Source organism: Rhodanobacter ginsengisoli, assembly GCF_042657065.1.
GTDB classification, from domain to species: domain Bacteria; phylum Pseudomonadota; class Gammaproteobacteria; order Xanthomonadales; family Rhodanobacteraceae; genus Rhodanobacter; species Rhodanobacter ginsengisoli.
The window spans coordinates 57672-115342 of the sequence record NZ_JBHSNF010000006.1; the positions used below are offsets into that span (position 1 = coordinate 57672).

Here is a 57671-nt window from a genome sequence, read left to right on the forward strand (position 1 = left end):
CGCTGGGGCAGGCGAGCCTGATCGACGGCGGGGTGGAACACGTCAACACCGACTTGGTCGCGCTGCAGCAGGTCACCGAGAAGGACGTGCATCGGGTGCTGCAGAAATACGTCACCGGCGCGCACAAGGTCACCATCGACTACCTGCCGCAAGCCGCCAGCAAGGGAGCAGCGAAATGATCCGCGACATGCCGCGTCACTGCGCAAACGCACTGCGTCTGGCCGTCTTTGCGGCCGCGATGATGGCGTCGGGCCAGCTGCTGGCCGACAAGATCGTGATGAAGACGAATCCGGCCGCCGCCTTTCCGACCACGCCGCCGGCACCCGCGCCGGCGCCGAAACTCAGCGTGCCGACGCCCGAGCTGCAGACCCTGGCGAACGGCCTGCAGGTGATCAGCGTGCGCCGCGCGGACCTGCCGCTGGTTACCGCCCGGCTGGTGCTGCGCAGCGGCGGCGAGATGGATCCGCCGGCGCTGGCCGGGCTGGCCGATCTCACCGCGAACCTGCTGGGCAAGGGCGCGGCGGGCATGACCGCACCGCAGATCGCGGCCGCGGCCGAGGCGCTGGGCGGCTCGCTGGATGCCGCGGCGGGGTGGGACGAGAGCGCGGTGGGCATCACCGTGACCACGCCGAAATTGCCGCAGGCCCTGCAACTGCTGGCCGACGTGATCCGCCGGCCGGCGTTCGCCGCCGCCGAGCTGAAGCGGGCGCAGGCGCAGGCGATCGACGACCTGCGCCTGATGCTCAGCCGGCCGACCGCGCTGGCCTCGCTGGCCGCCAGCCGCGGGGTGTTCGGCGAGGGCGCCTACGGTCACTCGCGCACCGGCACGCCGGCCTCGATCGGGCGCATCACGCGCGCCGACGTGCAGCAGCTGCACGACACGCTGTACCGGCCGGACAACGCGATCCTGATCCTCGCCGGCGACATCGATCCCGCCCGGGCGAAGCAGCTGGCGCAGGCCAGCTTCGGCGACTGGAGCAAACCGGCCACGCCCCTGCCGAAGCGCCCGTCGGGCAGGAGCCGCGGCCGCCTGCCGCCGCTCCTGCTGATCGATCAGCACGGCGCCGGCCAGGCCGGTGTGGTCGTGGCGCATGCCGCGCCGCCGCGCAGCGATGCCGGCTACTACGTGGGCACGGTGGCCAATGCGGTACTCGGTGGTTCGTACTCGGCCCGTTTGAACGAGGAGATCCGGATCAAGCGCGGCCTGTCCTATGGCGCCAGCAGCCGATTGCAAGCGCTTGCCGATGGCGGGATCTGGCTGGCCGCGGCGCAGACCAAGAATCCCTCCGCGCCGCAGGTGGTCGACCTGATGCTGGGCGAGTTCGGGCGGCTGGGCAGCACGCGCGTTTCCGCCGGGGAGCTGGCCGCGCGCAAGGCGACCCTCACCGGCAGCTACGGCCGCAGCCTGGAAACCACCGCGGGCCTGGCCGGGCAGGTGGCCGAGCTGGCGATCTACGGGCTGAAGCTGGACGAGATCGGCAAGTACGTCGAACAGGTCCAGGCGGTCACCCCGAAGCAGGTCGAGAAGTACGCGGACAAGCATCTGGAGGCGGACGAGAGCACGGTGGTGGTGGTCGGCGATGCCGGGCAATTCGCCGCGGCGATTCGCAAGACCCATCCGAAGGCCGTGCTGCTGGAGTCGACCGCGCTGGACCTGGACAGCCCGAACCTGCAGTCCGCGCCGCCCGCGCCGGCGACCGGAACGCGCTGATCCTTCGCCGGGACAGGACCCCGCGATGCCGGGCGTCCTGTCCCGCGCTGGCCCGGCGGACGGAAAAGTCTCACGCCTGGACCGCATTGGTTAGTAAACTATGGGGTGTATAAATCTCCCTATCCCCATAGGCCATTTCCCATGCACACAACCCGCAAAGCCGGACGCGTCGCCCTCGCCATGTGTCTCGTCGCCGCCGTCTTTCCCGCGACGGCCGCCCGTCTGGAATTCCAGGGTGGACCCAGCTACATGGGCAACCACGCGACCTCCGCCGCATTCGTCGAGGGCGTGTTCGACGGGCACCGGGTCGGCGACAGCAATTTCAGCTGGTCGCCGGATGTCTCGCTGGGCTGGATCGAAGGCCGCGATCTGGCCCGTTACCGCGGCAATCGCTACTCCACATCCGAGGACGCCTGGTTGCTGGCCGCCGGCGCGCGCGTCCACTACGGCACGGCGGACGACTGGTACCGGCATCTGTTCGTGAGCTTCCAGCCCGCGCTGAACAGTGCGCGCACCCAGGCACTGAGCACGGCCTACGAGTTCGTCAGTACGCTGGGCTGGCAGGGGCAGCGATTCAGCGTGCAGGTTCGCCACGTTTCCAATGGCAACCTGCACCATCCCAATCGCGGTGAAACCATGCTGTTGCTGGGCGTGGGTTTCGAGCTGTAGCCGCGCGGCAGGCCGCGCCGGTTCGTCAATGCCCGCCAGCCGCGGCGCTGGCCTTCGGCGTGAACGGCGGTTTGGCCAGCCAGATCACGAAGATCAGTCCGATGAACACCCAGCCCAGCGCATGGAACACCTCGTTGAACGAGATCTGGTAACCCTGCTGGGTGATCATGTTGTTGATCACGCTGCCGGCGACCTGCGGGTCGCCGTGGCCGAGTTGGCTCATCGCCGTCTGCGAGGCGGGGTTGTAGGCGGTGATGTGTTCGGCCAGTTGCTCGTGGTGGGCGACCGCGCGCCGCTCCCACAGCAAGGTGGTCAGCGAGGCGGAGAAGCTGCCGCCCAGCGTGCGCAGGAAGGTGGCCAGGCCCGAGCCCGAGGCGATCTCGTTCTGCTGCAGATCCGACAGCAGGATGGTCAGGATCGGCATGAAGAACAGCGCCACGCCCAGACCCTGGATCAGCTGCACCAGCGCCACGTGATGGAAGTCGATGCCGATGAAGAAGTCCGCGCGCATGAAGCAGGTCGCGCCCATCACCATGAACGCCACCGAGGCGAGCAGGCGCAGGTCGATGCGACTGGCGTACTTGCCCACGAAGAACGTCAGCAACACCGGGATCACGCCCAGCGGCGCGGTGGCGTAACCGGCCCAGGTCGAGGTGTAGCCCAGGTTGCGCTGTAGCCACAGCGGCACCAGCAGGCCGATCGCGAAGAACGCGGCGTAGGCCAGCACCAGCGCGATCGTGCCGGCGGTGAAGTTGCGATGGCGGAACAGCTTCAGGTCGACGATCGGATCCTTGTCGGTCAGTTCCCAGATCAGGAAGATCGCGATGTTGATCGCCGAGATGATGCTGGTGACGATGATGAAGGTGGAGTTGAACCAGTCCTCGTCGTTGCCCTTGTCCAGCACGATCTGCAGGGCACCCACGCCGAGGATCAGGGTGATCAGGCCGACATAGTCGATCTTCGGCCGCTCGGTCTTCTCGACCTTCCCGCGCAGCTGGTTCGCCACCACCATGCTGGCGAAGATGCCGATCGGCACGTTGATGAAGAAGATCCACGGCCACGAATAGTTGTCGGTGATCAGGCCGCCCAGGATCGGGCCGGCGATCGGCGCCACCACCGTCACCATCGCCAGCAGCGCCAGCGCCATGCCGCGCTTGGCCGGCGGGTAGATGCCGATCAGCAGGCTCTGGGTGATCGGATACATCGGCCCCGCCACCGCGCCCTGCAGCGCGCGGAACAGGATCAGCATGCCCATGCTCTGCGAGATGCCGCACATGAACGAGGTCAGCGCGAACAGCAGGGTGCACGCGGTGAACAGCTTCACCTCGCCGAAGCGGCGGGTGAGGAAACCGGTCAGCGGCAGCGAGATCGCCATGCTCACCGCGAACGAGGTGATCACCCAGGTGCTCTGGTTGTTGCTGACGCCCAGGTTGCCGGCGATCGTCGGCAGCGACACGTTCGCGATCGTCGTGTCCAGCACCTGCATGAAGGTGGCCAGCGACAGGCCGATCGTGCTCAGGGCCAGATTGGGTGGGCGGAATTGAGTGGTCATCGGATTCAATCAATGAGGTGGGAGTGCACCCTGCGCGCGATGCGCTTCTGCACATCGACGCAAAGGCAGCGCGCATGCGGCGCGCTGCCTGCGGGGCTCATTTCCCGCGTGCCATGTTGGCGTGGATGATCTGCGCGATCGCGGCGTCGGCCTTGTCCAGCTGCTGCTTGTAGATGTCGGTGCTGAAGGCTGGCTGGGTCGGCGAGTGCTGGGCCAGGGTCGGTCCGCGCTGATCGTGCAGGCCGACATCCACGGTCACCGACATGCCCAGGCGCAGCGGGTGCTTGTCCAGCTGTCGCGGGTCGTCGAACACCACGCGCACCGGGATGCGCTGCACGATCTTGATCCAGTTGCCGGTGGCGTTCTGCGCGGGCAGCAGCGAGAACGCGCTGCCGGTGCCGACGCCCAGGCTTTCCACCTTGCCCTTGTATTTCACCGCGCTGCCGTAGACGTCGGACTCGATGTCCACCGGCTGGCCGATGCGCATGTCGGTGAGCTGGGTCTCCTTGAAATTCGCGTCGACCCACACGCCATGCAGCGGCACCACCGCCATCAGGGCGGCACCCGGCAGCACGCGCTGGCCGACCTGCACCGAGCGTTTGGCCACATAGCCGTCCACCGGCGCGACCAGGGTGGCGCGCACGTCGTCGAGGAAGGCAGCGCGCAGCTTCGCCGCCGCGACCTGCACGTCCGGATGCGAGGCGACCACGGTGTCGTCGACCAGCACCTTACTGGTCTGGTACTGCTGCTGCGCCGCGATCAGGTTGCTTTCGGCGCTGGTCAGCGCATCGCTGGCATGCGACAGCTCCTCGGCCGAGATCGCGCCGGACCGGGCCAGCGCCACGCGCCGGCGGTAGTCGGCACGGGCCTTGTCCACCGCGGTCTTGCGCGCGGCCACGTCGGCCTGCGCGCCGTTGACGCTGGAATAGAGCCCGCGCACCTTGCGCACGGTGTTGGCCAGGTTGGCCTTGGCCTCGGCCAGCGCCACGTCGGCGTCGCTGGGGTCGAGCTGCACCAGCACGTCGCCGGCATGCACCAGGTCGCCGTCATCGGCGCCGATGCTGACCACGGTGCCGGGCACCTGCGGGGTGATCTGCACCACGTTGCCGTTGACGTAGGCGTCGTCGGTACCCTCGTACCAGCGGCCGTCGAGGTAGTACCACAGCGCCCAGCCGATCGCGGCGAGCAGGACCACCACGCCGAGCAGGCGCAGCATGACGCCGCGCGAGTTCTTCTTCGGTGGCGGGGCGACCGGGGTGCTCTCGGTCGGGGTGGGAGTCTGGCTGGACATGGGGCTGCCTCAGGAATGTGAAGAGGTGGAGGACGAAGGAGCGGGCGCGTCGGCCTGCGGCTGGAAGCCGCCGCCGAGGGCCTCGATCAGCTGCACCGAGCGGTCGACCTGCTGCGCCTGCAGCGCGGCCATGCCGCGATTGGCGACGAGCAGCTGCTGGCGCACGCTGAGCGCTTCCAGGTAGCTGCCGATGCCGGCCTGGTAGCGTTGCAGCGACAGTTCCCAGGCTTGCTGTGCCGCCGTCTGCGCCCGTTGCTGCGCTTCGATCTGCTGCTGCAGCGATTGCAGTGCGGAGACGTCGTCGGCGACTTCATTCAGGGCGCCGACCAGGGTCTGGTTGTATTGCGCCACGGCGAGGTCGTACTGGGCGTCCTTGCCGGCGAGGTTGGCGCGCAGCCGGCCGCCATCGAAGATCGGCAGGCTCAGCGAGGGGCCGCCCTCGAAGAACCGTGACGACAGCGACAGCGGATTGCCGCCGCCCAGCGCGATCACGCCGGCCATCGCGCCGATGCTGATGTTCGGCAGAAACTCGGTCTTCGCCGCCTTGATGTCCCTGCCCGCGGCCTCGACGCGCCAGCGTGCGGCGACCAGGTCGGCGCGGTGGCCGATCAGGTCGATCGGCAGGTTGGCCGGTACCGCCAGTTCGGCCGGCGTCAGCACGCGGGGGCGGGTGATCTCCAGTCCGCGGTCCGGGCCCTTGCCGAGCAGCACCGACAGCGCGGAACGCGCCGCATCCACGGCGCGCGCGCTGAGCGCGGCGTCCTGCTCGGCGCTGGCGACCTCGCCCTCGGCCTGCTTCAGCACGATCCGGTTGTCGATGCCCGCGCTCACCCGCTGCCGGGTCAGGTCGCGCGACTGATTCGCCCGCTTGAGTTCGCCCGCGGCCAGGTCCTGCTGGGCAAACGCGTAGCCCAGCCGGGCGTAGGCGCGGGCCACGTTGCCGGACAGTTCGATGCGCGCCGCACGGGCATCGACCTGCGCGGCGCGCGAGGCGCCCAGTGCCGCCTGCCATGCGGCGCGTTTGCCGCCCCACAGGTCCAGGCCCCACTTGAAGCTCACGTCCGCGTACTTGGCCAGGCCGAAATGACCGTTGCCGATGGGAAGATCCGCCGGCAGGCGCGCGCCGTTGACGGCGGCACCCGCCGTCACGCTGGGGCCGCGTGCCGCGTCGGCGATGCCGACCTGGGCCTGGGCGCCACGTGCGCGCGCATCGGCCACGGCCAGTCCGGGATTGTTCCGCAGGGCCTCGCTCATCAGCGCGTCCAGTTGCGGATCGCCCAGCCCGCTCCACCAGTCGGTCGCCGGCCAAGCCGTGGCCGCCCCCTGCGCGCCGGCCAGGCTGTGCCCGGCGCGCAGGGTGGACGGGTCGGTCAGGGTGCCGTCGGGCTGCAGTCCGCCGCTGCTGGCGCAACCGCCCAGAACGAGGGTCAGTACGGCTGTTGCCGTGAGAAAATGCTGACGCATGGGGTGAAATCCAGGGAGAAGTGGGTCAGTTCTTGTCGCGAAGCGCGTGCAGCACGCGCGTCAGGTAGTCGTGCAACTGCGCCTGCTCGATGTCGCTCAAGGAGCGCTGCGCGGCGGTGATCACACGCTGGCTGCAGACCGACGCGGTGTCCTTCCACACCGCTTGTCCGGCGTCGGTGAGTTCGATGCGCAGTGCCCGGCGATCCTGCGCGTGTGGCGAGCGACGCAGATAACCCTTGCGCTCGAGTTGATCCAGCTGGCGGGTCATCGCACCGCCATCGATCTCGACTGCGCGCGCCAGCTCGGTGGCCGACACCGCGCCCAGTTGCTGTGCCTTTTTCAGGATCAGGTACTGGGTGAAGCTGAGGTCCAGCCCCTGGCCAGCCAGTTCCGCCTCGATCGCGCGCACCATCTCGGAACGCACCATGGTCAGCAGCATGCCCAGGCTGGGGGCGTGGGCATCGCCGGCAGGCGGGGTCGGGGAGGGTCCGTTGAGATTCATGCCGGGCATTCTATTGCCGAAAATATATATGTCAAGGCAAATATATGCCTGTTTATGTTTGTTTCAGCAAATTTACTTCCGGTTTGACGGGGACCTCGTCCATCGTCGCCAGCTCGTCCGCCAGCCAGGCGCGCAGCGCGGGATCGCGCAGTTCGAACAGCTCGAAGACGCCCAGGGCACGCAGTACCGGCAATTGCGCCAGCAGTTTGGGCTCCATCGCGCGGCGCACGGTCTCGGGCGTCGATGCGTCCAGCATCTGGTGGGCGCAGGCGATGAAGGTGTGCAGCGGAGAATCCGCCTGAGTGGACCTGGCCAAAGGCAATTCGATAGGTGACATGGAAGACCTCGGTGCAGGGGAGCGACAACACCCGGCCAGACTGAGGACGCCCGGGCAGTGCGAGGCGTGACTGCAGCAGAAAGGCGTGGCGGCGGGAGACAGGGGCCGCAAGCGATGGCAGCGGCGAGAGTTCCGGCGCGTGACGGCTGGAGACGCAAGCAGCTTAAGAAACTTCCACTGCAAGCTGTTAACGTTATTTGGTCAAATAATGTCGAGAACGGGCCATGACGGAAACGAAGCAGCGTGTCCACGACCTGATCGAGCGCAGCGACGGACCCGCGTTGATCGCCTACTGGCTGGATGACGAGGTGGCCAGCGAATACGGGGAAGGCACCCGCACCCATGACTGGCATCGCCACGAACGTGGCCAGTTCTTCTGCGTCGAGAGCGGCTTGATCCACGTGCACACCGAACACGGCTCCTGGCTGCTGCCGCCGCATCGTGCCGGCTGGATGCCTCCGGGCGAATGGCATACGGTCACCATCAGCGGCCCGATGAGCGGCTGGGGCGTGTTCATCACGGCGGCCGTCGATCACGGTCTGCCGGCCACGCCCTGTGTGATCGGGGTCAGCGAGCTGACCCGCGCGCTGGTGCGCCGCGCCAGTTCCTGGACCTGGCACGACCGGCTCAACCAGGAACAGGAACGCGTGATGGCGGTGTTGCTGGACGAGATCCGCCGGGCGCCACGCGAATCGCTGCACCTGCCGATGCCGCAGGACCGGCGCCTGCTGCGCATTGCGCAGGCCGTGCTTGCCCAGCCGCACGACAATCGCGGGCTGCACGAATGGGCAGCCTGGGCCGGTTTGTCCGTGCGCAGCCTCAGTCGCCTGTTCCGTGCCGAAACCGCCTTGAGTTTCGCGCAGTGGCGCCAGCAGGCGCGGCTCAGCCGGGGCCTCGAGAGGCTAGCCGAAGGCACGCCGGTGGCCGAGGTGGCCGACGCACTGGGCTATGTCAGTGTCAGCGCCTTCGTGGCGATGTTCCGGCGCAACTTCGGTCAGCCGCCGGCGCGCTATTTCGCCCAGCGCCATGTGTTCACCGGATCCTGACGACGGCCATCCATAAGTTCGGCTTATGGTGGCGATCACGAAAACTCCCTTGGCCTCCCGGCGGGCCGGACATAGCATGAGCCGACGCCAATCCCGCGTTGCCGACTGTCCTGCGAGGCCGCCATGACCCGTCCAATGCTGTTCGCGCTGCTTGCGCTAAGCCTGTTGTCCACTGCCGCGATCGCCGGCGATGGTTTCTGGCAGACCCCGACCATCGCCGGGGCCGGCAGGATCCATCCGATGCCGCAGGCCGCCTACCAGCCGGATCGCCACGCCACCTACAAAGTGGTGTTCAGCCTCAGCAAGGCTGGCGAGAAACCGGGCGCGGTCAGCCCCTCGCTGGATCATGTGGCGCGCGCGATAAACCTGTATGTCAGCGCCGGCGTACCGCTGTCCCACCTGAAATTCGTGGCGATCGCCGCTGGCGCGGCCACGCCGATCGTGCTGAACGACGTGCAGTACCGCAAGAAGTACGGCGTGGCCAATCCCAACCTGGCGCTGATCGCCCAGCTGCGCAAGGCCGGTGTCGACGTGGCCGCCTGCGCGCAGGCGGTGGCGGAGCACGATTTCCAGTACGACTGGGTCGATCCGCGGGTCACCGTGGCGCTGTCGGGCCTCACCACGGTCATCAACCTGCAGCAACAGGGCTACGCGCTGATGCCGCTGTAGGTATCAGCGCGTAGCCCTGCCACCGCAAAGGGGAACATCATGCGCAACCTTCGACTGCATCCGCTGCTGCTGTTTGCCGCACTGGCCGTCGCCGGCTCGGCGAAGGCCGCCGCGCCGGCGACCGACTTCCTGCCGCCGTGGAATCCGCCGCCGGCCGGGCTGCAGTTCAGCGTGCCGCCGTTCGATGCGGTCGCCGACCTGCACGGCGACATCGTCGACCCGCAGCTGGTGGTGTTCTTCGCCGGCAACCAGTTCATGGTGGTGCACGACCTGATGGCGGCGTTCCAGCAGGCCCATCCGCAGATCCGGCGGATCTTCGTGGAGACCTTGCCGCCGGGCATCCTGGCGAAACAGATCGAAGGCGGCGTGCTGGTGATGGGCAACCTGCGCATCACGCTGAAGCCGGACGTCTATACGGCCGGCAAGGGCGCCGTCGCGGATCAGCAAAAGCGGCACGACTGGTTTGCCGAGCGCTACGACTATGCACGCAATCCGCTGGCGATCCTGGTCGCCAGGGGCAATCCGAAACACATCGGCGGGCTGGCCGACCTCGGCCGTGCCGACGTGCGCGTGAGCATGCCGAACCCGGCCTGGGAAGGCATCGCGCGGCAGATCGAGGCGAGCTATCGCAAGGCCGGCGGCGAGGCGCTGGACCGCACCATCATGCAGACCAAGGTGCACGACGGCAGCACCTTCCTCACCCACGTCCATCACCGGCAATCGCCGCTGCGCGTGCTGCAGGGCCAGTCCGATGCGGCACCGGTGTGGTCGACCGAGGCGTATTTCCAGCAGCAGATCCTGCATCATCCGGTCGAGACGGTGGCGATCCCCGCGGCACAGAATGTCACCGCCACCTACACCGCGGCGCGCATGAAAAATGCGCCGCACGAGCAGGCGGCGAAGGATTTCCTCGCGTTCATGCACAGCCCCGCCGCGCAGGCGGTCTACCGCAAATACGGTTTCTTGCCGGCGCACTGAGGAGACCGCGATGCGCCACGTCGATCCACGTCGAACGATTTTCGCCGGCAGCCTCGTCGTCGCTGCCGCGTGGTTCGCCAGCCTGGCGCTGGCCACCGATGCGGCAACCATCACCCGCCAGGGCAACGGCAGGGGCGCGGCGCCGTGCATGGCCTGCCATGGCGTCGATGGCGCGGGCCAGGCCAGTGCCGGCTACCCGCGGCTGGCCGGACTCGATGCGGCGTACCTGCAGAAGCAGCTGGAGGATTTCGCCAGCGGTGCACGCAGCAGCCCGGTGATGCAGGTGTCTGCCGCGGCACTCGATGCGGACGAGCGCCGGGCGCTGGCGCGCTACTACAGCGGGCTGCCGCTGCCGCCCGCGCTGGCCACCCCCGCCACGCCTCCGCCAGCCGCCGACAGTGTCGGGGCCGTGCTGGCCACGCGCGGACGCTGGGCCAGCCAGGTGCCCGCCTGCGTGCAATGCCACGGTCCCGGCGGGGTCGGCGTGGGGGCGCATTTCCCGCCCCTGGCCGGCCAGCCGGCCACGTATATCGCCACACAACTGATGGCCTGGCAGCAAGGCCGTCGGCACAACGACCCGCTGCAGCTGATGCAGCACCTGTCCGCCGCGCTCAGCGCGCAGGACATCCACGCCGTGGCCGACTGGTTTGCGGCGCAACCGCTGCCTGCACCGGGGACCGCGCCATGAAGAGCCTGCCCGGAGCCCTTGCGCTGATCCTCGCGGCCGCGGTCGTGTCGAGCGGCTGCACGCCGAGTTCCGCCGATACGGTGGCGGCCCAGCCCGCCGCGGCGTCCACCGCGGCACCGGCGCCCGCGCCGATGGCGGCGTCGTTCGTGCCGCCGCCGGAAGCGGCGATTCCCGCCGGCCCCCTCGGCGAGGTGATCCGCCAGGGCCGCGCCATCTTCACCGACACGCCGACCCATGCCCGCGCCTATGTGGGCAATGACCTCAGCTGCAGCAACTGCCATCTGGATGCGGGCCGGCAGGCCAACTCCGCGCCGCTGTGGGGTGCCTACGGCCTGTATCCGCAGTACCGCAAGAAGAACGGCCGGGTGAACACGTTGGGCGAACGCATGCAGGGCTGCTTCCGCTATTCCATGAACGGCAAGGCGCCAGCGCTGGACAGCGCCGAGATGGTCGCGCTGGAAACCTATGCGTGGTGGATGGCGAAGGGTGCGCCGGTTGGCGTCGCCCTGAAGGGCGCCGGCTATCCGAAGCAGGGCTTCAAGCCGCCGCGGCCGCCGGATTACGCACGCGGCGAGCAGGTCTACGCGAAGAACTGCGCGCTGTGCCACGGCAGCGATGGCCAGGGCCAGCAGGTGGCCGGCCGCAACGTCTTCCCGCCGCTGTGGGGGCCGCAGTCGTTCAACTGGGGTGCCGGCATGCACCAGATCGACAATGCCGCCGCCTTCATCAAGGCGAACATGCCGTTCAGTCGCGGCGACACCCTGAGCGCCCAGGACGCGTGGGACGTGGCGATGTTCATGGACGCCCACGAGCGGCCGCAGGATCCGCGCTACGGCGGCGATCTGTCCGAGACGCGCCGGAAGTATCACGACAGCCCGATGTCGCTGTATGGCACCGAGGTGAATGGCCACCTGCTGGGATCGTCCCCGGCCCGACCCTGACGGGACGCCGCCGCGCCACTCGAATGCCCGGTTTGCGCCCGGCCCGGCGCGGGCGTATATTAACAAACTCGAATATACACCCGGAAGCCCGGGTGCAGCGGGTGGGCCGGCTGCGGTGCCGGCCCGTTCAGGGCGTCCGCGCCGGCACCGCCGAACCGAGGAGCAGGCCATGCAACGTCCCGAAGTGAAAGCGTTCTTCCATGCGTCGAGCAACACTTTCAGCTACGTGGTGTGGGATCCGGTGACGCAGAAGGCGGCGGTGCTGGACAGCGTGCTCGACTATGACGCGGCGTCCGGCCGCACCGGGCGCGAATCGGCCGACGCCCTCATCGCCTTCGTGCGGGCGCAGGAGCTGACCGTGGAGTGGGTCATCGACACCCACGTGCATGCCGATCACCTCTCGGCGGCGCCCCATGTGCAATCCATCCTGGGCGGCAAGCTCGGCATCGGCGAGCACGTTCGTGCGGTGCAGGAGAGCTTCGGCACGCTGTTCAACGCGGGCAGCGAGTTCCGTCGCGATGGCAGCCAGTTCGATCATCTGTTCAGCGACGGCGAGCGCTACCTGATCGGCAGCATCGAGGCCACGGCCATTCACACGCCGGGCCATACGCCGGCCTGCATGACCCACCTGATCGGCGACGCCGCGTTCGTCGGCGACACCTTGTTCATGCCCGACTACGGCACCGCCCGCTGCGACTTTCCCGGTGGCGACGCGGCCACCCTGTTCCGCTCGATCCAGAAGATCTTCGCGCTGCCGGACAGCACCCGCCTCTTCCTGTGCCATGACTACAAGGCGCCCGGTCGCGACGAGTTTGCCTGCGAGACCACGGTAGGCGCCGAACGTCGCGGCAACATCCACGTGCACGAGGGCGTCGGCGAAGCGGACTTCGTGAGCATGCGCACCACGCGCGACGCCACCTTGTCGATGCCGCAGCTGATCCTGCCCGCGGTGCAGGTGAACATGCGCGCCGGCCGGCTGCCCCCGGCCGAGGACAACGGCGTGCGCTATCTGAAAATTCCGCTGGATGCGATCTGAATCCGGCCCGCCCACAACCATTCCGCAGGAGAACACCGATGCAGCTTCGGCCGCTTTCAAGAGACCTCAGCGTCAGCCCCCAGATCGGAGTCGCCGACATCGCGGCGCTCGCCGCGCAGGGCTTTCGCAGCGTCATCAACAACCGTCCCGATGGCGAAGAGCCGGGCCAGCCGACCAGCGCCATGCTGGCCGCCGCGGCAAGCCAGGCCGGGCTCGACTATCGGCATATTCCGGTGGTGCCGGGCCAGTTGCAGGAGGCGCAGGTGAGCGCATTCGCCGCGGCGCTGGCCGACCTGCCCGGACCCGTGCTGGCGTTCTGCCGCACCGGTACGCGTTCCAGCACCTTGTGGGCACTGCAGGCGAAGGGCCCGGCCGATGCGATCCTGGAAACCGCCCGCACCGCCGGCTACGACCTGTCGGCGCTGCGGCCCCGACTGGGCGACGCGGCGCACGTTCAGTAGACCGCCACGGCCTGCCTCGGCCCATGAGCTCGCCCCGTGCGAGCGGATGGGTCGACGTTCGAGCTATTCCGTCTCGCCGACCGAAGACATTCGCCACCGGAATCCCCCCATGCACCATCTGCTGACCTTGCAGGCCCTGCTCGCCATCGTGTGCGGTTCGGCCGTGGGCTTCTCGCTCGCGCTGATCGGCGGCGGCGGCTCGATCCTCGCCGTGCCGCTGCTGCTGTACGTGGTCGGGGTGCACGATCCGCACCTGGCGATCGGGACCAGTGCCCTGGCGGTGGCGATCAACGCGTTCGCCAACCTGATCCCGCACGCCCGCGCCGGTCATGTGCGCTGGAAGGCGGCATTCACCTTCGCCGCCACCGGCGTGGTCGGCGCGTACATCGGATCGAGCATCGGCAAGGCGGTCAACGGGCAGCACCTGCTGGTGCTGTTCGCCCTGCTGATGCTGGTGGTGGCGGCGCTGATGCTGCGTGGCCGCCGCGGCGGCCCGGATCGCTACCCGCTGCCGCACATGTACCCGCGGCTCGGCGCGATCGGCCTGGGTGCCGGAGGGCTGTCCGGCTTCTTCGGCATCGGCGGCGGCTTCCTGATCGTGCCCGGGCTGATGTTCGCCAGCGGCATGGAGATCATCTACGCCATCGGCACATCGCTGTTCGCGGTGGGTTCATTCGGCCTCACCGCGGCAGCCAACTACGCCATCTCCGGTCTGATCGACTGGCCGGTCGCGGCGGAGTTCATCGGCGGCGGCATCGTCGGTGGCTGGCTCGGCGCGATCGGCGCGAAGCGGCTGGCGAAGACGCGCGGCGCGTTGAACCTGATCTTCGCGCTGGCGATCATCGCGGTGGCGATCCTGATGCTGTTCAAGAGCCTGCGCGGCTGATCCCTGCGCATCGGCCCGGCTTCGGCCCGTGCTGCGTCACAATGCCGGCTGATTCTGGCGGGAGTGCGGGATGATCTTCGTTTGGCTGAGCGTGCTGTGCAGCGTGCTGGTCTCGGTGCTGCTGAAGCTAGCACGCCGTCTCGATGTCGACGTGGGCCAGGCGATCGCCTGGAACTACGTGGTGGCCGGCGTGCTCACCGCGCTGGTGCTGCAGCCCCCGCTGGCGGGGCTGCGCGCACCCGGCGCGCCGTGGCTGGCGCTGGCCGGGCTGGGCCTGCTGCTGCCGACGATCTTCCTTGCGCTGGGCGCGTCGGTGCGGCATGCCGGCATCGTCCGCAGCGACGCGGCGCAGCGGCTGTCGCTGCTGATCTCGCTGCTGGCCGCGTTCGTGCTGTTCGGCGAACGGCTCACCGCGCTCAAGCTGGCCGGCATCGTGCTGGGGCTGCTGGCGCTGCTGTGCATGATCTGGCGTACCGGCGCCGCGGCTCGCAGCGACGGCGTCGCCGCCTGGCTCTACCCGCTGCTGGTGTTCGCCGGCTTCGGCACCATCGACATCCTGTTCAAGCGGGTGGCGCTGGCCGGCGTGCCGCTGGGCGCGTCGCTGCAGGCGATGTTCGCGCTGGCGCTGCCGCTCGCATTCGCCCTGCCGCTGTGGCGGCACCTGCGCGGACGCGTCCGTTTCAACGGGCGCAGTGCGTTGGGCGGCATCGCCCTGGGCCTGGCCAATTTCGGCAACATCCTGTTCTACCTGCGCGGCCATCGCGCGCTGCCGCAGCACCCGGCGCTGGTCTTCGCCAGCATGAACATCGGCGTGGTGGCGCTGGGCGCGCTGGTCGGCCTGCTGCTGTTCCGCGAGCGGCTGAGCCGGCTCAACCTCGGTGGCGTGCTGCTGGCCCTGCTGGCGATCGGCGTGATCGCGTGGGGCTGAGCGGCCACGGGTCGCCGCGGCGCGCTGCCGTTACACTCGCCATCCGGCCTTCGTGACCGATACATCCGCAAAGGTGGCGCATGACAACGACCTTGTCCTCAACCATCACGTGTCCGTTCTGTGGTCATGCGAAGCTCGAGACCATGCCGGTGGATTGCTGCATCCATTTCTACGAGTGCACGGGTTGCGGCGAGCTGCTTTCGCCATTGCCCGGCAAGTGCTGCGTGTTCTGCTCATACGCCGACGTGCCGTGCCCTCCGGTTCAGCTCGCACTCGCGGCAGGTGACGCATCGGGCTGCTGCGGCTGACCGGCCCATCCGAGGAATGCACGCGGTGCGCGGGTCCTGCCGCCACTGCGCGGGCCGGACCGTTCAAGGGCATGGCAGCCTGAGTTCCCCCGTCCGGCGCCCGGGAGTCTCGTGGCGCCGGGTCGCCAGGGGGCGAACGTTCCTGCGCCGCAGGCAATGACTTCTGGGTGATGAAAGCCGGTCGACCGGGCCCCTATGCTGGGATTTGGCCCGATGACCCAGGATGTTCCCCATGCGCAAACTCCCCCTCGCCGCGGCGCTCGCCGCGCTGTTGCTCAGCTCGGTCGCGATCGCCGGCCCGGACAAGAAGGACGACAAGGCCAAGCCGGCGGCGAAGCCCGATGCCGCGCTGGTGCAGCCGCAGTCGTCGACCAGCGAGGGTTCGGTGTCGGTCGAGGGCAAGCGCATCGACTACAAGGCGGTGGCCGGTACCCTGGTGTTGCACGGCAGCGGCGACAAGGAGGACGAGCCGCAGGTCAGCATGTTCTACGTGGCGTATTTCAAGAAGGGCGTGGATGCGGCGAAGCGGCCGGTCACCTTCATCTACAACGGCGGCCCGGGTTCGGCGACGGTGTGGCTGCACATGGGCGCGTTCGGCCCGAAGCGCGTGGTGACGGCGGACGATACGCATACGCCGGCGGCGCCGTACCGGCTGATCAACAACGACTACAGCCTGCTCGATGCTTCCGACGTGGTGTTCATCGATGCGCCCGGCGCGGGCTTCAGCCGGCTGATCGCCGACGAAGCGGACAAGAGCAAGCGCGAGGAGCAGATGAAGGATCGCAAGAAGGCGATCTACGGCGTCGACGGCGACGGCCACGCGTTCGCCCAGTTCATCACCCAGTTCATGTCGAAATACGGTCGCTGGAATTCGCCGAAGTACCTGTTCGGCGAGAGCTACGGCACCACCCGGTCGGCGGTGGTGGCGAACATCCTCACCAACGAGGACAGCGTCGACCTCAACGGCGTGATCCTGCTGTCGCAGATCCTCAGCTTCGACACCAGCATCGACGGGCCCGAGTTCAATCCCGGCATCGACCTGCCGTACGAGCTGGGGCTGCCGACCTATGCCGCCACCGCGTTCTACCACCACAAGCTGCCGCAGCAGCCGGCGGCGCTGGAGCCGTTCCTGCATGAGGTGGAGCAGTACGCGATGGGCCCCTACGCGCAGGCGCTGACGGCCGGCTCGCGCCTGGGTGAGGCCCAGAAGCAGGCGGTGGCCGAGAAGCTGCACCAGTACACCGGCCTGCCGGTGGCCTACCTGCTGAAGGCGAACCTGCGCGTGAGCGGCGGCATGTTCGAGCATGAGTTGCAGACCGGCGACGACACCACCACCGGCCGGCTGGACACGCGCTTCTCCGGGCCGTCGATCGACCCGATGGGCAAGAACTCCGAATACGACCCGCAGTCCTCGGCGATCAGCTCGGCCTACGTGGCGGCGTTCAACGACTACGTGCGCAAGCAGCTGAAGTTCGGCGACGGCCAGCACTACCGGCTGTTTGCCGACATCGACCATTGGGACTCCTCGCACAAGGCACCGGGCGTGCAGGGCGAGGCGCTGCAGTCCTCGACCAACGTGATGCCGGACCTGGCGATGGCGATGAAGACCGATCCGAACCTCAAGGTCTACGTCAACGGCGGCTATTACGACCTGGCCACGCCGTACTTCGCGGCCGACTACGAAGACCATCACCTGCCGATCCCGGCCAGCCTCGACGCCAACATCAGCTACTCGTGGTATCCGTCCGGGCACATGGTGTACGCGCACGAGCCGTCGCTGAAACTGCTGCACGACAACGTCGCCCGCTTCATCGAGCAGACCGACAACGTCGGCCACTGAGCGGTCAGCGCTTGGGTGAGCCGGTGTGCCGCGGCCCGGTCGAGCCGCGAACCACCAGCTCGGGGCTGAAGCCTTCGTTGGCATGCCGGGCCGGCTCGCCGTTGGCCTCGCGTTGCAGGTCGTCGATCAGCCGCTGGGCCGCGTGCCGCGCGATCTCCTCGGTGGCCTGGCGCGCGGTGGTCAGGGCCGGCCAGGACTGCTTGGAGAACGGGCTGTCCTCGAAGCCGGCGATCGACAGCTCGTACGGCACGTTGATGCCGTCCGAGTGCGCCGCCGCCAGGACGCCGGCGGCGATCTCGTCGTTCGAGCCGAAGATCGCGGTGGGGCGGTCCTTCAGCGCCAGCAGCTTGCGTGCGCCGCGGAAGCCGTCGTCGAAGGTGTAGTCGCCGGGCAGGATCAGCTTGCGGTCCAGCGCGATGCCGTAATCCTTCAGCGCGTCCTCGTAGCCCTGGTAGCGCTCGGGGCTGGAGCGGTGCTCGCGCCCGCCCCACAGGAAACCGATGCGCTGGTGGCCGAGCTGGATCAGGTGCTCGGTGATCGCGTAGGCCGCGTCGCGGTCGTCGACGTAGACGCAGGGGTAGCCGTCCTGCGGGTCCTTGCGTGCGGAGATGATCCGCATGAACGGGACCTTCGCCTCGCTCAGGCGGCGGATCAGTTCCGGCTGCTCCGACATCGGCGGCGCCAGTACCAGCCCGGCCAGCCGCGAGCGCCGCACCAGCTCGCGCAATTCGTCGGCGAGGTCGGGCGAGGACGAGTCGCAGGGATGGATCTGCAGGCCGAAGCCGCTGTTGCGGCAGGCGGCCAGCGCGCCGCGCTGCAGGTTGATGATGTAGTGCGCGTTGGGATTGTCGTAGACCAGCCCCAGCGCATAGGCGCGGGTACTGCGCAGGCTGCGTGCGGACGGGTCGGGCTGGTAGCCGAGCGCGTCGATCTCGCGCTGCACTTTCTCGCGGGTGCGCGCATGCACCGACGGTTCGTTGTTGATCACGCGCGAAACGGTCTTCAGCGAGACGCCTGCCCGTTCCGCGACATCCTTTATGGTGGCGCTACGCACCCGCTGAACCTCGTGAACCATGGAGTAAGGCACCGTGCGCCATCGCGCCGACCGGACCGCGCGGAAGCGCGCGGAACCTGCTGCATCCTAGCTTATGGGCCCGCGGGGAGCGAAGCGCAATTCATCCGGGCCGTTGCTGGCCGACCCGGTGGCCGGCCAGTCCGTAGTACAGGATGTACAGGTAGCACGGCACCATCAGCAGCATGAAGGCGAGCTGAAAGTCGATGTGTTCCTTGAGGTGCACGAACAGCTGCGGTACCACCGCGCCACCGGCGATCGCCATGATCAGCAGGGCCGAGCCGCGTTCGGTCAGGCTGCCGAGCCCCTTGATCGCCAGCGGAAAGATCGCCGGCCACATCATCGCGTTGGCGAAACCGAGCGAGGCGACGAAGCCCACCGAGACATAGCCGTGGGTGAGGAAGGCGCCGACCGAGAACAGCACGCCGAGCACCGCCGAGATGGCCAGATAACGCTGTTGCGACACGATCCGCGGGATCAGCAGCAGGCCGGCAAAGTAGCCGAGCAGCATCGCCGTCAGCGTGAACGCGGTGAAGAACTTGGTCTGGTCGAGCGGCAGGTGGAAGCTGGCGCCATAGGTGCCGATGGCGTCGCCGGCCATCACTTCCACCCCGACGTACAGGAACAGGCACAGCACGCCCAGCCACAGGTGCGGAACGCGCAGGATGCTGGCGCGCGTCGCCGTGGCGCCGGCGCGTACGGGTGCGCTGTTGGCGGTGCCCGCCTCGATGTCCGGTAGCGACGAGCGCGCGATCCAGATGGCCAGCACGGCCAGGATGCCGGCCATGACCAGGTAGGGTGCGTGGACCTTGGCCGCGAATTCATTGAGCAGCAGTTCGCGAGCGGCCGGATCGGCGGCCTTGACCTTCTGGTCGAGATCGCCGATGCCGTTCAACACCAGCGTTCCGATCAGCAGCGGTGCCAGGATACCGGCCACCTTGTTGCAGATGCCCATGAACGCGATGCGCTGCGCGGCGCTGTCGATCGGGCCAAGAATGCTGATGTACGGATTGGAGGCGGTCTGCAGCAGCGACAGCCCGGCGCCCAGCACGAACAGTCCGGTCAGCGCGCCGGCGAACACCCGCGCGGCGACGAACTGGCCGAACAGCACGGCGCCGATCGCCATCACGAACAGACCCAGCGCCATGCCCATCTTCATGCCGGTGCGGCGAAGGATGATCGAGGCGGGCAGCGAGAACACCAGGTAGGAAATGTAGAACGCGAATGGCACCAGGAACGCATAGGCATCGCCGACCTGGAACGCCAGTTTGACGAAGGTGATCAGCGGCCCGTTGAGCCAGGTGACGAAGCCGAAGATGAAGAACAGCATGCCGATGATCAGCATCGGACCCAGGTGGGTCCGCTCGGATGGCGTCGCCGCCAGTGTGCTTGCCATGATTTTCTGTGCTCCCCGGAGTCGACCGTGTCGCACCGGCCGAATGACCGGGACAGACAGGAATGTCTCTTTATTCCTCGGAAAGTGCAACGTTGTCAATCCGCACCGCGTCGGGCCGCGCCGGAACGGCTGACGAATTGGCCGCCCATACGGCTGTTCTTTAACCATCGTGTGGCGCCGCGGCAATCCGGCATGGTACGAGAGAAGGCCACAATTACAGCGGCTAAAGGCAAATTGCGTGGTTCGCTGCAGCGATCTGCATGCATGTCACGACAGTTATGTTGCGGCACCGCATCGCGGCTTCGCGAATTTGTCATGATCCTTGTTGACAACGTTGTCATTCTGGAAGCAGACTCCGCTCGGAACAGCTCGATGCGCAGCGGCGGCGGGTATCGCCACCCGGCTCGGGCAAGTGCCGGTTACGGGAGAACACAGTGGGGGAAGTCGCCAACCAGCGTCATGCAACGCAACCGTCCCCGGCGGCGCCGGCGGCTGACGCGTCGGCCGCCGGCGCGTCGGCGATGTCGGCGCGCGGCCCGGAGCGGCCGTTCCTGGCGGCCGATGTCGGCGGCACCCATGCGCGCATCGGCCTGGTCATCCGCAATGCCGCAGGCCGGCAGCCGGTCAGCGTGCTGCACTACCACCGTTACAGCTGCGCCGACTGGAGCGGGCTGGCCGCGATGCTGCAGGATTTCGTGGCGCAGCTGGCGGACACGCCGTACGCGTCGGCGCGGGGAAACATCCGAGACTGCGCCATCGCCTGTGCCGGCTACGTGCTCGACGACGCGATCATCAACGAGAACCTGCCCTGGCCGGTATCGATCCGGGCCATCCGCGAGGGCCTCGGCATCGACCGGCTGGCCGTGATCAACGATTTCGAGGCGGTCGCCTACGCCACCCAGTTCATCGATCCCGGCGAGACCCGCACGATCATCGAGGCGGTCCATCCGGCATCCAGCGGGCCGGTGCTGGTGATGGGGCCGGGTACCGGGCTGGGCTCGGCGGTGCTGCTGCCGGGGCATCCGCGGGCGCAGGTGCTGGCCACCGAGGCCGGCCAGGTGTCGCTGGCGCCGGGCAACGAACGCGAGATCGAGATCCTGCGGGTGCTCCGGCGCGAGCGCTCGCACGTGTCCTTCGAGGATGCGCTGTCCGGACCGGGCCTGCTCAAGGTCTATGGCGCGCTGTGCGAGCTGCGCGACAGCGTGCCGCGTCTGCTGACCCCGGCCGAACTCACCGGCGCCGCGCTGGCCGGCAGCGACGCCGCCGCGGTGGAATCGCTGGAAGTGTTCTGCGGCCTGCTCGGCAGCTTCGTCGGCGACCTGGTGCTGTTGTACGGCGCCCGCGGTGGCGTCTACCTGGCCGGCGGCATCCTGCCCCAGATCCAGGCGTTCCTGCTGGCCAGCAGCTTTGCCGAACGCTACTTCAACAAGGGCGTGATGCGCGCCTATCTGCAACAGATTCCGGTACGACTGATCGAGCACGGCCAGCTTGGTGTCATTGGCGCCGCAGGCTGGTTTCTGGACGAGGGGAAAGACGAGGAGCAAGCGGGAGGGACGAGCCCGATCCAGTGACACGGCGCCAAGCCAACGAGCACGCCAGACCATCAACCAGCCCATGACCGTCGCCATGCCGGTCCTGATTCGATCCAGCCTCTGAGGGGAGGAACATCATGAATTACCGCAAGACATTGCTAGCCGCGAGCATCATCACCAGCCTGTGTGTCTCGGGTGCGCTGTATGCGCAGGACAGCGCGCAGTCGACCGACAGCGGCACGGCCCAGTCGCAGAAGGCCAAGGCCAGGACACTGGCGACCGTCACCGTCATCGGCATCCGCGACAGCGAGGCGGAATCGCTGGCCCTGAAGAAGGACGCCGTCTCGCATGTCGAGATCGTCACCGCCGAAGACATCGGCAAGCTGCCGGCCAAGAATGTGGCCGATACGCTGCAGCGCCTGCCCGGCGTCAACATCAGCTCGTCCAGCGCCAGCGAGGGCGGCTTCGACGAAAACGACCGGGTCAGCCTGCGCGGCACCAATCCCAGCATGACCCAGACCCTGGTCAACGGTCACACCGTGGGCACCGGCGACTGGTTCGTGCTGAGCCAGGTGCAGACCGTCGGGCGCAGCGTCAGCTACAGCCTGCTGCCGGCGGAGATCGTCAGCCAGGTGGTGGTGCACAAGAGTTCCGAGGCGAAGATCGTCGAAGGCGGCGCCGCCGGCTCGGTCGACATCATCACGCGCAAGCCGCTGGAGTTCGCCAAGCAGGTGACCGGCGAGGCCTCGGTGGGCGGCGTCTACGCCGACCTGCCCGGCAACACCAAGCCGCAGTTCAGCGGGCTGTTCAACTGGAAGAACGACAGCAACACCATGGGCGTGCTGGTGCAGGGCTTCTACGAGAAGCGCAGCCTGCAGCGCAACGGCCAGGAGGTCATCGGTGGTTACAACAAGATCGCGGCCACCGACCCCATCGCCGTGGCCCATCCGGACCTCGCCGGGGTGTATTACCCGAACCTGACCGGCGCGGCGCTGTTCACCCAGCAACGCGAGCGCAAGGGCGGCGTGATCGACTTCGAGATCAAGCCGACCGACAACCTGACCCTGGACCTCAGCGGCTTCTACTCCAAGCTCAAGGCCGACAACTACAACCGCAACTACCTGATGTGGGCGAGCCAGTTCGTGCCGGGCGGTGCCGGTCTGCAGCCGGGCTACACGGTCAGGAACAACGTGCTGACCAACGCCACGTTCGCCGCCCAGCCTGGCAGCACCACGCCCTATGGCGTGTACGACCAGATCTCGCGACCGGGCGCCTCGTCCGAGTCGAACTACGTGACCCTGGATGCCGATTGGCATGCCACCGATCACCTCAGCTTCAAGGGCCAGATCGGCACCACCCACGGCAAGGGCGACAGCCCGACCCAGGACGTGATCGAGCTGGGTACCGGCGCGGGCGCCGGCGCCAGCTGGGCCATGAACGGAACCAGCAAGCCGATCAACTGGGCGCAGGGCGGCGACAACAGTTCGCCGTCCGGCATCCTGCCCTCGGCAGGCTGGATCTTCGGTGGCCAGGACATCCACGTGAAGGACAAGGAGAACTGGTTCCAGGGCGATGGCGAGTTCGACTTCGACGACAGCGTGCTGTCCTCGCTGGAATTCGGCGTGCGCTATGCCGACCACACCCGCGAGAACCCGTCGGAGATCGCCCAGGGGCCGAACTTCGCCACCGACTGGCAGAATGCGGCGAATTACCCGACCGCGCACTCGAACTACCCGAGCGATTTCGGCAGCTCGCTGGGCGGCACCTTCCCCAGCAACATCTGGTACTACACCCCGGGCCAGCTCGCCGCGATCGACGCGCAGTTCGCCAACCGCGACCCGGTCACCCGGTTCTACTTCAACGACATCTACAAGGTGAACGAGAAGGACTCCGCCGCCTACCTGCAGGCCAACTTCGCCGGCGACCGCTGGAGCGGCAATATCGGCGTGCGCTATGTCCGCACCAAGGAGAACATCGGCTATACCAGTACCGCGCCGGATGCCGATGCCAGCACCGTGGTCGGTCCGATCACCGGTTCGGCCTTCGGTGACTACTACTGGAACACGTTCAGGAAGACCAGCGACAAGTTCCTGCCCAGTGCCAACCTGAAGTTCGACATGACCGACGACCTGGTCGCGCGCGTCGCGGTGTCGCAGACCATGACCCGGCCGGACTACTCGGCGCTGGCCGGTTCGGTCTCCGCCGACGACCTGACCCACACCGGCAGCGGCGGCAACCCGAAGCTCGATCCGCTGATCTCGACCAACTTCGACACGGCGATCGAGTGGTACTTCGCCCCGCGCGGCCTGCTGTCGGCCGGCGTGTACGACATGGACCTGAAGAACTACATCAACTTCGGCAACCAGGATCGGGTGTTCAAGGACCTGCAGGCCAGCAATGCGGCCGGTCACGACGTCTACAACACCTACCTGATCAGCGTGCCGACCAACGTCAACGGCAACATCAAGGGCGTCGAGCTGAACTACATCCAGCCGATCGGCCAGAACTTCGGCGTGGCGGCCAACTACACCTATGCGTCCGGCCATGCCGACGGCGGCAAGCCGCTGCAGGGCACCTCGAAGAGGACCTACAACGTGTCGGGCTACTTCGAGAACGAGCGCTTCAACGCCCGCATCAGCTACACCTACCGCTCGTCGTTCTTCGCCGGGGTGAGCCGCACCGACACGTACTTCCAGTCGGGCATCGGCAATCTCGCCGCGTCGCTGGGCTACAAGATCAACGACTGGATGTCGATTTCGCTGGACGCGATGAACCTCAACAATCCGAAGCTGAAGTACTACACCCAGAACGATGCCTACGGAAAGCAACCCTATGCGTTCTACGTGAACGGGCGGCAGTACTACCTCAACCTCCGCTTCAAGATCTGAAGCCGTTTCACGCCGACGCGAGCCAGGGACGGCTGCGCACTCTCCCCAAGCGGGCCCGAGCAGGCATTTTCGGGCCCGATTTTTTTGGAGCGTCATGCCGCGCCGCGCATGGCATCCTTCCCGCCCTGTGCCGGAGATCGCCGATGACCCGCCGTTTGTTCCTGCTGTGCTGCGGATACCTGCTCGCGTTCGGCGCCCCGGCGGCGGCAGCGCCCCGGCTGGCATCCGCCATCCCTGCGCCGCCGTCCCTGATTCCGCTACCGGCCGAACTCCAGCTGAGCCCGGGTCGATTCAGCGTCGGTCCGCAGACGCCGATCGTGCTTGCCGACGATCGCGCCGCGACCCGCCGCACGGCCGCCTGGCTGGCCGACCGGGTGGCCCGCACGCGGGGTCTGCAACTGGCGGTACGGCAAGGTGGCGCGACCGACAAAGCGATCGTGTTGCGGCGTGATCCGCAGGCCGCCGTGGCGAACCGCGAGGGCTACACGCTGGACGTCACGCCGAGCGGCATCCGCATCACCGCCCGTGACGACGCGGGCCTGTTCTACGGCGCGGTCAGCGCATGGCAACTGCTCACGCCCGACGCGCAGCACGGTGCGGTGAACGTGCCGCTGCTGCATATCCGCGACCAGCCGCGCTTCGCCTGGCGCGGGCTGATGCTGGACTCCGCCCGGCACTTCCAGAGCGTGGTTGAGGTCGAGCGGCTGTTGCAGCAGATGGCCGAGCACAAGCTCAACACGTTCCACTGGCATCTCACCGACGACCAGGGCTGGCGCATCCAGATCAAGCGCTACCCCGAGCTCACCCGCATCGGCGCGTGGCGCACGCCGCCCCAGGCCGGCCACGATGGCGAGCCGATGCGCTATGGCGGTTTCTACACCCAGGAGCAGATCCGCCGGGTGGTGGCCTATGCCGCCGCCCGCTACATCACGGTGGTGCCGGAGATCGACATGCCCGGCCACGCCCAGGCGGCGGTGGCGGCGTATCCACGGCTGGGCGTCACCGGTGAGCGTCCGGCGGTGTCGGTGGACTGGGGCGTCAATCCGTATCTGTACAACGTCGACGACAGCACCTTCCAGTTCATCGACAACGTGCTCGACGAGGTGATGGCGCTGTTCCCGTCGCGCTACATCCATCTGGGCGGCGACGAGGCGATCAAGGATCAGTGGCAGGCCTCGCCGGCGGTGCAGGCGAAGATGCACGCGCTGGGGCTGAAGGACGAGAACGCCCTGCAAGGCTGGTTCATCGACCGCGTCGGCCGCTACCTCGACGCGCACGGGCGACGCCTGGTCGGCTGGGACGAGATCCTCGACGGCGGCGTGCCGGCCGATGCCACGGTGATGTCGTGGCGCGGCAGCATGGGCGCGATCAGGGCCGCCCAGCTCGGTCACGATGTCGTGCTGTCGCCCGCGCCGGAGCTGTACTTCGACCAGTTGCAGAGCGATCACCCGGACGAGACCGCCGGACGCGTTCCGGTACAGGATCTGGCCAGGGTGTATGCGTTCGAGCCGGTGCCGAAGGAGCTCGACGCCAGCGAGGCGAAGCACGTGCTGGGCGCGCAGGCGAATGCGTGGACCGAGCACATGCCGACGATGAAGCACGTCGAGCACGCGGTCTTCCCGCGGCTGGATGCGCTCGGCGAGGTCGACTGGTCGCCCGCCGCCGCGCGCAACTGGAGCAGCTTCATCGCGCGCCTGCCGGCGCAGTTCGCACGCTACCGCGCGCAGGACATCGGCTATGCCGACAGCGCGTTCGCCGCCGCTATCACGCTGGACAGCACCCAGGCGCTGGCCACCGGCCGCGCCACCGTCACCCTGGCCAATCAGGCCGATGCCGGCACGCTGCGCTACACGCTCGACGGCAGCGCGCCCGACGCGCATTCGCCGGTCTACCAGGCGCCGTTCGAGGTGACCTTGCCGGTCACCGTGCGCGTCGCCACCTTTGCCGCCGACGGCAGCGTGCTGGCCGCGCCTCGCGAGCGCGTGATCGAGCGCGCGCAGCTGCTCGGCTTCAGCGGCAATGCGTTGCCGAACTGCCCGGGCAGCGATTTCCGCCTGCGCGTGCAGCCGCTGCCGGACGCGACCTCGCTGGCGCCGGTCTACAGCATCAACGTGTTCAACAGCTGCCAACGGGTGCCCGCCACCCTGATCGACGGCGTCGATGCGATCCACGTCGAGGCGGTGCGGCTGGAGCGCAACTACGCGCTGGCGCACGAACAGAAGCTGGTGGTGTCGCGCCCGCACAGCACGCCGTTCGGCGAGCTGGTGGTGCACAAGGACGACTGCAAGGGCACGGTGCTGGCCAGCATGCCGCTGCCCGACCCGGCCCACGCCTCCCGCCGTTTCGCGCTCGATGCCGCGCTGCCGGTGCAGCAGGGCGAGCACAGCCTGTGCCTGATCTACACCGCGCCGATCGACGGCCCGCTGTACGCGATCGACAGCCTGTCGCTGCACCCGGGCGCAGCCGCGCAATGAGTACGCCGCGCCGGCTGGCTTCGCTCGACGCGCTGCGCGGCTGCACCGTGGCGGCGATGCTGCTGGTCAACGACCCGGGCGACTGGGATCACGTCTACGCGCCGCTGGAGCATTCGGCCTGGAACGGCTGCACGCCGACCGACCTGGTGTTTCCGTTCTTCCTGTTCGTGGTCGGCGTGTCGGTGGCACTGGCCGTATTGCCGCGGTTGGAACAGGGCGCCGCCACGCCCGCGGCGCTGACCCGCGCCGCGCTGTGGCGGGCGCTGCGTATCCTGGGCCTGGGTGTGGCGATCAACCTGCTGGCGGCGTGGTGGATGCCCGGCGCGCATCTGCGCCTGCCCGGCGTGCTGCAACGGATCGGCGCGTGCTACGCCGGCGTGGCGCTGTTCGCGATCCACACCCGGCCGCGCACGCAGTGGGCGGCGATCGCGCTGGTGCTGGCCGGCTACTGGGGCCTGCTGCTGCTCGGCGGCTCGCTGGAGCCGTGGACGAACATCGTCAGCCGCACCGACAGCGCGCTGTTCGGCCGCTTCGTCTATCAGATCGATCCGCTCAGCGGCCGGGGGCACGATCCGGAAGGCCTGCTCGGCACCTTGCCGTCGCTGGTCACGAGCCTGCTCGGCCTGCGCGCGGGTTGCTGGCTGCGCCAGGACAAGCTCAAGGCGCTGCTGATCGCCGGCGTGCTGTCGCTGCTGCTGGGCGCGCTGTGGTCGTGCTGGCTGCCGCTGAACAAGAACCTGTGGACCCCGTCCTTCGTGCTGTGGACGGCGGGCTGGGCCAGCCTGGCCCTGCTGGCATGCCACCAGCTGATCGATCGGCACGGCTGGCCGGCGCTGGGGCGGCGCTTCGGGGTCAACGCGATCGCCGCCTACGCCGGCTCGGAGCTGATGCAGATCGTATTGCCGGCGCTGGGTCAGGAGGCGTGGTACCGGCGGCTGTTCGCCGACTGGATGACGCCGCGCTTCGGCCCGTACGTCCCCTCGCTGGCATTCGCCGTGGCGTTCGTGGCGCTGTGGTGGTTGATCGTGTGGGCGATGGATCGGCGCCGCATCTATCTCAAGCTGTGAGGCTCAGCGGCGCGCGCGCAGTGCCCTGATCAACAGTCCCATCAGCAGCAATCCCAGCAGCAGGCCGCCACCGGCGCCCCAGGCGGCGCCGCGCTCGCCGGCGAGCAGGTAACCGACACCGAAGCCCAGCGGGAACAGCAGCAGCACGGGCAGGCATCCCATCGAATCGTGTCCCGATCAGTGCGTCGGGAGTGGCGTGTTCGCCCGGGCGGGCGGGTGGCGCAGCAGTGCGTGCCGGGCCTGCTGGGTCTCGGCGGGCGAGAGCTCGATCAGTGGCGAGAGCTTGCCGCCGATCAGCGCCGCGATCGGCATGCCGTCGCGGTAGAGCACGCGTGAACCGGCCAGCGCCGGCACCTTGTCGCCGGCGAGCACGGTGCCGACCAGGTTCAGCGGGTCGCTGCCGCTGAGGCAGACCAGCTCGCCGTCATCCGCCCGGGCACGGACGGCGCGCAACGGCGCGATCGCCTCGGGCAGGGCGAACTGTTCGCCGACCAGACCCTCGACGAACCGCCCGCCACGAATCTCGCCGCGCGCCTCCAGCCGCTGGTAGACGCGCGACAGCTCGCGCCACGACGGCAGCCAGGGCGCCTCGCGTTCGAGCAGTTTCCAGAACACCACGCCGTAGCGGCGCAGCAGCGCGCGCGCGATGTGCTCCACCGCTTCAATGGAATCAACCTGGCGCGAAGCGCCGCCATCGCCTCCTCTCCCCATGGGGGATAGGATTGAGGTGAGGGGGCGATCTTGCGCAGACGCCTGCCCCGGGAGAAGAGAAGTCCGCACCAGCGACCAGCGTCCCGCGTCCTCGATGCCGCTGAGCTGGTGTCGGCGCAGGCGCCGATGGCGGCCGCCGGCGCGCCGGGCCGCGGGCAGCAGCAGCGCGCGCAGGCCGGCGAAGCTGTCCGCGCTGACCCGGCCGGCGGCGACCAGCTCGCCGAGTGCGTCCTCCAGCTCGGTGCGCAGCAGCCGGGCGGCGTCCAGCAGCTCGTCGAAGAACAGCGCGCCGCGCTCGCGCAGTGCATCGGCCACCGCCTGCGCCCGAGACGACAGCAGGATGTCCTGCGGATCGTTCGACGCCACGGCCGTCCAGACGGCCATCGTGCGGCGCGGCAACAGCACGATCGGCGTGCTGCGCACCGGCCCGCCACCACCACCACCGCCGCCCGCGCGCAGGCGGCTCCAGCCGACCCGGCCGGCCCGGCACAGCTCGTCCAGCCAGCTGATCGAATAGTCGCCGATGCGTGCGGGCAGGATCTCCGACTCCCACGCGCCCGCTGCGGCCTCGTAGCCTTCCAGCTGGCCCAGCGTGGCGCTCAACGCATCCGGACCGGCCAGCCGGGTCGCCGTCGAGACATGCTGCCAGTCGAACAGGAAGCGCATCAGCTGGCGCCGGCTGACCGGCTCGATCGCGCGCCGCAGCCGGCCGATCGTGTAACGGTGGATGCGCGCCAGCAGGTGGCGCTCGCACCATTCGGTGGCGCTCGCGTCCGCGCTGAAGCGGCCCTGCATCACGTAGCCTTCGGCTTGCAGGCGCAGCAGCGCCTGTTCGATGTCCGCCGCCGAAACGGCCAGCGACGGCGCCAGCGCCTCCACCGTGACCGGGCCGAGCCCACCGAGCCGATGGCGCACCAGTTCCAGCAGGGCATCTTCGCGGGTCCAGGCTTGCGCAGCGTATTCGGCCGGCGCGGCTATCGGCGGTTGCATCGCCCCGGCGGGGTGCAGTGCCTGCCACAGCGGCAGCAGCTCGGCCGATGTCCAGATCCTGGAATCGGTAGGAGCGACTTCAGTCGCGATGCTCTTGTCCAGCGCCTGCAAAGGCATCGCGACTGAAGTCGCTCCTACCGCTATACGGAGTTGCGTCGCACGTTGGGCTCCTGCCAGCGCCTGCAAGTGATCGGGCCAGCCCGGACTCGCATTCACCTCATCCATGCTGGCAAAGCCCAGCAATGTCAGCGCCTCGTGCATCTCGTCCGCATCGCGCACCCGCGGCCATGCCTCGTCGCGCACGGCGGCGATCGCTTCCGGATCGAGCCGGCCCAGCTCGTCGGCGCTGTCCGCACCGCTGAGTCCGCGCGTCTGCACCGCCCGCGTGCGGCGCTCTTCCAGCGGTGCGTCGTCGAGAAACGCGTACGGCGCGGCATTCAGCACTTCGGCGGCGAACGGGCTGGGCGCGCTGAGGTCGCGCGCGACGATGGCGATGTCGCCCGCCTCCAGTGCGCGCAGGATCTGCAGCAGGCCATCGACGTCCATCGCCTCGCGCAGGCAGTCGTGCATGGTCTGGTTGACCAGCGGGTGATCCGGCACCTCGCGCTCGCCCACGATGTTCTCCAGGCAGGCGACCTGGTCGGGGAATACCGCGGCGAGCAGGTCCTCGCTCTTCATCCGCTGCAGCGGCGGCGGGGAGCGCCTGCCGCCGGTGAAGCGCGGCAGCGCCAGTGCGGTCACCGCGTTCCAGCGCCAGCGCGCGGGGAACAGCGGCGCGTCGAGCAGGGCCTGGATCAGCACATGCTCGGCGCTGTTCGAGTGCAGGTAGTGGGCGACCTCCTCCAGCGGAAAACTGTGGCTGGTCGACAGCGACAGCACGATCGCATCCTCGGTCGCCGCCGCCTGCAGCTCGAAGTTGAACTGGCGGCAGAAGCGCTTGCGCAGCGCCAGTCCCCACGCGCGGTTGATCCGGCTGCCCCAGGGCGTGTGGAGGACCAGCTGGGTGCCGCCGGACTCGTCGAAGAAGCGCTCCAGCACCAGCGTGCGCTGGCTCGGCAGCACGCCCAGCGCGGCCTTCGCCCGAGCCAGGTAATCGACCAGCTGCTGCGCGGCCGCCTCGTTCAGGCCAAGGTGATCGCGCAGCCAGGCCACCGCCGCGGGCACGCCGGCGGCATCGAGCTGGCTGGCGATCTCCTCGCGCAGGCGCGACACCCCGAACGACAGCTCGTTGCTGCGCCCCGGTGCCTCGCCCAGCCAGAACGGGATGCTCGGCGGCGCGCCGTGGGCATCCTCCACCCGCAGCCGGTCGCGCTCGACCCGCTGGATGCGGTAGCTGGTGTTGCCGAGCTGGAAGATGTCGCCGGCCATGCTCTCGACCGCGAAATCCTCGTTCACCGTGCCCACGATGATCGCCTGCGGCTCCAGCACCACCTTGTAGTCGGCGGTGTCGGGAATCGTGCCGCCGGAGGTCAGCGCGGTGAGCCGCGCACTGCGCCGGGCCCGCAGCTGGCCATGCACGGCGTCGCGGTGGAGGTAGGCCGCGCGCGGGCCCTGGCGGGTGCTGAAGCCCTCGGCCAGCATGCGCACCACCGCATCGAAATCGCGGCGCGCGAGCCGGCGATACGGATACGCGCGGCGCACCAGGTCGTACAGCGCGTCCTCGCTCCATTCCCGGCTGGCGACCTCGGCGACGATCTGCTGCGCCAGCACATCCAGCGGTTGCGGCGGCATCACCAGCGCATCGAGCTCGCCCCGGCGCACGCAGTCGAGCAGGGCGGTGCATTCGACCAGTTCGTCGCGGGTGGCCGGAAACAGCCGCGCCTTCGGCGTGCCCGCCACGCTGTGGCCGGAGCGGCCCGCGCGCTGCAGGAACGCGGCGATCGAACGCGGCGAACCGAGCTGGCAGACCAGGTCGACCTCGCCGATGTCGATGCCCAGCTCCAGCGACGCGGTGGCCACCAGCACCGCCAGCTCGCCGCGCTTGAGCCGCTGCTCGGCCTCCAGCCGCTGTTCCTTCGCCAGGCTGCCGTGATGCGCCGCCACGCGGTCCTTGCCCAGCCGTTCGGACAAATGCCGCGCGGCGCGCTCGGCCATCCGCCGCGTGTTGACGAAGACCAGGGTGGTGCGGTGCGCCTGCACCAGCTGCGCCAGGCGGTCGTAGACCAGCTCCCAGCTGTCGTTCGACATCACCGCTTCCAGCGGCACCGGCGGCACCTCGATCGCCAGGTCGCGCGGGCGGGTGTGACCCACATCCACGATGAAAACATCGCTCCTCGCGTTCGCCTCCTCTCCCCCTGGGGGAGAGGATTGAGGTGAGGGGCGGGTGCTCGCGGGAAGCCCACCGATGGCAGCATCACCTTCGCTGCGTCCCCGCAAGTCCGGCCCCTCACCCCGGCCCTCTCCCCCGAGGGGAGAGGGGGCAGAGGCCGCTTCGTTGCCTGTATCGCGCAAGCCCGGCCCCTCACCCCAGCCCTCTCCCCGCAGGGGAGAGGGGGCAGAGGCCGCTTCGTTGCCCGTATCGCGCAAGCCCGGCCCCTCACCCCAGCCCTCTCCCCGCAGGGGAGAGGGGGCGGAGGCCGCTTCGTTGCATGTATCGCGCAAGCCCGGCCCCTCACCCCGGCCCTCTCCCCAGAGGGGAGAGGGGGCAGAGGCCGCTTCGTTGGTTGTATCGCGCAAGCCCGGCCCCTCACCCCGGCCCTCTCCCCACAGGGGAGAGGGGGCGGAGGCCGCTTCGTTGGCCGTATCGCGCAAGCCCGGCCCCTCACCCCGGCCCTCTCCCCAGAGGGGAGAGGGGGACGTTGAGCCAACCAAAAAGTTGGCGACCTCTTCTATGGGCTTCTGTGTGGCCGACAGCCCGATCCGCAGCAGGCGGCGCTGGCACAGCGACTCCAGCCGCTCCAGCGACAGCGCCAGGTGCGCGCCGCGCTTGCTGCCCGCGATCGCGTGGATCTCGTCGACGATCACCGTGCGCGTGTCCGCCAGCATCGCGCGGCCGGAGGCGGAGCCGAGCAGCACGTACAGCGATTCCGGCGTGGTCACCAGGATGTGCGGCGGTTGCTTGCGCAGCAGCGTGCGCTCGGCCTGCGGCGTGTCGCCGGTGCGCACCGCCGTGCGGATCGCCACGTCGGGCAGGCCCAGCTTCCCGAGCTCCGCGCGGATGCCCTCCAGCGGCGCCTCGAGGTTGATGTGGATGTCGTTCGACAGTGCCTTCAGTGGCGACACGTAGACCACGGTGGTGGCATCGGCCAGCACGCCCGCGTGCGCCACGCCTTCGCGGACCAGCGCGTCGATCGCGGCGAGGAACGCGGTCAGGGTCTTGCCCGAGCCGGTCGGTGCGGCCACCAGGGTGTGCCGGCCGGCATGAATCGACGGCCATGCCGCCGCCTGCGCCGCGGTGGGCGCGCTGAAGGTGGCCTGGAACCAGGTCGCGACGGCCGGGTGGAAATCGTGCAGGGACATGGGCTTGGCGGCGACTCGCGCGAGACGTGCAGGCATCTTACATGGGGGTTCGTTCACCCTCCGAAAAGTGCCTCCGGCCACTCGCTTCCGTCGCTAGCAGGGTTGTATGACAATATTGCGTCGCAGCAAGATCTTGCTGCGAACCACCGTTGCCCATCCTGCCAGGGAACCCTCTATGCCCGTCGCCTCCCCGTCGCGCGCCACCGCGCTTGCCGCCTCCATTCTCGTTGCGCTCGCCATGCCGGTTTCCGCCGCGCTGGCGCAAGATGCTGCGGCAGCCAAGACCACCGAGCTGCAGACCGTGAACGTCACCGCCTCCAAGCGGGTGGAGAACCTGCAGAAAGTGCCGATGTCGATCACCGTGCTGACCCAGGAGAAGCTGGATGCCTTCGGCCAGTCCGGCGACGGCGTGCTGCAGCTGGCTGCCCGCGCGCCCAGCGTGTACGCCGAGACCTCCTACGGCCGCGAGTTCCCGCGCTTCTACATCCGCGGCCTGGGCAACAGCGATTTCGACCTCAACGCGTCGCAGCCGGTGTCGATGGTGTACGACGACATCGTGCAGGAGAACCCGATCCTGAAGGGCTTCCCGCTGTTCGACCTGGCCCAGGTGGAAGTACTGCGCGGGCCGCAGGGCACCCTGTTCGGCCGCAACTCGCCGGCCGGCGTGATCAAGTTCGAGTCGGTCCGGCCGAGCCATGAGACCAGCGGCTACGCCCGCGTCTCCTATGGTTCGCTCGGTACCGCCAACGCCGAGGCGGCGCTGGGCGGCGCGCTGAGTTCGCACTGGTCCGGCCGCGTCTCCGCGCTGGCCCAGCATCGCGACAACTGGATCGACAACACCTTTACCGGCGAGAAGAACGCGCTGGGCGGCTACAACGATCGCGCCATCCGCCTGCAGGCGCTGTACGAGGACGGCGACTTCAGCGCGCTGATCAACGGCCATGCGCGCTGGCTCGACGGCACCGCCACGGTCAACCGGGCCAATGCGATCACCCTGGGCAGCGACGACTTCGTGCCCGGTTTCAAGCGGGACCAGGTCGCGCAGGACGGCCTCAACAAGCAGCACCTGTTCAGCTGGGGCAGCAACCTGCACCTGAACTGGAACCTGGGCGATTACAGCTTCACCTCGATCACCGGGCTGGAGCGCGCCACCACCTACAGCCGGGGCGACGTCGACGGCGGTTACGGCGCGGTGTTCCATCCGCCGATGGGCCCGGGCTTCATCCCGTTCCCGTCGGAGACCGCCGACGCGCTGCCGCACGATCGCCAGATCACCCAGGAATTCCGCCTCGCCAGCAACACCCAGGATCGCCTGAAGTGGCAGGTCGGCACCTACTATTTCGACGAAGACATCGCGATCAGCAACTTCGACTACGCGACCTTCAACGACCACGCGCTGGACGGCTACGCCAACCAGACCCAGCGCACCAAGGCCTGGGCCGTGTTCGGCTCGACCAGCTACCAGCTGGCCGACGACTTCGAGCTGCGCGCCGGTGCGCGCTACTCGCACGACAAGCGCGACTTCAACGTGATCCGCTACCTCTCGCCGTTCGGCGCGCCGCAGCTGCAGCTGGGTGCGCAGCCGCATGACTCGCGCTGGACCGGCGACGTCACCGGCACCTGGACCGTCAGCCCCAACGTCAACGTGTATGCCCGGGTGGCGAACGGCTTCCGCGCGCCCAGCGTGCAGGGCCGCGTGCTGTTTTCGGATTTCATCTCGCAGGCCAGGCCGGAGACGATCACCTCCTACGAGCTGGGCATCAAGTCGACCGGCATGGACAACCACGTGCGCCTCAACGCGGATGTGTACAGCTACACCATGCACAACGAGCAGCTCACCGCCGTGGGTGGCGACATCAACATCACCCGCCTGATCAATGCGAAGAAGACCGAGGGCTACGGCGCCGAATTCGACCTCGAGGCCTACCTGACCCCGGAGCTGGTGCTTACCGCCGGCGGCAGCTACAACCACACCGCACTGAAGGACAAGAACCTGGCGGTGGCGATCTGCGGTTCCGGCTGCACCGTGCTGGATCCGCTGAATGCCGACGGCAACGCGTTGATCGACGGCAACACCCTGCCGAACGCACCGAAGTGGATCAGCACGTTCACCGCCCGCTACGGCATTCCCTACGGCGACAGCGGCGAGTTCTTCGTCTACACCGACTGGAACTACCGCAGCGAAGTGAACTTCTTCCTGTACGACTCGGCCGAGTTCAAGGGCAAGCCGCTGCTCGAGGGCGGCCTGCGGCTGGGCTACAACTGGGACTATGGCAAGCGCGAGGTGGCCCTGTACGGGCGCAACATCACCGACAAGCGCGCGTTGACCGGCGCGATCGATTTCAACAATCGCACCGGCTTCGTCAACGACCCGCGCGTGATCGGCGTGGAGTTCCGCGCCGAGCTGTAACGTGCTCCGATCAGGAGCCTGCTGCCTCACCCGGTTTTCGAAGGCCGTGGTGAGGCAGAATCACGTCTTTCCCTGACCAGCGAGCGCCTCGTGAACCAGCCAGAGCAGACCGGCCCGATGACCCGGATGCTGAGCATGGCCGATGGCCAACCGCTGTTCCTGCGCGACTGGCCACGGCCGCAGGCACGCGGCGCGGTGCTGATCGTGCATGGCCTGGGTGAGCATTGCGGTCGCTATGAGCGGCTGGCGCAGTGGTTCAACCAACGCGGCTACGCCGTGCGTGGTTACGACCAGCGCGGTCACGGCCAGTCGCCCGGCCCGCGCAGCGTGTTGCGCCATCGCGACGACCTGCTCGAGGACCTGGCCACCGTCTACAACGACTATGCCACCGGCCTGCCGCAGGCGCCGCTGCTGCTCGGCCACAGCATGGGCGGCCTGGTGGCGGCGCGCGCGGTGCTGGACGGCCGCATCGAACCGCCGGCGATGGTGCTGTCCTCGCCGGCATTGCGCAGCTGGGAGTCGCCCGGCATGGTGAAGCTGGCCGGCGTGCTGGCCCGCGTGCTGCCCAACCTGCCGCTGGGCAGCGGGCTCAAGGCGGACAAGCTTTCGCACGAGGTGCAGGTGGGCGCCGACTACCGCAACGATCCGCTGTGCAGCAGCCGGGTCACGCCGCGGCTGGCCGATTTCATCTTCAGTGCCGGCGCGGCCTGCATCGCCGACGCACCGAAACTCGCCGTGCCCACGCTGTTGCTGGTGGCGGACAGCGACGAGCTGGTCGACCCGGCCGGCAGCCGCGCGTTCGCGCGCAAGGCCACCGCCAGCGGCCGGCTCACCACGCGGTTTTTTTCCACGCTGTACCACGAGCTGTTCAACGAAGCCGAGCCCGGCCGCACCCAGGTACTGCTGCAGCTGGGCGACTGGCTCGGCCGCCATGGCCTGCGCGACGCGGGCTGAGCCAGCGGCGCCGGGGAAATCGTTGCGCCAGATGGCTGCCTCCGCCGTGCCATGAATGGCAGTGATACTTTGCATGCAAAACCAGGGAGAGGAATCCATGTCGTCACGTCGCTCGTCCGCTCGTCGTCCGCGTCGTGCGCTTGTCCGCGCCGGCCTGGTGTTGCTGGCCGGCCTGGCCATCGCCGCGTGCAACCGCGGCGGCCATGAGGCCGGCAAGCCGAGCCTGCAAGGTGGCCCCGCGCCCGGCGCGAGCAGCGCCCGGCCCGCGGCGCAAGCCGCCTTCGGCCTGGTCTCGGCCGGTTCGGAAACCAGCGAGTCGCGCAGCGCACTCACCCTGCGTTTCAATGCCGCGCTGGCATCGGCGCAGGCGTTCGATGCGCTGATCGCGGTGACCGGCCCCCGCGGCGAAGTGGTCAGCGGCAGCTGGAACCTGCAGGACGACGGCAAGACGCTGAAGTTTCCCTACGTGCAATCCGACACGCGCTACGCGGTGCAGCTGAAGGACGGCCTGCTGGCCGCGGACGGCCGCACCCTGGGCCACGCGGTCAAGCGCGACATCTATTCCGGCAACCTGCCCGCCGCGGTGGGGTTCGCCTCGCACGGCAGCGTGCTGCCTGCACGCGGCACGCGCGGCCTGCCGCTGGTGTCGATGAACGTGCACGACGCCGACGTGGAGTTCTTCCGCGTACACGAGGACGCGCTGTCCGACCTGTTCTGCGCCTACCCGGCCAACAAGCACCGCGACAGCTACGAGCTGGACCACGACGTGCGCGACTGGGATACCTGCGACAAGAACACCCGCCTGCGCCGGCCGATCACCGACATGGCCGACTCGGTCTACGCCAACCACTACACCCTGGGCGGCGATGCCAACGAGCGCACCGTGACCTACCTGCCGGTGCAGGGCATTCCCCCGCTGGCCCAGCCCGGCGTGTACATGGCGGTGGTCAAGCAGGGCGGCACGTTCAAGGGGTCGTACGACACCTCGATCTTCTTCGTCAGCGACCTCGGCCTGCACCTGCGCGTCTACCGCGACAACGTGCTGCTGCATGTGGCTTCGCTGCGCGACGGCACGCCGGTGACCGGCGTCGACGTGCAGATCGACGACGACGGCGGCCATACCCGGCTCAAGGCCACCACCGACGGCAGCGGCAATGCGCTGATCGCCTACAAGGTGAGTCCGTCCGACGTGCTGATCGCCCGGCACGGCAAGGACGTGTCGGTGCTGCCGTTCAACCGGCCCGCGCTGGACGTGTCGAACTTCGACATCACCGGCCGGCGCCAGGCGCCGTTCGAGGTGTTCGCCTGGTCCGGCCGCGACCTGTACCGGCCCGGCGAGACGCTGCGCGCGTCGGCCCTGCTGCGCGACGACGACGGCAAGCCGATGAAGCCGCAGTCGCTGTTCGTGCGGCTGAAGCAGCCGGACGGGCGCAGCCTGCTGGACAAGCGGCTGGAGCCGCGCGACCTCAACTATTTCGAACTCAGCCAGGTGATTCCCGCCGACGCGCCCACCGGCCTGTGGCAGCTGGAATTCCGCCTCGACCCGGCCAGCAAGGAGGCGGTGCAGGCGTTTCCGTTCCACGTCGAGGAGTTTCTGCCCGAGCGCATGAAGGTGGCGCTGTCCAGCCCGCAGGCCCTGCTGCAGCCGGGCCAGCCGCTCAAGCTCAAGGTGGATTCCAGCTACCTGTACGGCGCGCCCGCCGACGGCAACCGCTTCACCGCCAAGCTGCTGGTGGCGCCCGAGGTGCACCCGCTGGAGGCGATGAAGGACACCTATTTCGGCGACCCCACCGTCGAGTTGCCCCGGAGCGCCGACGATGTGCTCGACGGCAAGCTCGACGCGCAGGGCCAGCTGGTCCGGGACATCGAGCTGCCCGATGACGTGAAGCCGGTCGCGCCGCTGGCGGTGACCGTCTCCGGCAGCGTCTACGAAAGCGGCGGCCGCGCCGTCACCCGGCTGCTCAAGCGGGTCTACTGGCCGGCGCCGCAGCTGGTCGGCGTGCGGCCGCTGTTCGATCCGAAGCAGGGGGCCGAAAGCGAGGGCAATGCGCGCTTCGAGATCGTGCGTGCGGACGCCGCCGGCAACAAGGTGGCCGCCTCGCACCTGAAGGTACGGCTGCAGCGCGAGCTGCGCGATTTCTACTGGCTGTACGAACGCAATGGCGGCTGGAAGTCCGATGCCAACCAGCGCCTGCAGCTGGTCGAGGAAAAGGACGTCGACATCGCCGCAGGCAGCTCCGCCGCGGTCGAGTTTCCGGTGGCGTGGGGCAGCTATCGGGTCGAGGTGTACGATCCGGCGACCCGGCTCACCACGGTGTTCCCGTTCTTCGCCGGCTACAGCTGGGACGACGAGAACCTCGGCAAGGAGGCGCGCCCGGACAAGGTCAAGCTGCAGCTGGACAAGGCCCGCTATCACGCCGGCGACACCCTGAAGGTCACGGTGACGCCGCCGCACGATGGCCCCGGCGTGCTGCTGGTGGAATCGGACCACCTGCTGTACACGAAGAACATCGAGGCGAAGGCCGGCGCGACCTTCAGCATCCCGGTGACGAAGGACTGGGAGCGCCACGACGTCTACGTGACGGCGCTGGTATTCCGTGGCGGCGAGGCGGACGAACACACCACGCCGGCCCGCGCGATGGGCATCGAGTACGTGGCGATGGATCGCAACGAGCGGCGTTTTCCGCTCAGCCTGAAGGCCCCCGCGATGATGCGCCCGGGCCATCCGCTCGAGGTCGGCGTGCAGGCCGGCGGACTGGCCGGCAAGCAGGCATTCGTCACGCTGTCGGCGGTGGACCAGGGCGTGATCAACATCACCGACTATCCGGTGCCCGACGCCTGGGCCTGGATGTTCGCCAAGCGCGCGCTCGGCATCGATGCCTACGACCTGTACAGCCGCATCATCGAGGCGATGGACGGCGAGCAGGCGCGCCTGCGCTACGGCGGCGACATGAGCGGCAAGGCGTTGCCCAAGGCGGCGCGGCTCAATCCCAAGGTGCAGATCGTCGACCTGTTCAGCGGCCCGGCCACGTTCGATGCCCGGGGCAGGGCCACCCTGCATGTCGACGTGCCCGACTTCAACGGCAGCCTGAGGCTGTCCGCGCTGGGGTGGACCGACGAGCGCTTCGGCAATGCCGACGGCGCGATCACCGTGCGCGCGCCGCTGGTGGTCGAGCCGAGCACGCCACGGGTGATGGCCGCCGGCGACAAGGCGTTGATCAGTCTCGATCTGAAGAACCTGTCCGGCAAGGACGGCATGGCGAAGGTCAGCGTCAAGGGTGGCGGCCCGATCAGCGTGCAGCACGCCAGCCAGAGTGCGTTGCTCAAGGACGGCGCCGGCACCACCCTGAGCATGCCGGTCACCGCGCAGGCCGGCGCCGCCGTGGCCACGGTCGACATCCATGCCGAGCTCAACGACTACCAGGTCGACCGCCACTTCGAGTTCGCCGTGCGCCCGGCCTGGCCGGAGGTGGTGCGCACCACGCCGATGGCGCTGCAGGACGGCAAGCCGCACGCGTTCGGCGCCGACCTGATCGCCGACCTGCTGCCGGCGACGGTACGCGCGCGCATCACGCTGAGCACCTTGCCGCCGCTGCCGTATGCGGCCGCGTTGCGCGACATCCTGCGCTACCCGTATGGCTGCATCGAACAGACCACCAGCAAGGGCTACGCCGCGCTGATCCTCGACGGCGCCACCGCGCGGGCGCTGGGTGCGCCGGTGATGAGCGACAACGTGCGCAAGGCCGCGGTGGACGGCGCGCTGGCCCGCATCGCCTCGTTCCAGGCCAGCAGCGGCCACTTCAGCTTCTGGGGTGGCAGCAGTCCGATCCAGACGTTCACCACGCCGTACGTGGTGGACTTCATGCTCGACGCCCGCGATGCCGGTTTCGCCGTGCCGCAGGGCGTGCTGCAGAAAGCCCTGCAGCGACTCAACGACGACCTGCTCGGCGGCGGCCATGCGTACTACGGCTACGAGCACCACGACCACATGCGGCTGGCCGACGAAGCGTATTCCGGCTTCGTGCTGGCGCGGGTCAACCGCGCGCCGCTGGGCACGCTGCGCGCGATCTTCGACAACGAGCGGCAGAAGCTGGTGGCGCCGCTGCCGCTGGTGCACCTGGGCGTGGCGTTCAAGCTGATGGGTGACAACGAGCGGGCGCAGAAGGCGGTGGCCGAGGCGTTTGCGTGGAACAAGGAGCGTCCCTGGTACGTGGGCGACTACGGCTCCGAGCTGCGCGACCTGGCGCAGATGGTGGCGCTCACCCACGCCTACGGCATGAACAGGCCCGAGTACGATGCCAGGCTGGTCGACTGGGCGCGCGACGCCACCGCCAACGTGCGCAAACGGCAACAGCAGAACGCGGACTACCGCTGGTCGTGGTCGTACCTCAGCACGCAGGAACAGGTCGCCATCGCGCGCGTGGCCCGCGCCTTCGGTGCCGGCGAAAAGGCGCCGCTGGCCGCCACGCTCAGCGTCAGCGGCAAGACCGAAACCGCGCCCGACCAGCGCGTGTGGAGCCGCGAAGTGAGCGCGGCCGAGCTCAAGGCCGGCGTCACCGTGCAGCCCACCAGCAACGCCACCCTGTTCGCCACCCTCGACGTGGCCGGCATCCCGAAACTGGCGCCCGCGCCCGACCCCAGCCAGATCGACGTGCGCCGCAGCTACTTCACCACCGACGGCAAGCCGTGGAGCGGCGACCGCTTGAAGGAAGGCGACACCCTGATCGTCGAGCTCACCATCGAGGCGCGCATGGCGATTCCCGATGCACTGGTCACCGACTTGTTGCCCGGTGGCCTCGAAGTGGAAAACCTCAACCTCGGCGGTGCGCAGCAATGGTCCGGCGTGGTGATCGACGGCATCGACCTGGACCAGCACACCGCCGCCGCCCAGGTGGTGCACGAGGAATACCGCGACGACCGCTATGCCGCCGCGCTCAACCTCAGCCGCGGCGATGCCGCCCACGTGTTCTACCTGGTGCGCGCCGTGACGCCGGGTACCTACACCGTGCCGCCGCCGCTGGTGGAGGACATGTACCGCCCGGCGTTGCGTGGCATCGGCAAGGTGACGCCGGCCGCGCTTACCGTGGTCGAACCGTAGCGTGGTGGGAGCGGCTTCAGCCGCGATGCTTCTGCTCTGAGGTCGGCAACAGCAAGCGCATCGCGGCTGCAGCCGCTCCCACAAAAGCCGATCCACCAAGTCGTGAGCCGAGCATGAGCGATCCCGCCACCACCGTTGCACCGCCACGCCGCTCCCGCGCATGGCGCTGGCTGCGCGCGGCCGTGATGGGGCTGGCCGCGATGTTGCTGATCGCCGCGCTGCTCGATCGCCTCTTCCCGATGCGCCTGCCCGCGCCCGACACCGGCAGTACGGTGGTGCTGGCACGCGACGGCACGCCGCTGCGCGCGTTTGCCGACAGCGATGGCGTGTGGCGCTACCCGATCACGACGAAGCGGGTGTCGCCGCTGTATCTCGAGGCGCTGCTCAGCTACGAGGACCGCTGGTTCTACCGCCACCCCGGGGTCAATCCGTATGCGCTGGCGCGTGGGCTGGCCGGCGCGCTGGTGCATGGGAAGATCGTGTCCGGCGGCTCCACCCTGACCATGCAGGTGGCGCGCATCATCGAACCCGGCTCGCGCGGGTTTCGTCCGCACACGTTCGGCGGCAAGCTGCTGCAGATCTTGCGCGCGCTGCAGCTGGAGGCGCACCTGAGCAAGGCGCAGATCCTCGACCTGTATCTCGACCACGCGCCGTTCGGCGGGCCGATCGAGGGTGTCGAGGCGGCCTCGTGGGCCTACCTCGGCAAGCCGGCCAGCCAGCTCTCGCGCGCCGAGGCGGCGCTGCTGGTGGTGCTGCCGCAAGCGCCCAGCCGCTTGCGGCCGGACCGCCATCCCGCCGCGGCGCGCGCCGCGCGCGACAAGGTGCTGGGGCGCCTGCGCGATCTCGGGGTATGGCGCGCCAGCGACGTGCAGGCCGCCGCGATCGAGCCGGTGGTGGCGCGCTCGCTGCGCACGCCGCTGAGCGCCGCGCTGCTGGCCGAGCGCCTGCACGAACTCCAGCCGCATGCCCGTCGCATCGTCACCACCATCGACGCCAACCTGCAGCGCGCCGCCGAGGACCGGGTCACCAGTTATCTTTCGCGGCTGCCGCCGCACACTTCCGCCGCGCTGCTGGTGGTGGACAACGCCACGCTGGAAACCCGCGTCTACGTGGGCACCGCCGAGTTCGGCGACCCGGTGCGCGCGGGTCATGTCGACATGGTGCGGGCGCCGCGCTCGCCCGGCTCCACGCTCAAGCCGTTCCTGTACGGCCTGGCGCTGGATGACGGCCTGATCGACTCGCAAAGCCTGCTGGTCGATGCGCCGCAGGATTTCGGCGGCTACCGCCCCGGCAATTTCGACGAGGCGTTCAGCGGCCCGGTCAGCGTGGCCGAGGCGCTGCAGCGTTCGCTCAACGTGCCCGCGGTGGACGTGCTCGACCGGGTCGGCCCGACCCGTTTCGTGGCGCGGCTGGCCAACGGCGGCATCGACCTGGGCCTGCCCGCCGGCGCGCAACCGAACCTGTCGATCATCCTCGGCGGCGCCGCCACCCGGCTGGAAAACCTGGTCGGTGCGTACACCGCGTTCGCCAACGGCGGCATCGCCGGCACGCCGCGCTACACCGTCGAGCAAGCCGCGCAGCCGCGTCGGCTGCTGTCGCCGGGGGCGGCGTGGATCATCCGCGACATCCTCGGCAGCAACCCGGCCGATGTCGAGGGAGCGCCGCTGGAAGGGGCGATCGACCGGCACGCCAACGTGGCGTGGAAGACCGGCACCAGTTACGGCTATCGCGACGCCTGGGCGCTCGGCGTGACCGACCGCTGGACGATCGGCGTATGGATTGGCCGTCCGGACGGCACCCCGTCGCCGGGCCAGTACGGCGCGGTGACCGCGCTGCCGCTGCTGTTCCAGATCGCCGACATGCTGCCGCAGCGCGGCGGTCGTGCGCATGCCGCGCCGCCGGCCGGCGTGCAGGCGGTCGAGATCTGCTGGCCGCTCGGTGGCGCGCGCGCGGCGACCCCGGCACCGCTGTGCCGGCAGCACCGCACCGCGTGGGTGCTCGATGGCGCGCTGCCACCCACGTTCGCCGAACGCGACCTCGGCGCGTGGGCGTCCGGCCTGCTCACCCTGCGCGTGGACGAGCGCGGCCGGCGCCTCAGCGGCGCCTGTCACGCCAGCCACGAACACACCGTGCAACTGGCGCGCTGGCCGGCACTGCTCACGCCGTGGCTGGGCGTGGACGACCTTCGCGCCTCGGCACTGCCGCCGCTGGCCCCCGCCTGTGCGGCCGATTCGCTCGATCTGGCCAGCCCGATCCGGATCACCGGCCTGAACGATGGAGTGACCCTGCGCCGCGCGCCCCACGGCGATCACCCGCTGCGCGTGACCCTGCATGCACTGGGCGCGCAGGGCAGCGTGCAATGGCTGCTCGACGGGCGCCTGCAGGGCAGCAGCGAAGGCGCTGGCCCGTGGCTGCTCACGCTGGGCCGGGCCGGGGACTTCCGGGTCACCGCGCTCGCCGGCAATGGCGCCTTCGCCACGCTGACACTGCACGTGCTGGATCCGCGCCGCTGATCGCGGCGCCAACCGCTGGATGCATGCCGTGCACGCTCGAACGGGCAGGATCGAGCGGGCATGCTTAAGAGAGAACTAAGCGCCGGTCGACCAGAATGGGTCATGCCTCCCACCATTTCCCATCGACACGTCCCCGTGCCGGCATCCCGTCGACGGCGCCCGGACGTCTGCCGCGCGTTGCTGCCGCTGGCATGGGCGATCGTCGCCACGCTGGTCCAGTCCGGCTGCGCCAGTTATGCCCCCTTGCCGCTGGGCCACGCCGACGGCGCGGCCAGCGTGGCGCAGCTCAGTGCGCCGACGGCGGACATGCCGCTGCCGGCGCTGGCGGGGCATCGCTTCGATCCGTCCGACGGGCTGGACGTGACCGAGACGGCGATGCTGGCGGTGGCGAACAGTCCGGAGCTGCGGCTCAAGCGCGATGAACTCGGCGTGGCCCGGGCGCAGGCGTTCGCCGCCGGCCTGCTGCCCGATCCGCAAGTGGGCGTGTCGGCGGATTTTCCGCGCCAGTCCGGCGCCGGCCTGACCACCGCGTACAGCCTCGGCCTCAGCGAAGACATCACGGCGTTGCTGACGCGTTCCTCGCGCAAGGCGGCGGCGCGCAGCCAGGCCGACCAGGTCAACCTCGACCTGCTGTGGGCTGAATGGCAGACCGTGGCCCAGGCGCGTCTGCTGTTCGACCAGGTGCACAGCCTGCGCGCGCAGCAGGCGCGGCTGGAAGGCGAGCAACGCGCGCTGGCCACGGTCAGCCGCTACATCCAGGCCGCGTTGAAGGCCGGCAACCTCACCTACGACGGCGCCAGCGCCGGCCTGAATGCCGAGGCGGACGTGCGCAAGCGCGTGGCCGACACCGCGATCGCGCTGCACCAGGCCGACAGCGATCTGCATCTGCTGCTGGGCCTGGCGCCGGCGGCACCGCTCGATCTGGTCGGCGCGCCGTATCGCAGCGAGCCGGGTGCGGCACAGGTGCAGGCGGCGCTGGACGACCTGCCGCGGCGACGACCGGACCTGCTGGCGTTGCAGGCCGGCTACCGGTCGCAGGAGCAGCGCGTGCGCGGCGCGATCCTGGCCCAGTTCCCCGCATTGGACATCGGCTTCAACACCGCCCGCGACACCAGCGCGGTGTATACCCATGGCGTCAGCATCGGCATCACGCTGCCGCTGTTCGATCGCAACCGCGGCAACATCGCGATCGAGCGGGCGACCCGCCAGCAACTGCACGACAGCTACGCGGCCCGGCTGCTGGCGACCCGCAGCGACATGCAGCGCATCACCGGCGACCTCGCCACGCTGGACCGTCAACTCGCCACCCTGGGCGCGCACGTGCGCCAGCTCGACCAGGCCCGCGCGGCCGCCGAACGCGCATGGCAGGCCGGCACGCTGGACTGGCCGACCTATCTGGCGATCCGCGGCAACGCGCTGAGTGCCGACCTGGATCTGCTGACGGTGCGGCAGGAGCAGGCGCGGCAGTCGATCGCGCTGCAGGCCCTGCTCGGCAACACCGACCTGGCCACCACCCACCCCGTCACTGCCAAAGCGTCCACGCCATGAATCGTTCCGTCCTGCTCCCCGGTCTGTGCGTGTTGCTGCTGTGCGGCCTGTTGTCCGGTTGCGGCAAGGCGGCGCCGGACGACGACGAGGCGGAGGCACCGGCAGCGGCCGGCCAGGTCGCGGTGAGCACCGCGGCGCCGGTGCGGCAGACCTTCCACGACACCATCGAGGCGTGGGGCAGCGCTGCCGGCGACCCGCAGCATGCGCGGGCGATCAGCCTGGCGCATGGCGGTCAGGTCACCGCGCTGCGGGTGGCGGCGGGGCAGACCGTGAAGCGCGGCCAGCCGCTGCTGACGATCACGCCGGAGCCGACCGCGCGCAGCGCGTATCAGCAAGCGCAGAACGCGCTGACCCTGGCCGCGGGGGAACTCAAGCGTACTGAACAGTTGGCAGCGCAGCGGCTGGCCACGCAGTCGCAGCTGGCGTCCGCGCGCAAGGCGCTGGCCGATGCCGAATCGGCGCTCGCGGCGCAGCGGGCGCTCGGTGGCGGCGCGGCCACGGAAACCGTCGACGCGCCGGCCGACGGCGTGATCACCGCGCTCGACGTGGGGCTGGGTGAGCGCGTCGCCGCGAACGCGTCGCTGCTCAGCTTCACCCCCGCCCATGCGCTGGTTGCCCTGCTCGGCGTGCAGCCGGAAGACGGCGCGCGCCTGCATCCGGGCATGTCGGTGCAGCTGCAGCCGGTGTATGGCGCGAAGCAGACCTTCGTCGGCACGCTGCGCATGGTCGGCCAGTCGGTCGATCCGCAGACCCACCTGCTCGGCGCCCAGGTCGAGCTGCCCGCCGCCGCCGCCGGCGCCCGCCTGGTGGCCGGGGCGGCACTGGACGCGCAGATCCACACGGCGGATTTCACCGCGTGGGCGGTGCCGCGCGGTGCGGTGCTGCATGACGAGCATGGCGACTATCTGTTCCAGCTCGAGCACGGTCATGCCAGGCGGGTCGACGTGAAACTGCGCAGCCCGCACGGCGATCCCGTCGGCGTCGAGGGTCCGCTCGACGCGAAGGCGAAGGTGATCGTGCTCGGCGTCTACGAGCTCAACGACGGCGATGCGGTGCGGGAGTCCGCCAAGTGAGTGTCACCGCGTGGATGCAGCTGCATCGGCGCTCGCTGCTGTTCCTGGCGCTGATGCTGGCGATCGGCGGCATCGCCAGCGCGTTCCTGATGCCGGTGGCGCTGTTCCCGAACGTGGCGTTCCCGCGCGTGCAGGTGACCCTCGACGCGGGCGACCGGCCGGCCGACCAGATGGCGATCGAGGTGACCACGCCGGTGGAGGAGGCGGTGCGCCGCGTGCGCGGCGTGCGCGATGTGCGTTCCACCACCAGTCGCGGCAGCGCCGACATCGCGGTGACCTTCGACTGGGGCGCGGACATGGCTGCCGCGCTGCAGGAGGTGAATGCCGCGGCGGGCCAGGCGTTGCCGCAGCTGCCCGCCGGCACCCAGCTGTCGACCCGGCGGATGGATCCGACCACGTTCCCGGTGCTGGCCTACAGCCTGCGCTCGCACACGCAGTCGCCCAGCGCGCTGCACGACCTGGCCGAGTACCAGCTGCGCCCGCTGTTGAGCGGCATCAGCGGCGTGGCGCATGTCGACGTGCAGGGCGGCGAGGTGGCCGAGTTCCATGCCGATGTCGATCCGGACAAGTTGCGTGCGCTGAACCTGAGCCTGGGCGAGGTGTCCGCCGCGGTCGGCCATGCCGCCACGATCCAGGCGATGGGTCGGGTCTCCGATCACTACAAGCTGTTCCTGCTGCTGGCCGACAACCAGCCGAAGACGATCGATGCGCTGAGCCACGTGGTGCTGCGCGCGGGCCCGGGCGGCGTGGTGCGCCTGGGCGATGTGGCACGGGTCAGCCTGGATCACGTGCCGCAATGGATCAAGGTCAACGCCGACGGCCAGAACGCGGTGCTGGTGCAGGTCTACCAGCAGCCGGCCGGCAACAGCGTGCAGATCGCCACGGAGGTCAAGCAGCGCCTGGCCGACTACGCGCCGCAGATGCCGGCCGGGGTGACCATCGCCAACTGGTACGACCAGACCCAGCTGGTCACCGGTGCGGCCAGCAGCGTGCGCGACGCGATCCTGATCGGCATCGTGCTGGCCGGGCTGGTGCTGTTCGTGTTCCTGCGTAACACGCGGGTGATCCTGATCGCGCTGATCGTGGTGCCGGCGGTGCTGGCGATCACGGTGCTGCTGCTGCGCGTGCTCGGCATGAGCTTCAACATGATGACCCTGGGCGGCATGGCCGCGGCGGTGGGGCTGATCATCGACGACGTGATCGTGATGCTCGAGCACATCATGCGCCGGCTCAACCAGGGCGAGGGCCAGGTGCACGAGCGGATCGCCGGCGCGGCGTGGGAGTTCACTCGCCCGCTGACCGGTTCCAGCGCCGCCACGGTGGTGATCTTCCTGCCGCTGGCGTTCCTGTCCGGGGTCACCGGCGCGTTCTTCAAGGCGCTGTCGCTGACCATGGCCAGCGCACTGATCATTTCGTACCTGCTGACCTGGATCGCGGTGCCGCTGCTGGCCGAGCGCTTCATGGACAAGCGCCACCTGGTCGAGCATCCGCCGTCGCGCTTCACCACGCGGATGATGGACGGCTATCAGCGCCTGCTGGCGCGCTGGCTGAAGCGTCCGCTGCTGGTGCTGCTGCTGGTGCTGCCGCTGCTGCTGGTCGGCGGCTTCGCCTACAGCCGGGTCGGCACCGGCTTCATGCCGAACATGGACGAGGGCGGCTTCATCCTCGATTACCTGTCGGCCCCGGGCACCTCGCTGCAGGAGACCGACCGGCTGCTGCGCCAGGTCGAGGTGATCATCCGCGCCAATCCCTACGTCGACACCTATTCGCGCCGCACCGGCCTGCAACTGGGCGGCGGCCTGACCGAGGCGAACCAGGGCGATTTCTTCGTACGCCTGAAGAACGGCTCGCGTCCCTCGACCGAGGAGGTGATGACGCAGATCCGCACCCAGGTCGAACGGAAAGTGCCGGGGCTGGACATCGAGCTGTCGCAGCTGATGGAGGACCTGATCGGCGACCTGGTGGCGGTGCCGCAGCCGATCGAGATCCAGCTGTACAGCGACAACCCGCAACAGCTCGACGCCACCGCCCGCAAGGTGGCCGCCGCGATCGGCAAGATCAACGGCGTGGTCGGCGTGCGCGACGGCATCAACCCGGCCGGCGACGCGCTGACCGTGCAGGTGGACCCGGCCAGGGCGGCGTTGCAGGGACTCGATCCGGTCGGCGTCACCGACCAGGTGGCGGCGGCGATCGACGGCACGGTGGTGGCGCAGTTGCCCGAGGCGAGCAAGGTGATCGGCGTGCGCGTGCGCCTGCCGCTCGGCGATCACCAGCGGCTGGAGCAGGTCGCTGCGTTGCCGATCCGCGCCGGCGACGGCCATCTGCTGCCGTTGTCGCAGGTGGCGACCCTGCGCGAAGTGCAGGGCCAGCCGGAAATCACCCGCGACAACCTCAAGCAGATGGTCGCGGTCACCGGCCGCATCAGCGGGCGCAGCATGGGTTCGGCGATTGCCGACGTGAAACAGGTGCTGGCCCGGCCAGGCATGCTGCCGAAGGGCATGTTCTACCAGCTCGGCGGGCTGTATCAGCAGCAGCAGCAGGCATTTCGTGGCCTGACCATCGTGATGCTGGCAGCGATCGCGCTGGTGTTCACCCTGCTGCTGTTCCTGTACGAGAGTTTCCGCGTGGCGCTGGCGATCCTGGCGATGCCGCTGCTGGCGCTGCCGGCCGTGTTCGTCGGCCTGTGGCTCACCGGGATCGAGCTGAACATCTCCTCGATGATGGGCATGACGATGATCGTGGGCATCGTCACCGAGGTGGCGATCTTCTACTTCTCCGAGCTGCAGGACGCGGAGGCCGATCAGGCCCTGCACGGCGCGCTGCACGAGGCCGGCAAGCACCGCACCCGGCCGATCCTGATGTCCACGCTGGCGGCGATCCTGACCCTGCTGCCGCTGGCGCTGGCGCTGGGCCAGGGCTCGCAGATGCAGCAGCCGCTGGCGGTGGCGATCATTTCCGGCATGCTGCTGCAGTTGCCGCTGGTGTTGCTGGTGATGCCGGTGCTGTACTCGCTGCTGCGTCGTCGCGGCGCGCCGCCGGCATGAGTCGCGCGATCATTCCCTCCTGCCGATCACTCAAGGTGCCCGCCATGAAAAAGCTGCTTCGCTCCGTTGCGCCGGCCATGTTGCTGCTGGCGCTGCCGTTCACCACTCACGCCGCGGCACCGGCACCCACGCCGCGGCTGCTGTCGACCCTGCCGCTGGGCGGCGCCGGCGGCTGGGATTACCTCAGCTTCGATGCGGCGCGTCGCCATCTGTTCGTCAGCCGCGGCGACCGCGTGCTGGTGATCGACATCGATCACCACAAGCAGATCGGCACGATCGCCAACACGCCCGGCGTGCATGGCATCGCGCTGGCGCCGGACCTGGGCCGGGGTTTCACCAGCAACGGCAGGGGCGCCTCGGTGACCGAGTTCGAGCTGGCCACGCTGAAGACGGTGGCCACGATCACCGGCACCGGCCAGAATCCCGACGCGATCCTGTACGACCGTGCCTCGCACCACGTGCTCACCTTCAACGGCCACAGCGCGTCGGCCAGCGTGATCGACCCGGCCCAACGCGCCGTGATCGCCACCATCGCGCTGCCCGGCAAGCCGGAGTTCGCGGTGACCGACGGCGCCGGCCACGTCTACGTGAACATCGAGGACAAGTCCGAGCTGGTGCAGCTCGACACCACCCATAACAAGCTGCTGCACGTGTGGCCGCTGGCACCGTGCGAGTCGCCCAGCGGGCTGGCCATCGACACCCGTCACCACCGCCTGTTCTCGGTCTGCGACAACCGGATCATGGCCGTCACCGACGCGAGCGACGGCCGCCAGATCGCCAGCGTGCCGATCGGCGACGGCCCGGACGCGGTGGCGTTCGACCCGGCCGAGTCGATGATCTACAGCTCCAACGGCGAGAGCGGCACGATTACCGCAGTGAAGCAGGACGACCCCGATCACTACCGCGTCACCGCCACCATCCCCACCCAGGTCAGCGCGCGCACGCTGGCGCTGGATCCCAAGCTGCATCGCCTGTACCTCTCCGCGGCACGCCTGGGCAAGACCCGTCAGGCGAACGGACGGCCGACGGTGGAGCCGGACAGCTTTGTCGTCATCACGGTTGGGCGGCCCTGAGGTTCGCGTCGTCGGGGGCATTGAGCAACGCACTCCGCGGTAACCGCCATCCGGGGGACCGGGGAGAGCATGCGGACGGGTTGCCTGCGTCCCCCGCTGCAGCGTGCTTTCCCACCGTGGGCCGAGCGGAACCCGGCCGTGCGCCATTGCGAAAAGCGGAAGCACGCAACAGGTGGCGGAGCCGCAAAAACTTTCGTCTGTCACCGTGATGACACGGTTCCAGCGGGGGAGCAACATACGCTCCGGCCGCCGGGAATGGGCGGCCAGTGAATCCTCAGGGGAAAACCAATGAATCGTCGTCGTCTGTCGTGGGCGTTTGTCGAGCAGCCCCGTTTTCAGCGCATGCACCCGTTGGCTGCGGCGTGCGCCGCCGCGCTGTTCTTCGTCATGACCACCCATGCGGCGTCGGCGCAGCAGGCGCCGGAGCAGACTCAGGCGAAGACCCCGACTGCCGAGCCGACGCTGCCCGAGCAGCGTGCGAAGACCAAGGCCGCGGCCGGCAGGAAGTCCAGGCCGGCAGCGACCGAACTCGGCACCGTCGTGGTGACCGGTATCGCCGGCAGCATCCAGAGCGCGATCAAGGTCAAGGAGAACTCCGACGACATCGTCGAGGCGATCTCCGCCGAGGACATCGGCAAGCTGCCGGACGTCAGCATTGCCGACAGCCTGGCGCGGCTGCCGGGACTGGCGACGCAGCGGGTGGACGGCCAGGCCAGCGCGATCTCGATCCGCGGTCTTTCGCCGGACTTCGCCGGCACCACGCTCGACGGGCGCGAGCAGGCGACGATCGGCGAGAACCGGGGCGTCCAATACGATCAATATCCGGCCGAGCTGATCAATGGCGCGACGGTGTACAAGACCCCGGACGCCAGCCTGGTGGGTCAGGGGCTGTCCGGCACGGTGGATCTGCACACGATCAATCCGCTGGACCTGCCCGGGCGCGCCCTGGTGTTCAATCTGCGCGGCGAGCACAACAGCAACGGCAACCTCAATCCCGGGACCGGCACGGGAAACAGCGGGCACCGGGCGAGCTTCTCGTATGTCGACCAGTTCCTCAACCACACGCTGGGCCTGGCCATCGGCATCGCCCAGGTCGATCAGCCGATCCAGGAGAAGCAATACCAGGCCTGGTGGTGGAGCGCGGACAACGGTTCGGCCGGCATCGACCAGAATTGGGGCGGGCCGCACACGCCGGGCATGCCGGACAATGTGATCTCGCAGGAAGGCATGCAGTTGCGCGCGCAGTCGCAGGACCAGAAGCGCAACGGCCTGATGACCGTGCTCGAATGGGCGCCCAACGACTCGTACTACTCCAAGCTCGACCTGTACTACTCCACTTTCGACAAGCGGAAGTTCACCAACGGCGCGCAATGGTCCAGCACGCCGTGGGACAACGTCTCGTACGACAACGTGGGCGTGTCGCCCGGGCAGCCGCTGCCGATCGTCACTTCGGGCACGGTGAACGGCATCGCGCCGATCCTGCAGAACGAATACACGAAGGAACACGACAAGCTGTATTCGATCGGCTGGAACAACAAGCTCTATCTCGGCGACTGGACGGCCATGGCCGATCTGTCGTCCTCCAGCGCCACGGTGAAGTTGCACGATGCCTACCTGTTCAGCGGGCTGGCCAATGGCGCGTTCACCAGCGTCGACTTCAACACGCCCGCCGGTGCCGGTTACCCCGATTTCAGGCCGGGTGTCGACCTGGCCAACCCCGCCACCGTGGTCTTTACCGATCCGGACAACTACGGTTACAACGGGCGCGAGGAGTTCGACCGCCAGGTCGACAAGATCCATGCCCTGCGCCTGCAGGTGAGCCATCCGGTGGGCTGGATTTTCAGCAGCATGGATCTCGGCCTGGACTACTCGGACCGCACCAAGACCAAGCACGCCGACGTCAACTTCGCCTGGCTGAACGGCAACGGCTCCACCTCGGACACCTACCAGAACCATTTCAGCACGCCGATCAATCCGGCACTGCTGTACAACCCGACATCGCTCGCCTATGGCGGCATCCCGGGGATCCTGAACTACGACGTGCTGGGCGCCATGTACAGCCAGTTCTACCTGACCCAGCAGAACGGGCAGGGCGACTGGAGCCGCAACTACACGGTCGAGGAAAAGGTGCCGCTGGCCTATGCCCGGTTCAACATCGACACGACCGTGGCGGGTATCCCGCTGCGCGGCAACGTCGGCGTGCAGTTCGTGCACACGGACCAGTCCTCCGACGCCCTGCAGACCAACGGCAACACCCTGGTCGGCAAGATCTCCGGCGGCGCCTCGTACAACAACGTACTGCCCAGCCTGAACCTGGTCGCCAAACTCGGCGACCGGCAATACCTGCGCTTCGGCCTGGCCAAGACCATGGCGCGCGGCCGCATCGACGACGAGAAGGTTTCCACCTCCGCCGGGGTGTCGAAGATCACCAATGGCCCGGCCGCCGGGCAGGTGCTCTGGTCCGGCAGCGGCGGCAACCCCCGCTTGCGGCCTTACGTCGCGGTGGGTGCCGACCTGTCGTGGGAGAAGTACTTCGGTGAGGCGAGTTACGTGGCGGTCGCGGCGTTCCACAAGAACCTGCTGAACTACATCTACAACCAGACCGTTCTCGATTACGATTTTTCGAACTACACCAACGACACGCCGACGCTGGTGCCCACCAGCAACATCGGCTCCTTCACCACGCCGAAAAACGGCACCGGCGGCAAGATGGACGGGCTGGAATTGTCCGGCGCGCTGGAGGGTGGCTTGCTGGCGCACGCGCTGGAAGGGTTTGGCGTGCAGGCGAACTACTCGCTGACCAACAGCTCCATCCCGACCAGTTCCATATCGTCGATCCCGGGCAGTCCCGGCACGCTGCCCGGTTTGTCGCGAAAGGTGGCGAACCTGACCTTGTTCTATGAGCGGTACGGGTTCTCGGTGCGCGTGGCCGAACGCTATCGCTCGTCGTTCACCGGCGAGGCCGTGGCCCTGTTCGACCAGCTCGGCTACACCAGGATCCTGGCCAACCGGCAGACCGACCTGCAGTTGGGCTATGCCTTCTCCAGCGGCCGCTGGAACGGGCTGTCGATCCTGCTGCAGGTCAACAACCTGGGCAATTCGCCGGATTCCACGGTGCAGGTCGCCACGCTCCCGAACAACGTGCCGATGACCCGGCCGCTGGAATACGACACCTGGGGGCGCACCGTGCTGCTTGGCTTCAACTACAAGATCTAGCCTCCCCGGGCGCCGCACCGCGGCGCCCGGTTTCCCCTGATGTGACCCCGTGCGCGCTTCTTCCCCTGCCGGCGGGGCCGCGCCGCAGTAGCATGGGCGCCAGGGAAGTGGAAGTCAGCGCAGTCCGAGCGTCTCGCCGGAAACCACGTGCCTGTAGAGCGTCAGGCGAATGCTGTAGAGAATCGAGGCTGCTGATGGTCCGTACAAGATGGTTGGGTTGGATGGGTGCCGCGCTGGCGACGGTCGGCTGCGCGGGCGCCGTGTTGGCCGCCGATGCGGCCGCGGCCGAACGGTCCCCCTCCGCGCCGGCATCGGGCTTCGTCCAGCAGCTTCCGGAGCCGACCCACTACCGGGACTGGCCGGCGATCAAGAGCCGGCTGCCCGCCGATCCCGTGCTGGAAGCGCGCGTGCGCAGGATCGTGGCCAGCATGACCCTGGCCCAGAAAATCGGCCAGATGACCCAGGCCGAGATCAAGTCGATCACGCCGGCCGAGGTGACCCGGTTCTACATCGGCTCGGTGCTCAACGGCGGCGGCTCCTGGCCTGCCGGCAACAAGCACGCCGGGATCAAGGACTGGCTGGCGCTGTCCGACGCCTACTACGACGCGTCGATGGCCACCGATGCGGCGATCAAGGTGCCGATCATCTGGGGCATCGACGCCGTGCACGGCGACAACAATGTCTTCGGCGCGACGATGTTCCCGCACAACATCGGCCTGGGCGCGGCGCACGACCCGGCGCTGATCGAGGCCATCGGTGCCGCCACCGCCCGCGCGGTGCGCGCCACCGGCGTCGAGTGGGCGTTCGCGCCGACCCTGGCGGTGGCACAGAATGCCCGTTGGGGACGCACCTACGAAAGCTTTTCCACCGAGGGCCCGCTGGTGCGCGCCTACGCCCGTGCCTACGTGACCGGGCTGCAGGGCGACTTCGGCGATCACCACGTGATGGCCACGGCCAAGCATTTCATCGGCGACGGCGCGACCCGAAACGGCAAGGACCAGGGCGAGGCCGGGGTCAGCCGGTTCGACATGATCAACACGCACGGCGCGGGTTATTTCGGCGCGCTCGAGGCCGGCGTGCAGAGCGTGATGGCGTCCTACAGCAGCTGGGACGACGTGGCCGCCGGCGTCGACTACGGCAAGATGTCCGGCGCCCGCGCGCTGCTGACCGGGGCGTTGAAGGACAAGATGGGCTTCGACGGCTTCATCGTGTCCGACTGGAATGCGATCGGCCAGTTGCCCGGCTGCAGCAACGCCAGCTGTCCGCAGGCGATCAAGGCCGGCATCGACATGGTGATGGTGCCCGACGACTGGAAGGCCTTCATCGCCAACACCACGCGTCAGGTCAACGACGGCGAGATCCCGCTGGCGCGCATCGACGATGCGGTCAGTCGCATCGTCCGGGCCAAGCTGCGCATGGGCCTGTTCGGCACCCGGCCTTCGCAGCGGGCCGGGGCGGGTGACGCCGGGCTACTGCAGAGCCGTGCGCTGGCGCGGCGGGCGGTACGCGAGTCGCTGGTGCTGCTGAAGAACAACCATCGCGCGCTGCCGTTGCGGCGCGGCGCGAAGATCCTGGTCGTCGGCAAGAGCGCCGACAGCCTGTCCAACCAGACCGGCGGCTGGTCGTTGACCTGGCAGGGCACGGGCAACGGCAACGCCGATTTCCCGAACGGCGAGAGCATCCTGGCCGGGCTGCGCGACGCCGACGGCGCGGCGAACGTCAGCTACAGCGAAACGGCGCAGGGCGTCGATCTCAAGGCGTTCGACGCGATCGTGGCGGTGATCGGCGAGACCCCGTACGCGGAGACCATGGGCGACATCCTGCCTTCGGCCACGATGCGGCACAGTGATCGTCATCCGGAGGATCTGGCCGTGCTGCAGACGGTGGCCAGGGCGCACAAGCCCGTCGTCACGGTGTTCGTCGCTGGCCGTCCGCTGTACGTCAACGACCTGCTCAACCTGTCCGACGCGTTCGTGGCCGCCTGGCTGCCCGGCACCGAGGGCGCAGGCGTGGCCGACGTGCTGTTTGCCGCCCGGTCGGCCGCCGGCCGCTACGACTTCCGCGGCACGCTGGCTGCGCCGTGGCCCGCCGTGCCGTGTCCCTATGCGGGCGCAGCCAGCGACAAGGCCGGGCGCTGGCTGTTCGCGCCGAGCTACGGGCTGCGCTATCCCGACCACCACGTGATGAGTACGCTGCCCACCTATCCGGCCGTCGACGCCTGCGCCGAGGCGTCGGCGCTGTCGGTGTTCCACACGCTGGCCGTGCCGCCGTTCGCGCTCTATCTGGCCGACGGGAATCCGCAGCACCCGGCGCACGAAGTGGGGACGGACCTCAACGCGGTCATCGAGTGGCCGGCCAGCCATCCGCTGCTGCGCCTGCGCACGGTCCAGGTCAACACGCAGCAGGACGCCAAGTCCGTCAGCTGGCTCGGCACCGGCCGGTTCTTCGCGCGGAGCCCGCAATCCAGAAACCTGATGCCGCTGGTCGCCGCCCATGCCGCCCTGCAGTTCGATGTGGTGATCGCCACGCCGGCCAGGGGGGCGGTAAAGGTGTACATGGGCTGCGGCGAGCACTGCACTCGCAGCGTCGACCTGACCCGTACCTTCGGCCGCTATGCAAGCGGTACCCGCCACACCGTGTCGATTCCGCTGCAGTGCTTCATCCGGGGCGGCAGCGACCTGTCGCATGTCGACGTGCCGTTTGGCATGCTGGCGTCGGCGCCGTTTTCCGCCGCGTTTGCCGATGTGAAGATCGTCAGGGCGGCGGCCGGGCGGGCCGACTTGCCCTGCGCAAGCGTGGATGCTCCATGACGGTGAGGTGGTTGCAGGTGCGTGGCGACAAATTCGAACGGGGTTGCATGCGTCATGGCTGAGCACGATCGCGTCTCTCGCTGGATCGTGGCCTGGTGCCTGCTCCTGCTGGCGCTGTTCACGGTGCTCGTCGTGTATGCGTCGCGCCCCCGGCCGCCGGCCATCGGGCCGATCTTTGTTCCGGCGCCACTGCCGGCGCGAGCCACGGTCAAGCTGTGGTTGAGCACGGGGGACCAGCGACTGCGTCTGGCGCAGCAGCCCGACATCGACATGATCGCGCAGGACGGTCTGCCGGCCGAGGTCGTGATCGATACCAGCAAGACCTATCAATCCATCGTCGGTTTCGGCGCAGCGCTGACCGACTCGTCGGCGTGGCTGATCGCGAACAAGATGGATGAGCGCCAGCGCAGTGCGCTGTTGCAGGAGCTGTTTGGTCCGCCACCCAACCTCAACCTCAACATGACGCGCCTGACCATCGGCGCCTCGGATTTTTCGCTGCAGCAATACACCCTGGACGACCTTCCGGCCGGCGGGGTCGATCCGGCATTGCAGTATTTCAATGTCGCCTCGAACCTGCGCGACGTCATACCGACCGTGCGCGAGGCGATGGCGTTCAATCCCCGGCTGCACGTCATCGCGTCATCGTGGAGCGCGCCGGCGTGGATGAAGACCAGCGCAAACCTGATCGGCGGCGAGTTGCTGCCCCAGTTCGAAAGCACGTATGCGGACTACCTCGTCCGGTACGTCGACACCTTCCGCCGATACGGCATCCCCATCTTCGCGCTGACCCTGCAGAACGAACCGGGCTTCGTGCCGGTGACCTACCCGGGCATGGAACTCGCGGCGGCCACGCGGACGCGCATCATCACGCAGTATCTCGGTCCGGCGCTGGCGAGCCGCAAGCCAAAGACACTCCTCCTCACCTGGGATCACAACTGGGACGAACCCGAGCAGCCGCTGAGCGTGTTGGCCGATCCCGCGGCCTCTCGCTATGTCGATGGCGTGGCGTGGCACTGCTACCGCGGCAGTGCCTATG

General features: G+C 68.8%; 37 protein-coding genes and 2 pseudogenes (2 of these 39 cut by a window edge). 29 read left to right on the top strand and 10 right to left on the bottom strand.

The window, feature by feature from the left end:
- The 3 genes from ACFPPA_RS18720 to ACFPPA_RS18730 form a co-directional block, all read left to right on the top strand.
- On the top strand, positions 1-179 hold the end of the coding sequence (locus ACFPPA_RS18720; RefSeq protein WP_377322722.1) for a M16 family metallopeptidase. 1198 nt of this gene lie to the left of the window's left edge; the window shows 179 of its 1377 coding nt (coding positions 1199-1377); its start codon lies beyond the left edge, outside the window; the stop codon is at positions 177-179.
- Positions 176-1711, top strand: a complete 1536-nt coding sequence (locus ACFPPA_RS18725; protein ID WP_377322724.1) for a M16 family metallopeptidase — start codon at positions 176-178, stop codon at positions 1709-1711. Before ACFPPA_RS18720 ends, ACFPPA_RS18725 begins: the two co-directional genes overlap by 4 nt.
- Before the next feature lie 141 nt (positions 1712-1852).
- Positions 1853-2380: an acyloxyacyl hydrolase gene (locus ACFPPA_RS18730; protein WP_377322726.1), complete on the top strand. Its 528-nt coding sequence runs from the start codon at positions 1853-1855 to the stop codon at positions 2378-2380.
- Between the two features lie 25 nt (positions 2381-2405).
- On the opposite strand, the gene ACFPPA_RS18735 is transcribed toward ACFPPA_RS18730, so the two are convergent.
- The 5 genes from ACFPPA_RS18735 to ACFPPA_RS18755 form a co-directional block, all read right to left on the bottom strand.
- On the bottom strand, positions 2406-3932 hold the full coding sequence (locus ACFPPA_RS18735; protein WP_377322728.1) for a DHA2 family efflux MFS transporter permease subunit: 1527 nt from the start codon (positions 3930-3932) through the stop codon (positions 2406-2408).
- 97 nt (positions 3933-4029) lie between these two features.
- Entirely contained in the window at positions 4030-5223 is a 1194-nt protein-coding gene (locus ACFPPA_RS18740) for an HlyD family efflux transporter periplasmic adaptor subunit (protein WP_377322730.1), read from the bottom strand.
- A 9-nt stretch (positions 5224-5232) separates the two neighbouring features.
- Positions 5233-6687 carry an efflux transporter outer membrane subunit gene (locus ACFPPA_RS18745; protein WP_377322732.1) on the bottom strand — a complete coding sequence of 485 codons (1455 nt, stop codon included), beginning with the start codon at positions 6685-6687 and terminating at the stop codon, positions 5233-5235.
- A gap of 25 nt (positions 6688-6712) precedes the next feature.
- A complete protein-coding gene (locus ACFPPA_RS18750; RefSeq protein ID WP_377322733.1) occupies positions 6713-7189 on the bottom strand; it encodes a MarR family winged helix-turn-helix transcriptional regulator in 477 nt (158 codons plus the stop codon).
- 52 nt (positions 7190-7241) lie between these two features.
- Positions 7242-7526: a hypothetical protein gene (locus ACFPPA_RS18755; RefSeq protein ID WP_377322735.1), complete on the bottom strand. Its 285-nt coding sequence runs from the start codon at positions 7524-7526 to the stop codon at positions 7242-7244.
- Positions 7527-7750: 224 nt separating this feature from the next.
- On the opposite strand from ACFPPA_RS18755, the gene ACFPPA_RS18760 reads away from it, so the two are divergent.
- From ACFPPA_RS18760 to ACFPPA_RS18810, 11 genes are all read left to right on the top strand, one after another.
- Entirely contained in the window at positions 7751-8572 is an 822-nt protein-coding gene (locus tag ACFPPA_RS18760) for an AraC family transcriptional regulator (protein ID WP_377322737.1), read from the top strand.
- Between the two features lie 123 nt (positions 8573-8695).
- Positions 8696-9241 (top strand): DsrE family protein, encoded by a 546-nt coding sequence (locus ACFPPA_RS18765; RefSeq protein WP_377322739.1) that lies wholly within the window; start codon positions 8696-8698, stop codon positions 9239-9241.
- 39 nt (positions 9242-9280) lie between these two features.
- Entirely contained in the window at positions 9281-10219 is a 939-nt protein-coding gene (locus tag ACFPPA_RS18770; RefSeq protein WP_377322741.1) for a substrate-binding domain-containing protein, read from the top strand.
- 10 nt (positions 10220-10229) lie between these two features.
- A complete protein-coding gene (locus ACFPPA_RS18775; RefSeq protein ID WP_377322743.1) occupies positions 10230-10907 on the top strand; it encodes a c-type cytochrome in 678 nt (225 codons plus the stop codon).
- Entirely contained in the window at positions 10904-11848 is a 945-nt protein-coding gene (locus ACFPPA_RS18780; RefSeq protein WP_377322745.1) for a c-type cytochrome, read from the top strand. The genes ACFPPA_RS18775 and ACFPPA_RS18780 overlap by 4 nt, the downstream gene beginning before the upstream one ends.
- A gap of 169 nt (positions 11849-12017) precedes the next feature.
- Positions 12018-12884, top strand: coding sequence for an MBL fold metallo-hydrolase (locus ACFPPA_RS18785; RefSeq protein WP_377322747.1), 867 nt, complete (start codon positions 12018-12020; stop codon positions 12882-12884).
- Positions 12885-12922: 38 nt separating this feature from the next.
- Entirely contained in the window at positions 12923-13345 is a 423-nt protein-coding gene (locus ACFPPA_RS18790; protein WP_377322749.1) for a protein tyrosine phosphatase family protein, read from the top strand.
- A gap of 109 nt (positions 13346-13454) precedes the next feature.
- A complete protein-coding gene (locus ACFPPA_RS18795; protein WP_377322751.1) occupies positions 13455-14231 on the top strand; it encodes a sulfite exporter TauE/SafE family protein in 777 nt (258 codons plus the stop codon).
- Between the two features lie 70 nt (positions 14232-14301).
- On the top strand, positions 14302-15159 hold the full coding sequence (locus tag ACFPPA_RS18800) for an EamA family transporter (RefSeq protein ID WP_377322753.1): 858 nt from the start codon (positions 14302-14304) through the stop codon (positions 15157-15159).
- Positions 15160-15239: 80 nt separating this feature from the next.
- Positions 15240-15467: a GDCCVxC domain-containing (seleno)protein gene (locus tag ACFPPA_RS18805; protein ID WP_377322755.1), complete on the top strand. Its 228-nt coding sequence runs from the start codon at positions 15240-15242 to the stop codon at positions 15465-15467.
- Between the two features lie 232 nt (positions 15468-15699).
- A complete protein-coding gene (locus ACFPPA_RS18810) occupies positions 15700-17307 on the top strand; it encodes a S10 family peptidase (RefSeq protein ID WP_377322757.1) in 1608 nt (535 codons plus the stop codon).
- Positions 17308-17311: 4 nt separating this feature from the next.
- Here ACFPPA_RS18810 and ACFPPA_RS18815 read toward each other — a convergent pair whose 3' ends face one another.
- On the bottom strand, positions 17312-18361 hold the full coding sequence (locus ACFPPA_RS18815; RefSeq protein ID WP_377322819.1) for a LacI family DNA-binding transcriptional regulator: 1050 nt from the start codon (positions 18359-18361) through the stop codon (positions 17312-17314).
- A 121-nt stretch (positions 18362-18482) separates the two neighbouring features.
- The gene (locus ACFPPA_RS18820) at positions 18483-19775 is read right to left on the bottom strand and encodes a sugar MFS transporter (RefSeq protein WP_377322759.1); all 1293 of its coding nucleotides are present in this window, start codon (positions 19773-19775) and stop codon (positions 18483-18485) included.
- Between the two features lie 521 nt (positions 19776-20296).
- On the opposite strand from ACFPPA_RS18820, the gene glk reads away from it, so the two are divergent.
- From glk to ACFPPA_RS18840, 4 genes are all read left to right on the top strand, one after another.
- Positions 20297-21346: a glucokinase gene (glk, locus tag ACFPPA_RS18825; protein WP_377322761.1), complete on the top strand. Its 1050-nt coding sequence runs from the start codon at positions 20297-20299 to the stop codon at positions 21344-21346.
- A gap of 98 nt (positions 21347-21444) precedes the next feature.
- Complete coding sequence (locus ACFPPA_RS18830; RefSeq protein WP_377322763.1) at positions 21445-24195, top strand: TonB-dependent receptor; 2751 nt, start codon at positions 21445-21447, stop codon at positions 24193-24195.
- Positions 24196-24338: 143 nt separating this feature from the next.
- Positions 24339-26669 (top strand): beta-N-acetylhexosaminidase, encoded by a 2331-nt coding sequence (locus tag ACFPPA_RS18835; RefSeq protein ID WP_377322765.1) that lies wholly within the window; start codon positions 24339-24341, stop codon positions 26667-26669.
- Complete coding sequence (locus ACFPPA_RS18840; protein WP_377322767.1) at positions 26666-27736, top strand: acyltransferase family protein; 1071 nt, start codon at positions 26666-26668, stop codon at positions 27734-27736. The genes ACFPPA_RS18835 and ACFPPA_RS18840 overlap by 4 nt, the downstream gene beginning before the upstream one ends.
- A 3-nt stretch (positions 27737-27739) precedes the next feature.
- Here the strand turns inward: ACFPPA_RS18840 and ACFPPA_RS18845 are convergent, their stop codons facing one another.
- The 3 genes and pseudogenes from ACFPPA_RS18845 to ACFPPA_RS19080 form a co-directional block, all read right to left on the bottom strand.
- The gene (locus ACFPPA_RS18845; RefSeq protein ID WP_377322769.1) at positions 27740-27898 is read right to left on the bottom strand and encodes a hypothetical protein; all 159 of its coding nucleotides are present in this window, start codon (positions 27896-27898) and stop codon (positions 27740-27742) included.
- Between the two features lie 15 nt (positions 27899-27913).
- A pseudogene (locus ACFPPA_RS18850) lies at positions 27914-31696 on the bottom strand (Lhr family helicase); the annotation flags it as partial.
- A gap of 543 nt (positions 31697-32239) precedes the next feature.
- Positions 32240-32896 (bottom strand): annotated as a pseudogene (locus ACFPPA_RS19080) (DEAD/DEAH box helicase); the annotation flags it as partial.
- A 175-nt stretch (positions 32897-33071) separates the two neighbouring features.
- Between ACFPPA_RS19080 and ACFPPA_RS18855 the strand changes: the two are divergent.
- The 11 genes from ACFPPA_RS18855 to ACFPPA_RS18905 form a co-directional block, all read left to right on the top strand.
- Positions 33072-35306 (top strand): TonB-dependent receptor, encoded by a 2235-nt coding sequence (locus ACFPPA_RS18855; protein ID WP_377322773.1) that lies wholly within the window; start codon positions 33072-33074, stop codon positions 35304-35306.
- Between the two features lie 117 nt (positions 35307-35423).
- On the top strand, positions 35424-36260 hold the full coding sequence (locus ACFPPA_RS18860) for an alpha/beta hydrolase (RefSeq protein ID WP_377322821.1): 837 nt from the start codon (positions 35424-35426) through the stop codon (positions 36258-36260).
- Between the two features lie 97 nt (positions 36261-36357).
- Positions 36358-41358: an alpha-2-macroglobulin family protein gene (locus ACFPPA_RS18865; RefSeq protein WP_377322775.1), complete on the top strand. Its 5001-nt coding sequence runs from the start codon at positions 36358-36360 to the stop codon at positions 41356-41358.
- A gap of 113 nt (positions 41359-41471) precedes the next feature.
- Entirely contained in the window at positions 41472-43871 is a 2400-nt protein-coding gene (gene pbpC / locus ACFPPA_RS18870) for a penicillin-binding protein 1C (protein WP_377322777.1), read from the top strand.
- Positions 43872-43973: 102 nt separating this feature from the next.
- Positions 43974-45419, top strand: coding sequence for a TolC family protein (locus tag ACFPPA_RS18875; RefSeq protein WP_377322779.1), 1446 nt, complete (start codon positions 43974-43976; stop codon positions 45417-45419).
- On the top strand, positions 45416-46492 hold the full coding sequence (locus tag ACFPPA_RS18880; RefSeq protein WP_377322781.1) for an efflux RND transporter periplasmic adaptor subunit: 1077 nt from the start codon (positions 45416-45418) through the stop codon (positions 46490-46492). The genes ACFPPA_RS18875 and ACFPPA_RS18880 overlap by 4 nt, the downstream gene beginning before the upstream one ends.
- Positions 46489-49536 carry an efflux RND transporter permease subunit gene (locus tag ACFPPA_RS18885; RefSeq protein ID WP_377322783.1) on the top strand — a complete coding sequence of 1016 codons (3048 nt, stop codon included), beginning with the start codon at positions 46489-46491 and terminating at the stop codon, positions 49534-49536. The genes ACFPPA_RS18880 and ACFPPA_RS18885 overlap by 4 nt, the downstream gene beginning before the upstream one ends.
- A gap of 44 nt (positions 49537-49580) precedes the next feature.
- Positions 49581-50609, top strand: coding sequence for a YncE family protein (locus ACFPPA_RS18890; protein ID WP_377322785.1), 1029 nt, complete (start codon positions 49581-49583; stop codon positions 50607-50609).
- Between the two features lie 288 nt (positions 50610-50897).
- A complete protein-coding gene (locus tag ACFPPA_RS18895; RefSeq protein WP_377322787.1) occupies positions 50898-53825 on the top strand; it encodes a TonB-dependent receptor in 2928 nt (975 codons plus the stop codon).
- A 194-nt stretch (positions 53826-54019) separates the two neighbouring features.
- Positions 54020-56635 (top strand): glycoside hydrolase family 3 protein, encoded by a 2616-nt coding sequence (locus tag ACFPPA_RS18900; protein ID WP_377322789.1) that lies wholly within the window; start codon positions 54020-54022, stop codon positions 56633-56635.
- A gap of 54 nt (positions 56636-56689) precedes the next feature.
- Positions 56690-57671, top strand: the 5' portion of a protein-coding gene (locus tag ACFPPA_RS18905) for a glycoside hydrolase family 30 protein (protein WP_377322791.1). Its footprint extends 596 nt past the window's final position; the window shows 982 of its 1578 coding nt (coding positions 1-982); it begins with the start codon at positions 56690-56692; its stop codon lies beyond the right edge, outside the window.

What these genes read in the sequence shown, in the direction of transcription:
- ACFPPA_RS18770 (WP_377322741.1), top strand. Translation starts at nt 9,281, where the DNA reads ATGCGCAACCTTCGACTGCATCCGCTGCTGCTGTTTGCCGCACTGGCC.
- ACFPPA_RS18745 (WP_377322732.1), bottom strand. Translation starts at nt 6,687, where the DNA reads ATGCGTCAGCATTTTCTCACGGCAACAGCCGTACTGACCCTCGTTCTG.
- ACFPPA_RS18805 (WP_377322755.1), top strand. Translation starts at nt 15,240, where the DNA reads ATGACAACGACCTTGTCCTCAACCATCACGTGTCCGTTCTGTGGTCAT.
- ACFPPA_RS18730 (WP_377322726.1), top strand. Translation starts at nt 1,853, where the DNA reads ATGCACACAACCCGCAAAGCCGGACGCGTCGCCCTCGCCATGTGTCTC.
- ACFPPA_RS18740 (WP_377322730.1), bottom strand. Translation starts at nt 5,223, where the DNA reads ATGTCCAGCCAGACTCCCACCCCGACCGAGAGCACCCCGGTCGCCCCG.
- ACFPPA_RS18835 (WP_377322765.1), top strand. Translation starts at nt 24,339, where the DNA reads ATGACCCGCCGTTTGTTCCTGCTGTGCTGCGGATACCTGCTCGCGTTC.
- ACFPPA_RS18840 (WP_377322767.1), top strand. Translation starts at nt 26,666, where the DNA reads ATGAGTACGCCGCGCCGGCTGGCTTCGCTCGACGCGCTGCGCGGCTGC.
- ACFPPA_RS18790 (WP_377322749.1), top strand. Translation starts at nt 12,923, where the DNA reads ATGCAGCTTCGGCCGCTTTCAAGAGACCTCAGCGTCAGCCCCCAGATC.
- ACFPPA_RS18860 (WP_377322821.1), top strand. Translation starts at nt 35,424, where the DNA reads ATGACCCGGATGCTGAGCATGGCCGATGGCCAACCGCTGTTCCTGCGC.
- ACFPPA_RS18785 (WP_377322747.1), top strand. Translation starts at nt 12,018, where the DNA reads ATGCAACGTCCCGAAGTGAAAGCGTTCTTCCATGCGTCGAGCAACACT.
- ACFPPA_RS18830 (WP_377322763.1), top strand. Translation starts at nt 21,445, where the DNA reads ATGAATTACCGCAAGACATTGCTAGCCGCGAGCATCATCACCAGCCTG.
- ACFPPA_RS18725 (WP_377322724.1), top strand. Translation starts at nt 176, where the DNA reads ATGATCCGCGACATGCCGCGTCACTGCGCAAACGCACTGCGTCTGGCC.
- ACFPPA_RS18760 (WP_377322737.1), top strand. Translation starts at nt 7,751, where the DNA reads ATGACGGAAACGAAGCAGCGTGTCCACGACCTGATCGAGCGCAGCGAC.
- ACFPPA_RS18795 (WP_377322751.1), top strand. Translation starts at nt 13,455, where the DNA reads ATGCACCATCTGCTGACCTTGCAGGCCCTGCTCGCCATCGTGTGCGGT.
- ACFPPA_RS18735 (WP_377322728.1), bottom strand. Translation starts at nt 3,932, where the DNA reads ATGACCACTCAATTCCGCCCACCCAATCTGGCCCTGAGCACGATCGGC.
- ACFPPA_RS18880 (WP_377322781.1), top strand. Translation starts at nt 45,416, where the DNA reads ATGAATCGTTCCGTCCTGCTCCCCGGTCTGTGCGTGTTGCTGCTGTGC.
- ACFPPA_RS18820 (WP_377322759.1), bottom strand. Translation starts at nt 19,775, where the DNA reads ATGGCAAGCACACTGGCGGCGACGCCATCCGAGCGGACCCACCTGGGT.
- ACFPPA_RS18890 (WP_377322785.1), top strand. Translation starts at nt 49,581, where the DNA reads ATGAAAAAGCTGCTTCGCTCCGTTGCGCCGGCCATGTTGCTGCTGGCG.
- ACFPPA_RS18895 (WP_377322787.1), top strand. Translation starts at nt 50,898, where the DNA reads ATGAATCGTCGTCGTCTGTCGTGGGCGTTTGTCGAGCAGCCCCGTTTT.
- ACFPPA_RS18900 (WP_377322789.1), top strand. Translation starts at nt 54,020, where the DNA reads ATGGTCCGTACAAGATGGTTGGGTTGGATGGGTGCCGCGCTGGCGACG.
- ACFPPA_RS18775 (WP_377322743.1), top strand. Translation starts at nt 10,230, where the DNA reads ATGCGCCACGTCGATCCACGTCGAACGATTTTCGCCGGCAGCCTCGTC.
- ACFPPA_RS18875 (WP_377322779.1), top strand. Translation starts at nt 43,974, where the DNA reads ATGCCTCCCACCATTTCCCATCGACACGTCCCCGTGCCGGCATCCCGT.
- ACFPPA_RS18865 (WP_377322775.1), top strand. Translation starts at nt 36,358, where the DNA reads ATGTCGTCACGTCGCTCGTCCGCTCGTCGTCCGCGTCGTGCGCTTGTC.
- ACFPPA_RS18855 (WP_377322773.1), top strand. Translation starts at nt 33,072, where the DNA reads ATGCCCGTCGCCTCCCCGTCGCGCGCCACCGCGCTTGCCGCCTCCATT.
- ACFPPA_RS18800 (WP_377322753.1), top strand. Translation starts at nt 14,302, where the DNA reads ATGATCTTCGTTTGGCTGAGCGTGCTGTGCAGCGTGCTGGTCTCGGTG.
- pbpC (WP_377322777.1), top strand. Translation starts at nt 41,472, where the DNA reads ATGAGCGATCCCGCCACCACCGTTGCACCGCCACGCCGCTCCCGCGCA.
- ACFPPA_RS18755 (WP_377322735.1), bottom strand. Translation starts at nt 7,526, where the DNA reads ATGTCACCTATCGAATTGCCTTTGGCCAGGTCCACTCAGGCGGATTCT.
- glk (WP_377322761.1), top strand. Translation starts at nt 20,297, where the DNA reads ATGTCGGCGCGCGGCCCGGAGCGGCCGTTCCTGGCGGCCGATGTCGGC.
- ACFPPA_RS18765 (WP_377322739.1), top strand. Translation starts at nt 8,696, where the DNA reads ATGACCCGTCCAATGCTGTTCGCGCTGCTTGCGCTAAGCCTGTTGTCC.
- ACFPPA_RS18780 (WP_377322745.1), top strand. Translation starts at nt 10,904, where the DNA reads ATGAAGAGCCTGCCCGGAGCCCTTGCGCTGATCCTCGCGGCCGCGGTC.
- ACFPPA_RS18845 (WP_377322769.1), bottom strand. Translation starts at nt 27,898, where the DNA reads ATGGGATGCCTGCCCGTGCTGCTGCTGTTCCCGCTGGGCTTCGGTGTC.
- ACFPPA_RS18810 (WP_377322757.1), top strand. Translation starts at nt 15,700, where the DNA reads ATGCGCAAACTCCCCCTCGCCGCGGCGCTCGCCGCGCTGTTGCTCAGC.
- ACFPPA_RS18750 (WP_377322733.1), bottom strand. Translation starts at nt 7,189, where the DNA reads ATGAATCTCAACGGACCCTCCCCGACCCCGCCTGCCGGCGATGCCCAC.